This is a genomic window from Streptomyces sp. NPDC027962, from assembly GCF_055566095.1.
Genome location: NZ_JBVHTA010000015.1, coordinates 1 through 56996, shown reverse-complemented (window position 1 = coordinate 56996; position 56996 = coordinate 1). Strand labels below are relative to the sequence as shown.

At 70.6% G+C, this 56996-nt stretch carries 47 protein-coding genes and 2 pseudogenes (1 of these 49 running past the window's edge); 27 read left to right on the top strand and 22 right to left on the bottom strand.

Translation table 11 applies throughout. The annotated features are described in order from the left end of the window. Positions 1-858, top strand: partial view of a bifunctional phosphoribosylaminoimidazolecarboxamide formyltransferase/IMP cyclohydrolase gene (purH, locus tag ACZ4SA_RS16490; RefSeq protein ID WP_468274702.1) — the 3' portion only. 705 nt of this gene lie to the left of the window's left edge; the window shows 858 of its 1563 coding nt (coding positions 706-1563); its start codon lies beyond the left edge, outside the window; it ends in the stop codon at positions 856-858. A 157-nt stretch (positions 859-1015) separates the two neighbouring features. On the opposite strand, the gene ACZ4SA_RS16485 is transcribed toward purH, so the two are convergent. After that, a complete protein-coding gene (locus ACZ4SA_RS16485; RefSeq protein ID WP_468274699.1) occupies positions 1016-1546 on the bottom strand; it encodes a hypothetical protein in 531 nt (176 codons plus the stop codon). Positions 1547-1804: 258 nt separating this feature from the next. On the opposite strand from ACZ4SA_RS16485, the gene ACZ4SA_RS16480 reads away from it, so the two are divergent. The 6 genes from ACZ4SA_RS16480 to ACZ4SA_RS16455 all read left to right on the top strand — a co-directional run bounded on the left by ACZ4SA_RS16480 (position 1805) and on the right by ACZ4SA_RS16455 (position 8880). Continuing rightward, on the top strand, positions 1805-2674 hold the full coding sequence (locus tag ACZ4SA_RS16480; protein WP_468274697.1) for a bifunctional methylenetetrahydrofolate dehydrogenase/methenyltetrahydrofolate cyclohydrolase: 870 nt from the start codon (positions 1805-1807) through the stop codon (positions 2672-2674). 12 nt (positions 2675-2686) lie between these two features. After that, complete coding sequence (locus tag ACZ4SA_RS16475) at positions 2687-3475, top strand: DUF3017 domain-containing protein (protein ID WP_468274694.1); 789 nt, start codon at positions 2687-2689, stop codon at positions 3473-3475. A 178-nt stretch (positions 3476-3653) separates the two neighbouring features. Continuing rightward, entirely contained in the window at positions 3654-4883 is a 1230-nt protein-coding gene (locus ACZ4SA_RS16470) for an NADP-dependent isocitrate dehydrogenase (RefSeq protein WP_468274692.1), read from the top strand. A gap of 237 nt (positions 4884-5120) precedes the next feature. Next, positions 5121-6170 carry a helix-turn-helix domain-containing protein gene (locus ACZ4SA_RS16465; RefSeq protein WP_468274689.1) on the top strand — a complete coding sequence of 350 codons (1050 nt, stop codon included), beginning with the start codon at positions 5121-5123 and terminating at the stop codon, positions 6168-6170. A 202-nt stretch (positions 6171-6372) separates the two neighbouring features. After that, positions 6373-7362, top strand: a complete 990-nt coding sequence (locus ACZ4SA_RS16460) for a malate dehydrogenase (protein WP_468274687.1) — start codon at positions 6373-6375, stop codon at positions 7360-7362. A gap of 135 nt (positions 7363-7497) precedes the next feature. Continuing rightward, positions 7498-8880: a B12-binding domain-containing radical SAM protein gene (locus ACZ4SA_RS16455; protein WP_468274685.1), complete on the top strand. Its 1383-nt coding sequence runs from the start codon at positions 7498-7500 to the stop codon at positions 8878-8880. A gap of 146 nt (positions 8881-9026) precedes the next feature. Here the strand turns inward: ACZ4SA_RS16455 and ACZ4SA_RS16450 are convergent. The 4 genes and pseudogenes from ACZ4SA_RS16450 to ACZ4SA_RS16435 form a co-directional block, all read right to left on the bottom strand. Further along, positions 9027-9410 (bottom strand): annotated as a pseudogene (locus tag ACZ4SA_RS16450) (GOLPH3/VPS74 family protein); the annotation flags it as partial. 16 nt (positions 9411-9426) lie between these two features. Continuing rightward, complete coding sequence (locus tag ACZ4SA_RS16445; RefSeq protein WP_468274683.1) at positions 9427-10203, bottom strand: helix-turn-helix domain-containing protein; 777 nt, start codon at positions 10201-10203, stop codon at positions 9427-9429. Positions 10204-10466: 263 nt separating this feature from the next. Next, a complete protein-coding gene (locus ACZ4SA_RS16440; RefSeq protein ID WP_468274680.1) occupies positions 10467-10658 on the bottom strand; it encodes a DUF397 domain-containing protein in 192 nt (63 codons plus the stop codon). Next, on the bottom strand, positions 10655-11494 hold the full coding sequence (locus ACZ4SA_RS16435; RefSeq protein ID WP_468274677.1) for a helix-turn-helix domain-containing protein: 840 nt from the start codon (positions 11492-11494) through the stop codon (positions 10655-10657). Before ACZ4SA_RS16435 ends, ACZ4SA_RS16440 begins: the two co-directional genes overlap by 4 nt. A 107-nt stretch (positions 11495-11601) precedes the next feature. Here ACZ4SA_RS16435 and ACZ4SA_RS16430 point away from each other — a divergent pair, with 107 nt between their 5' ends. After that, positions 11602-11982: a DUF6415 family natural product biosynthesis protein gene (locus ACZ4SA_RS16430; protein ID WP_468274675.1), complete on the top strand. Its 381-nt coding sequence runs from the start codon at positions 11602-11604 to the stop codon at positions 11980-11982. Next, a complete protein-coding gene (locus ACZ4SA_RS16425) occupies positions 11957-12475 on the top strand; it encodes a hypothetical protein (RefSeq protein WP_468274673.1) in 519 nt (172 codons plus the stop codon). The genes ACZ4SA_RS16430 and ACZ4SA_RS16425 overlap by 26 nt, the downstream gene beginning before the upstream one ends. Here the strand turns inward: ACZ4SA_RS16425 and ACZ4SA_RS16420 are convergent, their stop codons facing one another. Together ACZ4SA_RS16420 and ACZ4SA_RS16415 are read right to left on the bottom strand one after the other, a co-directional pair. Beyond that, positions 12476-14065, bottom strand: coding sequence for an alpha/beta fold hydrolase (locus ACZ4SA_RS16420; protein WP_468274670.1), 1590 nt, complete (start codon positions 14063-14065; stop codon positions 12476-12478). Next, on the bottom strand, positions 14062-15414 hold the full coding sequence (locus tag ACZ4SA_RS16415; protein WP_468274668.1) for an alpha/beta fold hydrolase: 1353 nt from the start codon (positions 15412-15414) through the stop codon (positions 14062-14064). Before ACZ4SA_RS16415 ends, ACZ4SA_RS16420 begins: the two co-directional genes overlap by 4 nt. A gap of 1138 nt (positions 15415-16552) precedes the next feature. Between ACZ4SA_RS16415 and ACZ4SA_RS16410 the strand changes: the two genes are divergently transcribed. The 6 genes and pseudogenes from ACZ4SA_RS16410 to ACZ4SA_RS16385 form a co-directional block, all read left to right on the top strand. Next, positions 16553-18040, top strand: a complete 1488-nt coding sequence (locus ACZ4SA_RS16410) for an aldehyde dehydrogenase family protein (protein WP_468274665.1) — start codon at positions 16553-16555, stop codon at positions 18038-18040. A 27-nt stretch (positions 18041-18067) separates the two neighbouring features. After that, on the top strand, positions 18068-19594 hold the full coding sequence (locus ACZ4SA_RS16405) for a GMC family oxidoreductase (protein WP_468274663.1): 1527 nt from the start codon (positions 18068-18070) through the stop codon (positions 19592-19594). Beyond that, entirely contained in the window at positions 19594-20652 is a 1059-nt protein-coding gene (locus ACZ4SA_RS16400) for a quaternary amine ABC transporter ATP-binding protein (protein ID WP_468274660.1), read from the top strand. The genes ACZ4SA_RS16405 and ACZ4SA_RS16400 overlap by 1 nt, the downstream gene beginning before the upstream one ends. Positions 20653-20704: 52 nt before the next feature. Further along, the gene (locus ACZ4SA_RS16395; RefSeq protein WP_468274657.1) at positions 20705-22696 is read left to right on the top strand and encodes an ABC transporter permease; all 1992 of its coding nucleotides are present in this window, start codon (positions 20705-20707) and stop codon (positions 22694-22696) included. A gap of 53 nt (positions 22697-22749) precedes the next feature. Further along, positions 22750-23718, top strand: a complete 969-nt coding sequence (locus ACZ4SA_RS16390) for an ABC transporter substrate-binding protein (protein WP_468274655.1) — start codon at positions 22750-22752, stop codon at positions 23716-23718. Positions 23719-23862: 144 nt separating this feature from the next. Then, a pseudogene (locus tag ACZ4SA_RS16385) lies at positions 23863-24309 on the top strand (PLP-dependent aminotransferase family protein); the annotation flags it as partial. Between the two features lie 135 nt (positions 24310-24444). Here ACZ4SA_RS16385 and ACZ4SA_RS16380 read toward each other — a convergent pair. Then, complete coding sequence (locus tag ACZ4SA_RS16380; RefSeq protein WP_468274653.1) at positions 24445-25884, bottom strand: NAD-binding protein; 1440 nt, start codon at positions 25882-25884, stop codon at positions 24445-24447. Between the two features lie 320 nt (positions 25885-26204). Here ACZ4SA_RS16380 and ACZ4SA_RS16375 point away from each other — a divergent pair, with 320 nt between their 5' ends. Continuing rightward, entirely contained in the window at positions 26205-27863 is a 1659-nt protein-coding gene (locus tag ACZ4SA_RS16375; RefSeq protein ID WP_468274651.1) for a PucR family transcriptional regulator, read from the top strand. 112 nt (positions 27864-27975) lie between these two features. On the opposite strand, the gene ACZ4SA_RS16370 is transcribed toward ACZ4SA_RS16375, so the two are convergent. Beyond that, on the bottom strand, positions 27976-29595 hold the full coding sequence (locus tag ACZ4SA_RS16370; protein WP_468274648.1) for an alanine/glycine:cation symporter family protein: 1620 nt from the start codon (positions 29593-29595) through the stop codon (positions 27976-27978). A gap of 356 nt (positions 29596-29951) precedes the next feature. Between ACZ4SA_RS16370 and putP the strand changes: the two genes are divergently transcribed. Then, entirely contained in the window at positions 29952-33533 is a 3582-nt protein-coding gene (gene putP, locus ACZ4SA_RS16365; protein ID WP_468274646.1) for a sodium/proline symporter PutP, read from the top strand. Positions 33534-33662: 129 nt separating this feature from the next. Here the strand turns inward: putP and rocD are convergent, their stop codons facing one another. Continuing rightward, positions 33663-34868, bottom strand: coding sequence for an ornithine--oxo-acid transaminase (gene rocD, locus ACZ4SA_RS16360; RefSeq protein ID WP_468274884.1), 1206 nt, complete (start codon positions 34866-34868; stop codon positions 33663-33665). A gap of 295 nt (positions 34869-35163) precedes the next feature. Here rocD and ACZ4SA_RS16355 point away from each other — a divergent pair, with 295 nt between their 5' ends. The 4 genes from ACZ4SA_RS16355 to ACZ4SA_RS16340 all read left to right on the top strand — a co-directional run bounded on the left by ACZ4SA_RS16355 (position 35164) and on the right by ACZ4SA_RS16340 (position 39786). Then, positions 35164-36432, top strand: a complete 1269-nt coding sequence (locus ACZ4SA_RS16355) for a serine hydroxymethyltransferase (protein WP_468274644.1) — start codon at positions 35164-35166, stop codon at positions 36430-36432. A 536-nt stretch (positions 36433-36968) separates the two neighbouring features. After that, positions 36969-37982 (top strand): tryptophan--tRNA ligase, encoded by a 1014-nt coding sequence (gene trpS, locus ACZ4SA_RS16350; protein WP_468274642.1) that lies wholly within the window; start codon positions 36969-36971, stop codon positions 37980-37982. Between the two features lie 128 nt (positions 37983-38110). Further along, positions 38111-38692, top strand: a complete 582-nt coding sequence (locus ACZ4SA_RS16345) for a 2'-5' RNA ligase family protein (protein WP_468274640.1) — start codon at positions 38111-38113, stop codon at positions 38690-38692. A gap of 104 nt (positions 38693-38796) precedes the next feature. Further along, entirely contained in the window at positions 38797-39786 is a 990-nt protein-coding gene (locus ACZ4SA_RS16340) for a YihY/virulence factor BrkB family protein (RefSeq protein WP_468274638.1), read from the top strand. Here ACZ4SA_RS16340 and ACZ4SA_RS16335 read toward each other — a convergent pair. Next, positions 39734-41011, bottom strand: coding sequence for a D-alanyl-D-alanine carboxypeptidase family protein (locus tag ACZ4SA_RS16335; RefSeq protein ID WP_468274635.1), 1278 nt, complete (start codon positions 41009-41011; stop codon positions 39734-39736). The genes ACZ4SA_RS16340 and ACZ4SA_RS16335 overlap by 53 nt on opposite strands. Positions 41012-41108: 97 nt before the next feature. Here ACZ4SA_RS16335 and ACZ4SA_RS16330 point away from each other — a divergent pair, with 97 nt between their 5' ends. Both ACZ4SA_RS16330 and ACZ4SA_RS16325 read left to right on the top strand, forming a co-directional pair. Further along, complete coding sequence (locus ACZ4SA_RS16330) at positions 41109-41354, top strand: SCO4848 family membrane protein (protein ID WP_468274632.1); 246 nt, start codon at positions 41109-41111, stop codon at positions 41352-41354. A 9-nt stretch (positions 41355-41363) separates the two neighbouring features. Next, complete coding sequence (locus ACZ4SA_RS16325) at positions 41364-42995, top strand: metallophosphoesterase (RefSeq protein ID WP_468274630.1); 1632 nt, start codon at positions 41364-41366, stop codon at positions 42993-42995. Positions 42996-43033: 38 nt separating this feature from the next. Here ACZ4SA_RS16325 and ACZ4SA_RS16320 read toward each other — a convergent pair whose 3' ends face one another. From ACZ4SA_RS16320 to ACZ4SA_RS16310, 3 genes are read right to left on the bottom strand one after another with little or no spacing between them, the layout of a single operon-like run. Further along, a complete protein-coding gene (locus tag ACZ4SA_RS16320; protein ID WP_468274628.1) occupies positions 43034-43756 on the bottom strand; it encodes a TetR/AcrR family transcriptional regulator in 723 nt (240 codons plus the stop codon). Between the two features lie 11 nt (positions 43757-43767). Continuing rightward, positions 43768-44196 carry a thiol-disulfide oxidoreductase DCC family protein gene (locus ACZ4SA_RS16315; protein WP_468274625.1) on the bottom strand — a complete coding sequence of 143 codons (429 nt, stop codon included), beginning with the start codon at positions 44194-44196 and terminating at the stop codon, positions 43768-43770. A 5-nt stretch (positions 44197-44201) separates the two neighbouring features. Continuing rightward, positions 44202-44645, bottom strand: a complete 444-nt coding sequence (locus ACZ4SA_RS16310) for a hypothetical protein (RefSeq protein WP_468274623.1) — start codon at positions 44643-44645, stop codon at positions 44202-44204. Positions 44646-44772: 127 nt separating this feature from the next. Between ACZ4SA_RS16310 and ACZ4SA_RS16305 the strand changes: the two genes are divergently transcribed. After that, complete coding sequence (locus tag ACZ4SA_RS16305) at positions 44773-45585, top strand: alpha/beta fold hydrolase (RefSeq protein WP_468274621.1); 813 nt, start codon at positions 44773-44775, stop codon at positions 45583-45585. Between the two features lie 458 nt (positions 45586-46043). Here ACZ4SA_RS16305 and ACZ4SA_RS16300 read toward each other — a convergent pair whose 3' ends face one another. The 6 genes from ACZ4SA_RS16300 to ACZ4SA_RS16275 form a co-directional block, all read right to left on the bottom strand. Beyond that, positions 46044-46592: a hypothetical protein gene (locus tag ACZ4SA_RS16300; RefSeq protein ID WP_403855159.1), complete on the bottom strand. Its 549-nt coding sequence runs from the start codon at positions 46590-46592 to the stop codon at positions 46044-46046. A gap of 208 nt (positions 46593-46800) precedes the next feature. Beyond that, positions 46801-47559 carry a succinate dehydrogenase iron-sulfur subunit gene (locus tag ACZ4SA_RS16295; protein ID WP_403855161.1) on the bottom strand — a complete coding sequence of 253 codons (759 nt, stop codon included), beginning with the start codon at positions 47557-47559 and terminating at the stop codon, positions 46801-46803. Then, positions 47559-49319 carry a succinate dehydrogenase flavoprotein subunit gene (gene sdhA, locus ACZ4SA_RS16290; protein WP_468274618.1) on the bottom strand — a complete coding sequence of 587 codons (1761 nt, stop codon included), beginning with the start codon at positions 49317-49319 and terminating at the stop codon, positions 47559-47561. The genes ACZ4SA_RS16295 and sdhA overlap by 1 nt, the downstream gene beginning before the upstream one ends. A gap of 24 nt (positions 49320-49343) precedes the next feature. Continuing rightward, entirely contained in the window at positions 49344-49817 is a 474-nt protein-coding gene (locus ACZ4SA_RS16285) for a succinate dehydrogenase hydrophobic membrane anchor subunit (protein WP_468274616.1), read from the bottom strand. An 8-nt stretch (positions 49818-49825) separates the two neighbouring features. After that, positions 49826-50206: a succinate dehydrogenase, cytochrome b556 subunit gene (gene sdhC, locus ACZ4SA_RS16280; RefSeq protein WP_005313117.1), complete on the bottom strand. Its 381-nt coding sequence runs from the start codon at positions 50204-50206 to the stop codon at positions 49826-49828. A 217-nt stretch (positions 50207-50423) separates the two neighbouring features. Next, a complete protein-coding gene (locus ACZ4SA_RS16275) occupies positions 50424-51011 on the bottom strand; it encodes a 2-oxo-4-hydroxy-4-carboxy-5-ureidoimidazoline decarboxylase (RefSeq protein WP_468274882.1) in 588 nt (195 codons plus the stop codon). Between the two features lie 194 nt (positions 51012-51205). Here ACZ4SA_RS16275 and ACZ4SA_RS16270 point away from each other — a divergent pair, with 194 nt between their 5' ends. Both ACZ4SA_RS16270 and ACZ4SA_RS16265 read left to right on the top strand, forming a co-directional pair. Next, entirely contained in the window at positions 51206-52816 is a 1611-nt protein-coding gene (locus ACZ4SA_RS16270) for a beta-N-acetylhexosaminidase (protein WP_468274614.1), read from the top strand. Between the two features lie 424 nt (positions 52817-53240). Beyond that, positions 53241-53807, top strand: coding sequence for a hypothetical protein (locus ACZ4SA_RS16265; protein ID WP_468274611.1), 567 nt, complete (start codon positions 53241-53243; stop codon positions 53805-53807). A gap of 82 nt (positions 53808-53889) precedes the next feature. Here the strand turns inward: ACZ4SA_RS16265 and ACZ4SA_RS16260 are convergent, their stop codons facing one another. Continuing rightward, positions 53890-55506 (bottom strand): peptidoglycan recognition protein family protein, encoded by a 1617-nt coding sequence (locus ACZ4SA_RS16260; RefSeq protein ID WP_468274608.1) that lies wholly within the window; start codon positions 55504-55506, stop codon positions 53890-53892. Between the two features lie 43 nt (positions 55507-55549). Further along, complete coding sequence (locus ACZ4SA_RS16255; protein WP_468274606.1) at positions 55550-56137, bottom strand: hypothetical protein; 588 nt, start codon at positions 56135-56137, stop codon at positions 55550-55552. Positions 56138-56481: 344 nt separating this feature from the next. Here ACZ4SA_RS16255 and ACZ4SA_RS16250 point away from each other — a divergent pair. After that, positions 56482-56996 (top strand): hypothetical protein (locus ACZ4SA_RS16250; protein ID WP_468274603.1); only part of this gene is annotated, 515 nt, incomplete at its 3' end.

Genomic DNA, 56996 nt, shown 5'->3' with positions numbered 1-56996 from the left:
ACCTCCGGCAGCGGCGGACTGGCGCAGGCCGAGCAGCTGCACGGCAAGGAGATGTCGTACAACAACTACACGGACACCGACGCCGCCCGTCGTGCCGCGTACGACCACGTCGAGCCGTGCGTCGCGATCATCAAGCACGCCAACCCGTGCGGCATCGCGATCGGCGCGGACGTCGCGGAGGCGCACCGCAGGGCGCACGCCTGCGACCCGCTGTCCGCGTTCGGCGGTGTGATCGCGGTCAACCGCCCGGTGTCCGTGGCGATGGCCGAGCAGGTCGCCGAGATCTTCACCGAGGTGATCGTCGCGCCCGGCTACGAGGACGGCGCGGTCGAGGTCCTGGCCAAGAAGAAGAACATCCGGGTACTGCGCGCCGAGGGCGCCCCGGTGAACCCGGTCGAGATCAAGCCCATCGACGGCGGCGCGCTGCTCCAGGTCACCGATCGCCTGCGGGCCGACGGCGACGACCCGGCGAACTGGACGCTGGCGACCGGTGAGGCACTGTCCGCCGAGGAGCTTGCCGACCTGGCCTTCGCCTGGAGGGCCTGCCGCGCGGTGAAGTCGAACGCGATCCTGCTCGCCAAGGACGGCGCCTCGGTGGGCGTCGGCATGGGCCAGGTCAACCGCGTCGACTCCGCGAAGCTCGCGGTCGAGCGGGCCGGCGAGGAGCGGGCGCGAGGCTCCTACGCCGCGTCGGACGCGTTCTTCCCGTTCCCGGACGGGCTGGAGATCCTGACCGCCGCGGGCGTCAAGGCCGTGGTGCAGCCGGGCGGTTCGGTCCGCGACGAGCTGGTCGTGGAGGCCGCGAAGAAGGCCGGCGTGACGATGTACTTCACGGGGACGCGCCACTTCTTCCACTGAGCGCGCGAAGACGGCCCGCCGGTCGGAAACCGGCGGGCCGTCGGCGTGCCTGACGCGGCGATCGCCCTGCCCAACTCGCCCACGAAACCGGGGCCGGTAAGGCCGAAGGCCGTGAACCCGCCGGTGCGGGGGTCACGGCCTTCAGAACGCCACGAGGTCAGTGACGCGGGCGCTTGAACCAGTCGGCGGTCGCGCTCTTGGACGCGAACACGATCAGCAGGATCGCCACGATCAGCGTGATCAGGCCGATCGGGATGGTGAAGATGCCGCTGATGATGGCGAAGGCGCCGTAGACGATCGAGCAGACGCGGACGCCGTTGGCGCCGCTGGCGTACTTCAGCGCGAGGACCAGGCCCAGCGCGGCGAAGACCAGGGAGAGCACCAGAAGGAAACCGAGCACACCCTTGCCGAGGTCGGCGAACGCTTCGCTCTCGGTGCCGTTCAGGTCGGCCGCGGCCTTGTCGAACTCCGAGATCGTGTAGCCGTAGAGAGCGGCGACCGCGAGCTGGCAGACGACGATGACGTAGAGAAAGATGCGGGCGGCCTTGGTGATGCCCGGCATCTCCACCGGACCGGCCGGGTAGCCGCCGCCGTAGGGCTGCTGGACCGGCGGGGCCTGGGGGTAGCCGTAGCCGGGCTGCTGGCCCTGCTGCTGGCCGTAGGGGTTGTTCGGGTCGCCGAAGCTCATGCGGGATTCCTCCGTTGAAAGTGCGGGGACGACGCGGTCGGAGCGGAGGAACTGCACGACTGTCGATATCTTTTGCCCCCCGGCACTGCCCGCGGCACTGCGCGGCTCATCGTCGTATCAACGTCGACTTTTTGTCCAGTCGGTATACGTAGGTGTTGTGCAAGTGCAACCTGTTGTGCCTGCGGGCCTCCGCCGGGGCGGTGCCCGCCCTGTGGGCCGGATTGGAACCGGGGAGGGGTCATCCGCGAGGATGGGTGCATGACTGCCCAGATTCTCGATGGCAAGGCCACCGCAGCCGCGATCAAGTCCGAGCTGACCGCCCGCGTGGCGGCCCTCAAGGAGCGGGGTGTCATCCCCGGGCTCGGGACCCTCCTCGTCGGGGACGACCCGGGAAGCCGCTGGTACGTCAACGGCAAGCACCGCGACTGCGCGCAGGTCGGCATCGCCTCGATCCAGCGCGAACTGCCCGACACCGCCACGCAGGAGGAGATCGAGGCGGTCGTACGGGAGCTCAACGAGAACCCCGAGTGCACCGGGTACATCGTCCAACTCCCGCTTCCCAGGGGCATCGACGCAAACCGGGTCCTGGAGCTCATGGATCCGGCCAAGGACGCGGACGGGCTGCACCCGATGAGCCTCGGCAAGCTCGTGCTCGGCGTCGAGGGCCCGCTGCCGTGCACCCCGTACGGCATCGTCCAGCTGCTGCGTCACCACGGAGTGGAGATCAAGGGCGCGAACGTGGTGGTCGTCGGCCGGGGCATCACCATCGGGCGGCCGATGCCGCTGGTGCTCACCCGCAAGTCCGAGAACGCGACGGTCACGCAGTGTCACACCGGTACGCGTGACCTCTCCGCCCATCTCCGGCAGGCCGACATCATCGTCGCGGCGGCCGGTGTGCCGCACCTGATCAAGCCCGAGGACGTCAAGCCGGGCGCCGCCGTCCTCGATGTCGGCGTCAGCCGTGACGAGCACGGCAAGATCGTCGGCGATGTGCACCCCGGGGTCGCGGAGGTGGCCGGCTGGGTCGCGCCGAACCCGGGCGGTGTCGGCCCGATGACGCGGGCGCAACTGCTGGTGAACGTGGTCGAGGCTGCCGAGCGCGCGGCGTCCGCCGAGCCCGCGGTCTGACGGGGCCGGCCCATGGACGTGCGCCCGAACGACGACGTGGCCCCGCAGGCGGCCGAGCCCGGCGGCGCTGCGGCCTCCGGCCCTGCGCAGGGCTCCTCCAAGGGTTCCTCGCAGGGCGCTGAGGACCGGGCAGGGGCGGGCGCGAACGGCTCGGCCTCCGGCGACGAGCGGGGACAGGGCCCGGCGGAGGTGAGCGGTCCGGAGCCGGCCGAGGGCGCCGGGACCAAGGACTCCGGCACCCCCGAGGACGAGGAACTGCCGTCCGAGGAGGAGGTCCGGGCGTGGCTGAACGGCACGGGCCCCGGCCCCGACTCAGGTGCCGGGGAAGGGCCGTCCGGGGACGTGGCACAGGACGGCCCCGAGGGCGGGGCCGCGGAGTCCGACGACGACGCCGGCCGCAAAGCGGGCTCGCGGCGCCCGCCGACCGTCACGCGCGACACCGCGCGCCCCGAGGGCGGTGGGCGGGCCGCGCCCAAGGACGCGCCGGCGCCCGCGCGGCAGTGGCCGCTGCTCACCGTCCTGACCCTGACCGGTATCGGCCTGCTGATCATCGGCACCGACGCCTTCGCGGACGCGTTCCGGGTCGGCACGATCCTGATCGGCGCCGGTCTGATCGTCGGCGCCGTGCTGCGGCGTGTCACGCCCTCCGTCGGCATGCTCGCCGTCCGCTCGCGCTTCACGGACATGATCACGTACGGCCTGCTGGGCACGCTGATCGTTCTGCTCGCCCTGGTGGCGCAGCCGAAGCCGTGGCTCGACGTGCCGTTCCTCGAGGACGCGGTTCGTTTCACCGTGCGCTGAGGGCTCTCGTCCGGATCAGGCCGACAGGCCATGGGTCCGAACGAGAGGTCTCGGGGCCGGTCCGGCGGCCGGGATCCGGAGTGTCGCCCTCTCACGCGAGTAGCTTGATGCCGAGATGGTCCGGTTCGTCCCCTCGGGGGCGGTGGGCCGGTCGACGCGCGAGAGGGACGTTCACCCGATGGCCAAGATCAAGGTAGTCAACCCCGTCGTCGAACTCGACGGTGACGAGATGACCCGCATCATCTGGCGGTTCATCAAGGAACAGCTGATCCTGCCGTACCTCGATGTCGAGCTGAAGTACTTCGACCTGGGCATCGAGCATCGCGATGCCACCGGCGACCAGGTGACCGTCGAGGCCGCCAACGCCATCGCGAAACACGGTGTCGGCGTCAAGTGCGCCACGATCACCCCCGACGAGGCGCGGGTCGAGGAGTTCAGGCTCAAGGCGATGTACCGCTCGCCGAACGGCACCATCCGCAACATCCTCGGCGGCGTCATCTTCCGTGAGCCGATCATCATGCGGAACGTGCCCCGGCTCGTGCCGGGCTGGACGAAGCCGATCGTCGTCGGCCGCCACGCGTTCGGCGACCAGTACTGCGCCACCGACTTCAAGGTGCCCGGGCCCGGCACGCTGACGATGTCGTTCGCCCCGCAGGACGGCTCCGACCCGATCGAGGTCGAGGTCCACCGGTTCCCCGGCCCCGGCGTCGCGCTCGGCATGTACAACCACGACGAGTCGATCCGCGACTTCGCGCGCGCCTCGTTCCGCTACGGCCTCGCCCGCGGCTACCCCGTCTACATGTCCACGAAGAGCACGATCCTCAAGAAGTACGACGGCCGGTTCAAGGACATCTTCCAGGAGGTCTTCGACGCCGAGTTCAAGGGGGAGTTCGACCGTGTCGGCCTGACGTACGAGCACCGTCTGATCGACGACATGGTGGCCGCCGCGCTCAAGTGGGAAGGCGGCTACGTCTGGGCGTGCAAGAACTACGACGGCGACGTCCAGTCGGACATCGTCGCGCAGGGCTTCGGCTCGCTCGGCCTGATGACCTCCGTCCTCGTGTCCCCTGACGGCAGGACGATCGAGGCGGAGGCGGCGCACGGAACGGTCACCCGGCACTACCGTCAGCACCAGCAGGGACGGGACACCTCGACCAACCCGATCGCGCTGATCCATGCATGGACCCGTGGCCTCGCCCACCGCGGCCGACTGGACGGGACCCCTGAGGTGACCGGGTTCGCGGAGGCACTCGAGCAGGTGTGCGTGGAGACCGTCGAGGGCGGTCGGATGACCAGGGACCTGGCGCTGCTGATCTCCCCCAACCAGCCGTGGCAGACCACGGAGCAGTTCCTGCAGACCCTGGACGCCAACCTCCAGAAGAAGATGGCCGATCACGGCCTGCTGTGACGCCGGGACGCGGACGGCGCCCGTCCTCTCCCCCGAGGGAGGACGGGCGCTGTCGTGCTTCAAGAGTCATGGACGCGCCAAAGGCGTTCAAGGGACGACTGTGGCCTGTGGCACGGAAGTGACCATTCCGCCATGGTGTGATCGTCGTGCTACGGATGCGAGACTGGGGCCGCACCCGAGGCGCATCGGCTGCGCGGGGGTATATAAAGCACTTCGGGGGACAAGGGGGAAGTACCAATGCCTCGTTGGAAGGAATTGCCCGAGGGGCTGGACCCGGAGGTCCGCGAGTTCATGGGCCAGCTGCGAGGGCTCGTCGACCGCAGCGGACTGAGCATCGCGGCCGTCTCGGACCGCACCGGGTACAGCAAGACGTCCTGGGAGCGTTATCTCAACGGGCGGCTCCTCGCACCGAAGGGCGCCGTCGTCGCGCTCGCCGAGGTGACCGGCACGAGCCCCATACATGTGACCACCATGTGGGAACTCGCCGAACGCGCATGGAGCCGTGCCGAGATGCGGCACGACATGACGATGGAAGCGATACGGATATCGCAGGCGCGCGAGGCGCTCGGGGGAAGCGCCGGCCGGGGCGCGCCCGCCGCAGCGCCCCCACATGGCACGACCGGTCCTCGTTCTGGACCCGGCAGCGGGCCGTCCGGCTCCGGGTGGCCGCCCATGGCCGGCGCGCCGCACGGCCCCGCCGCCGGGCCGGCCCCGGAGCGCGTGGCGCAGCAGACCGGCCGGCCCCCGCACGGCGCCCCCGCCCCCGCGGCTCCCGCCGCGCCCGCCAGGCGCCGCAGGAAGACCCCGTTCATCGCCGCCGCCGTGGCCAGCGTGCTCATCGTGGGCGCCGGGGTCTGGCTGCTGGTCGGCGGCGACGGCGGCGACGACGGCAGGCAGGCCGCGCCGACACGGTCCGCCGCCCCCACGACCAGCAGCCCGCAGTTGCCCGCCGGCGTGAAGTGCAACGGCGCCGACTGCGGCGGCCAGGACCCGGAGAGCATGGGCTGCGGCGGCGAGTATGCGAAGACCGTCTCCACGGCGACCGTCGGCAAGGCGGTGGTCGAGGTCCGCTACAGCAAGGTCTGCGGCGCGGCCTGGGCCCGTATCACCCAGGCGGATGCCGGGGACTCGGTGCAGATCGCCGTCGGCGGCAAGGCCGCGGAGAGCGCGCTGGTCGACGCGGACAAGGACGCGTACACGCCGATGGCGGCGGCCCCCGATCCGGCCGACGCGAAGGCGTGCGCCACGCTCAAGACGGGCACGGAGGGCTGCACTTCCCCGCAGTGACGCGGGGCGGGACACACACGGTGACGACCTTGTGGCGCGACGCGGTGAGCCGCGCCACAAGGGGCCGGGGGACTGCGCGCGTCCGGGTCGGATAGCCTGACCGCTGGAAATCTCTTCACGTCAAGATTCAGCACGGGCGTGGACGAGAGGTCCCGCACGAGGGGCACAGTTGCCCACCGCCAGCTGTCTTACGGAGATCGCCATGACCCGCACTCCCGTCAACGTCACCGTGACCGGCGCGGCCGGCCAGATCGGCTACGCGCTGCTCTTCCGTATCGCCTCCGGCCACCTGCTCGGCGCGGATGTGCCGGTCAAGCTGCGCCTGCTCGAGATCCCGCAGGGCCTCAAGGCCGCCGAGGGCACCGCCATGGAGCTCGAGGACTGCGCCTTCCCGCTGCTCAAGGGCATCGAGATCACCGACGACCCGAACGTCGGCTTCGACGGCGCCAACGTCGCCCTGCTCGTCGGCGCCCGCCCGCGCACCAAGGGCATGGAGCGCGGCGACCTGCTCTCCGCCAACGGCGGCATCTTCAAGCCGCAGGGCAAGGCCATCAACGACAACGCCGCGGACGACATCCGTGTCCTCGTCGTCGGCAACCCGGCCAACACCAACGCCCTCATCGCCCAGGCCGCGGCCCCGGACGTACCGGCCGAGCGCTTCACGGCGATGACCCGCCTCGACCACAACCGCGCGATCTCGCAGCTGGCCGCCAAGACCGGCGCCGCCGTCTCCGACATCAAGCGCCTGACGATCTGGGGCAACCACTCGGCGACCCAGTACCCGGACATCTTCCACGCGGAGATCGCCGGCAAAAACGCCGCCGAGACCGTCAACGACGAGGCGTGGCTGGCCGACACCTTCATCCCGACCGTCGCCAAGCGCGGCGCGGCGATCATCGAGGCCCGTGGCGCCTCCTCGGCCGCCTCCGCCGCCAACGCGGCCATCGACCACGTCCACACGTGGGTCAACGGCACCGCCGAGGGCGACTGGACCTCCATGGGCATCCCGTCGGACGGCTCCTACGGCGTCCCGGAGGGCCTGATCTCCTCCTTCCCCGTCACCTGCAAGGACGGCAAGTACGAGATCGTCCAGGGCCTGGACGTCAACGAGTTCTCGCGTACCCGCATCGACGCGTCCGTGCGGGAGCTCGAGGAGGAGCGCGCCGCGGTCCGCGAGCTCGGCCTCATCTGAGTCACTCCGTTCCGTACGCCCCGGCTGCCGTGCGCGGCCGGGGCGTTCGGCAGCTCAGGACGGGAGGCGACGGGCGTGCGAAAGAATTGAACACGTTCGGGAACTGAAGCGCGGCGTTTCCGGGTCTCGGTTCACATGCGCGTAACGATGATCCTCCCGGCCCTGACCGAAGCGACCAGTCCGCTCTTCCGCCCCATCAAGTACTCGCTCTTCCCGCCGCTCGGCCTCGCGACCCTCGCCGGGTACTTGGACGACACGGACGAGGTGACGCTGTACGACGAGCACGTCGAGCGCATCGACATCGAGGCGCTGCCCAGCCCCGACCTGCTCGTCCTCCAGCCCTACATCACCTCCGCCCGCCGCAGCTACGAGATAGCCGACCACTTCCGGGCACGCGGCGTGCACGTGGCGATGGGCGGGCTGCACGTCACCTCACTGCCGGAAGAGGCCGCCGCGCACGCCGACACGATCTTCACGGGACCGGGGGAGGAGCAGTGGCCGCTCTTCCTGAAGGACTTCCGGGACGGCGTCCCCGCGAAACGCTACGACTCCACGGCGCAGCGCACACTCGTCGGCCTGCCGCCCGTCCGCCGCGACCTGATCAAGCGTCACCTGTACCTGGTGCCCAACTCGATCGTCGTCTCGCGCGGTTGCCCGCACCACTGCGACTTCTGCTACAAGGACGCGTTCTTCGAGGGCGGCAAGTCCTTCTACACGCAGACCGTGGACGACGCCCTCTCCGAGATCGACCGCCTGCCGGGCCGCCATCTCTACTTCCTCGACGACCATCTGCTGGGCAATCGCCGTTTCGCCGAGGCCCTGTTCGACGGGATGAAGGGAATGGGCCGTCTCTGGCAGGCCGCCGGGACGGTCAACTCCGTCCTGCAGCCCGGCCTGTTGGAGCGGGCGGTGGACGCGGGTCTGCGCAGTCTGTTCGTGGGCTTCGAGACCGTCAACGACGCGAATCTCGCGGAGCGGCGCAAGAACCAGAACATCGGCAGGGACTACGGCGCGGCGGTCCGCCGCCTGCACGACGCGGGCGTCATGGTCAACGCCAGCTTCGTCTTCGGTCTCGACCAGGACGGTCCGGACGTTTTCGACCGCACGGTGGAGTGGGCTGTTGAGCAGGGCATCGAGACGGCGACGTTCCACATCATGACGCCGTATCCGTCCACCGGACTGTGGAAGCAGATGGTGGCGGAGGACCGGATCGAGCACCGCGACTGGGACCTCTACGACACGCGCCATGTCGTCTACCGCCCCAAGGGCATGACCCCGAAGGAACTGGAGGACGGCTACTGGCGCGCGTACCGCGACTTCTACCGCTGGTCCAACATCTGGCGCGGCGCCTCCGCCCAGCCGGGCACGCACGAGCGCCTGCGCCATCTCGCGTACGCGGGCGGCTGGAAGAAGTTCGAGCCCGCGTGGGACGCGCTGATCCGTTCCAGGCGTGTGGTGCGTGCGATGCCGGTGCTGGAGCGGACGCTGGCGGCGTTCGGAGGGCGCAGGGCGGGGTGAACGGGCGGGCACGACCGGCAGCCGAGGGGCTCGCACACCCGGGGGGCCGTTCAGCGGCGGTCCGCAGCGGCCGACCGGTCCGGCGGCCGCACCCACGGGGTTCGCAGGGGCGTCCGCCTTACCGAGCGCTCTGGCCTCGGGCAGCCTCAGCCCGCGACGGCGACCGTCGACGCCACCGTGACGGCGACCATCGCGGCCTGCATGTTGCGGATCGCCTCGCGTACGCTCTCGCCCGCCCACTGGCCGTCCGCGATCTCCATCATGCGCGGGACGACCTGCTTGCGCGGGAGGTCGGAGAACGCGAGGCGGTGCAGCTTGGCGGAGTGGATCAGTGTGACCAGGCCGGCTGTGCGGTCGTCAGGAGTGGCGTCGTGGAGGACGACGGCCGTCAGGCGCTCGCGCAGCTCGCGCTCGGTCGAGCCGTCCGCCTCCGGGTAGCGCCGCACCGGGAACAGGCCCAGCACCTTGTGCTGCTCCTCGGCCACCAGGCCACGCTCGCGCAGGCTGTCGATCGTGGCGCCGACGGCCTTGGAGTCTTTGAATACCTCAATTCGTGTGCGGGCGGCAGTCACGGCAGGTGCCGGGAGCCGTCGACCTGAACGGGCGGGCGCAGCCCTCGCACTCCTGGAGCGGGACGGTCCCCACTGCCGCGGCGGGCTTCGGCAGCTCGGGTGGCAGCCAGTTCTCGAGGCGGTACGCGAGGAGCCGGGACGGCCGGTGCAAGGTGCCTGCGGGCAGAGCGGCGGCGAGCGTACGGGCGACCTGCGGCCCGGGTACGTCGCGGTCCAGCCACGCCGTGACGGCCGGGACCAGGTCGGCGATGTCCCGGACGGAGAGCGTCAGACGGGAGTCGAGTGACCGCAGCCCGGCGAGGAGCTGCGCGGCGGGCTGGTGAAGTAGTTCGCCGAGGCTCGGCAGAGGGGGTTTGCGGGTGGCCGGTGCTCGTTTGACCAGGCTCACGCGCCGCAGGGGCGCCCGGGGTTCGGGCTCGGCGCCGGGGCACTCGTAGTACGTGGTCCGGGTGCCGATGCGCTGCCCGGGGGCGCGGTGCTTGAGACGCCGCAGATAGCCGGTGGCCTCCAGTTCCCTGAGCGCCTTGGCGAGGCGGTCGGGGCTGTCGGGGAACTCGTCGGCCAGGGCCTCGATGGAGACCTTCGCGCCGTCCTTGACGGACTGGATGTAGAGCGCGACGCCACGGGCGGCGGCGGACAGGCTCTTGTGCTGGGCGAGGTGGTTGCCGACCACCGTGAAGTTGTCCTTGTGGTGGTGCCGCACATGCACCACGCCACGCGAAAGGGGCGCGATAGACTGCGCTGAGGTCATTGGGAAGGTCCTTGCTTCCTGATGAACAGGCCCTCGGACCGGGATTGCCGTCCCGCCGGGGGCCGTTTCTGTGTGGTGTTGTTGCGGCGAACGTACCGTGCCGCTCCCGACATATGCCACTCCGTCACCGGATCGGGTGATGAGGGGAGTTGGAGGGGTGGTCGGGTGGTTCTTTTCCCAGTCCTTTAAGGGGGCTGCGGGGTCCGAGCCCTGCGGGGCACCGGATTCTGGAAACCCCGAATCCGGTGCGACCTGCGGGTTCTTCAGCGGGCGCGCCGGTCGGCCGCCGCGTACGCGACGAAGTCCTCCCAGGGGGCGGGGGACACGTCGACTATCGGGCCGGTCGTGTTCTTGGAGTCCCGGATGTGGACGCCGGCGGCCTCGGTGGCGATCTCGATGCAGTCTTCGCCGCCGCCGCCGCTGTAACTGGACTTGAACCAGGTGAGGTTGTTCATCGTTCTCCTGTCGCCATTCGCCGGATGAACTCGGCCGAGTCCTCGGAGGAAAGGGCCTGGCTCTGGAGGATTCCATACCGCCTGGCCAGCTGGCTGACGGTGCGGCGACTGGTGATCAGGCGCCCCACGTCCTGCACTTCGAGGTAGGCGCACATGTCCTCGTCACGCGGCTCGACCAGGGTGAAGGGACCGCCGAGCCCGGCGTGGCAGCCGCGCGCGGTCGGCATCACCTGGATCTCGATGTGGCGGTGCCTGCCGAGCTCCAGCAGATGCAGCAGCTGCTCGCGCATGACCTCCGGCTCGCCGACGGTCCGTTGCAGGACGACCTCTTCGAGGATGAAACTCAGCGACGGTGCGGGCTTCCGCGTCAGCAACTGCTGCCTGGCCAGCCGCGCGGCGACCCGGCGCTCGATCTCCTCGTCCTCGAGCGCCGGACGGTGTGCGACGTGGACGGCCCGTGCGTACTCCTCCGTCTGCAACAGCCCGTGGACGAGCTGATTGCGGTACGTGGACAGCGACACGGCCTCCGCCTCGGCCTGCGCGAACGGCTGGAACCACGACGGATGCGGCTCCTTCAGCTGCTCGTTCACGACGCTCGTGAACACCTTCGGGACCTTGAACACCTTCTCCAGCTGCACCGCCAGATCCATTTTCAGCGGCCGCCTGCCCTGCTCCACGCTCCCGATCTGGGACTCCGAGAACCCGGCCCGGTCGCCCAGCTCCCGCTGGGTCAGGTCCGCCCCCTCGCGCAGGGCCTTCATCTGGGTACTGAGGATGCGCATGCTGACGGGCACGTTCTCGTCGTAGCCCTCGCACACGCCGTTGTGGTCGGTCACGTCGACTCTCCCTTGCCGACTCGTACGGAGGCGGTGACGGCCCGTACAGCGGTCACGTACACCGCGTGATGCTCGTGAAACTAGTCCTGAGCAGGGACATTCGAGCCATGAACGAGAAAACCTCATGCGAACGGGGCCGGGCCCTCGCGACGACGGCCCGAGCCCTGGAAGGCACCGGGGACGAAGACGCCGCCCAGGAGACGGTGCAGTTGCTCCGGGTTCACATCGGGCTGCTCGTGGGCCAGGTCGAGGAACTGGCCCTCGCGCTGCCCGCCGGCGAACAGGGCCGCTGCCTGGCCCTCGCCTCCGTCGGGGAGGCACGCCGGAAGCTGCGGGCGGGCGGCGTGGCGGGGTCGGGCCCGCAGCGGCGGGCGGAGCAACTGGCCCGGGTGTGCCGGGCGCTGCTGCACCACTGGGAGGAGCTTGCGGCGGCGAGGGCGGCGTTGACGCAGGATGGGGCGCATGCCTTCGACCACCGCGACACCTGAGACCGTCCAACTGGCCACGGACACCGGCCAGAACGGGCTGGCCGCCTTCGGGATCGTGATCCTCGGCCTACTGGTCCTGATCACGCTGAGCGTGTACCTGTTCCCGGCGTTCATCGCCCGCGGCCGCTTCAGCGCACCGACGCTCGGGGGAAAGCTTCGGGACATCTCGCTGGTGTGCGTGTCGATGGCGCTGGCGATCTACCTGTTCGGCGTCCTGTGCTACATCCGCCTCGAGAACGAGTGGTACACCTGCGGGCCGCAGCGGTACGGCCACTCCTCGCCGGTGGACAGCCCGAACCTCGAGCGCATGCAGGACAGCCTGTTCCCCGTGAGCTCGGTCTGCCGCTGGTCGGACGGCTACACGTACGACTTCGTCCCCGCCTTCGTGAACCCGGCGATCGCGGTGCTGCTGTTCCTCGCCGTCGCCGCGGGCGGCGCCGCCCTTGGGAGCGTCGTGCCCCGGCGGGACCGGGGCGCGGTCACGAAGCGCTGATCACGGCCCGATCTCGAACTCGGGCGGCTGGAGACCTGCGAGGCATCCCGTGTCCGGCGCGGTCGGACTGTCGAAGAACGAGGTGGTGATCGCTTGCGCACACGGCGACTCGGCGAAGGCGACATGGGCGACGTAGGGGACCGTGACGGCGGTGGACCGGCTCAGCGTACGGGCGGCGTACGCACCGTTGCTCGCCCCGGTCTGGGCGTCGAACCCGGCTGACATGACCAGGGTCGGGATGTCGCTCCGCGTCACCTTCCGGATCGAGCGCGGTGCCGCCGGGACGTCCCAGGCGCGGCAGTCCGCATGGAGGAAGGGGAGCTGCGGAGCGTTGGCGAGCACCGAGCGGGGAAACGACGGGAACGCGCGCCGCCCTGCCCGGATCACATCGGTCTCGCTCTCGAACGGTGTCCACTCGCTGCAGAAGACACCGTAGGCGAGCCCGTGAGCAAGCCTCCCGACGGCCTGCGGGCTGAACTTGCCCCCCGCCCACTGCTCGGCGATGCGCTGCGGGTTGCCGTGGGCCAGCTCATCGATGGAGCGGGGCACTCCGGCCGCCAGGTGGGTGGCGGAGGTCAGCCAGTTCACCAGGACCCCGCCGTCCAGCACGACCTCCACCGGTGTCGGGCGGCCCGGGACCGTGACGGTGGTGGTGAGCGGTCGGGCTTCGAGCTCACGGACGAGGCGCTCGAAGGTGCCCGACAGGTTCGGATAGCGGCGGTTGCAGGCGGGCTGCTCCGCACAGGCCTTGAACAGGCCGTCGAACCCCTGCCGTGCGGCGCTCCAGGTCAGGCTCGCCCCTGCCAGGGACGGCGGCAGGACGCCGTCGACACCGACCGACCGGATGCCCTTCGGGTGCTCGCGCATGTACGTGAGAGCCAGGTCTGTGCCGTACGAGATGCCGAACACGTTCCACTGCTCGATGCCCAGCGCCACGCGCAGTGCTGCGTAGTCGGCGGCGCTCTCGGTGCTGTTGTAGGCGCTGAGGTCGGCCCGCTTCGCCGACTGCTCGCGGCAGGTCCGCGTCGCCTTGACGTGCAGGCGCCCGGTGGACGGCGCGCCGTGGACGAGGCCGACGGCGCGTGCGTTGAACTCGTCGATGTCCGGACAGGTGAGCGCCGGGTCGGCCGAGTACGTCCCCCGCTGGGACATGAAGATCACGTCCCGGTCGCGGTTCAGGCCGCCGTCGATCGCCAGCTGGGCCTCGGAGACCGCGTCGTCGCCGGGCCCGCCGGCGAACCACACGATGGGGTCGGGTGCCGGTCTGCTCGTGGCCGCCGGCACGATCGCGACCCCGAGGGTGATCTTTCGCCCCTTGCGGTGGGAACGGTTCTCCGGCACGGTGAGCGTCCCGCAGCGGGCCCCCTCGAGAGCGGGGACCGGGTCCGCCGTCCTCGGGCAGGGGCCCGGCACGAAGCGGGCGTCGCCCACCGTCCGGGCGACCGTGCCGAGCGGTGCTCCGGCGTCGCCGCCGGCACGAGCAGACGTCACGGCCAGGCCGACGACGAGGGCACTGGCCGTGACCCCGGCCAAAACGGCCGGGAGCCGTCGCGCGGCGTACCGGTGGTGGGGAGCGCGGATGGCCATCATGTGCTCTCCGGGTCAGGGGTGATGGTGAACGGTCTCGGTGAGAGTCCTGCCACGCACGAGGTGTCGGGCGCGGTCGGACGCGTGAGGAAGGAAGCCAGGACGTTTTGCGCGCAGGGCGACTGGGGGACCACCCAGTGGCCGATTCCGGGAATCTGCACGGCCGTCGAACGGCGCAGCGTACGGCCCGTGAACGGCCCCCAGCGCGCCCCGGTCTTCGCGTCGAAGGTCCCGGAGACGATGAGCGTCGGCACCGTGCTGACGGTCGCCACCCGCTGGACGGACGTGCGGTCCGGGACGTTCCAGACGCGGCAGACGTCGTGCTCGAAGGGAAGCTGCGGTGCGTGGGCCAGGACCGTGTCCGGCCAGCCGGGGAAGGCTCGACGCCCTGCCTTCAGCAGGTCGGACCGCGAATGGCCCGGCACCCACTCGCTGCATGCCACCGACTGCGTGAGGCCGTGGGCTACCTCGCCGATGACGGGTGTCGCGCCGGCGGCGCGGGCCTGCGCAAAGCGCTCGGGGCGCCCGTGGGCGAGTTCGTCGAGGGCGGCGGGGACGTCGACGGCCGGGACGGCGTTGGCGACCAGCAGGTTCACCAGCGCACCCCCGTCGAGGACGACCTTCACCGGGTCTTTGCCGCCCGGCGGCCGCGCCGTCAGCATGAGGGGCTGCGCCTCCAGGCGCCGGACCTGCTCCGTCAGCGTGAGCAGGAGGTCCGGGTAACGGCTCTTGCAGCGGGGCTGGGCCTCGCACGCCGCGAAGATGGCGCCGATGCCTTCCCGGGCGCTGTCCCAGGTCCACGGCAGGCTCACGATCTGCGGCGGTACGACGGAGTCGATCGCCACCGAGCGGATCCCCTCCGGGTGCCGGCGCAGGAAGGTGAGGGCCAGGTCGGTGCCGTAGGAGTACCCGTAGACGTTCCACCGGTGGATGCCCAGCGCCTTGCGCAGGTCGGCGTAGTCGGCGGCGTTCTCGGTGGTGTTGTAGGCACTCAGGTCGATTCCCTCGGCCGTCAGGCGATCCCGGCATTCCGTCGCCGCGCGCACCAGGAGGCGCCCGGTCGACGGCGCGTCGTAGCGCAGCCCCACGGCGTCCGCGTAGAAACGGTCGATCTCCGGGCAGGCGAGGTTCGGCTGCGAATGGAGCGTTCCGCGCTGGGCCATGACGATCAGATCGCGGTCCCGGTTCACGCCGGCGTCGACCAGGAAGGGAATGTCCCCGATCGCGTCGCCTCCGGGACCCCCGGTCATGAACACCACCGGGTCCTCGGCCGGTGTCTTCGAGGCGGCCGGAATGATCGCAACGGCCAGCCGGATGGTCCGGCCTCCCCGGTGGGCGCGGTTCTCGGGCACCTCCAGGAATCCGCACCGCCCCGGGACCGGCTCGGGCGTCTTCGGGCAAGGACCGGGCACGAACCGCTCCGGGGGGCCTGACACGGGCCCGCCGCCGGGTGCTGACACGACACCGCTCGGTGTCGTGCAGGCCGCTCCCAGGAAGACCAGACCTCCTGCGACGAGCGCCATCGTGGTGCGCGCCCGCCGGGAGCGTCGCCGTGCGTACCGGTGGTGTCCCCGCCTTCGCACGGACCTGCCGCTCCCGCGAACGGAGGGCGGACGACCCGGACTGATGCCCTGTTCCGTCATCTGATCCCGTCTCTCTGACGCCCCCGGCCGCCGACGCCACGTGGCTCCGCCCGCCGCCGTATGGCCGGGCAGGCACTGCGTTCGCCAGCCTGAGCCTGCGGGTAGACGTCCACCACTCGTGGGCTCCGTTCGGGACGTCGGCATCGCCCCGGGGCCCGCCCCGGTCCCGGCGGCAGTGCCGCGTAGTCGGCCGACGGGCAGACGCGCGCGCACGTTCGCCCGAAGCGGTGATCCGGCAGCCCGCGGTCCGGGCTGCCGGACCGCGAGCTGCCGGGCAGCCGCGGCAGTCGGTTCCCGCCGCACCGGAGGGCTGCACCATCGGGTTCACCGGCATCAGCAGGTCCTGGTGGACCTGTGCGGCCTGGGCTTCGGCGGCTGCCGTGGGGGCGGCACGACTCCTGGGTGTCCGTCTCCGGGGCCGTGGTCGCGGCCCGCTTCGTGCCGTTGCCGCCGCCGGTTCACGACACAGCAGACCTCGCCCCGTAGACCGTCCTGAGCGGCGCCCTGTAGCCGTTCTTGAGGTGGGCGGCGATGGCTTCGTCACCGCCGGCCGGCGCCTGCCCCGCGGCTGCCTGCTGATCGACCGGACGGCGGACCGGCCGTGCCGGGGGCTACTGGCCCGGCGCGCCCGGGTTGACGTGGACCGAGGTACGCGGGGCGGTCGTATCACTGCGAACACTGTGCGTGACGACGGCGCCTGAAGTCGGCGCAAAACGTTGGCGCAAAGTGAGCGTGGACACATTCCGTCAACCGTTGCGCATGGTTGCCGCTCTTCCGGGCAGGCGGCCAGATCGCCGGGGTGTGTGACCGGTGCGGTGCAAAACGGGAACGAAAGGCCAAACAGGACGTGTCGGCAGTACAGCAGACCATTCACGTGGGCGGAGAGTGGCGATTCGCCGTCTCCGGAGCCACGCGCGACATCATCGACCCGGTGGACGGGAGCGTCTTCGCCGTCGTGGCCGAGGGCGGCGTCGCCGACACCGATGACGCCGTCGACTGCGCCCGCGCCGCCTTCGACGACGGCACCTGGCCGCGTACCCCGGTCGCCGAGCGGGCCGCCCTGCTGCGCCGCGTCGCCGCGCTGCTGGAGCGGGACAGGGAGAAGCTCGGCGCGCTGGAGAGCCAGGACGCCGGCAAGACCCTCGAAGAGGGGCGGATCGACGTCGACTGCGTACGCGACGCGTTCCTCTACTTCGCCGACCTCGTCACGAACGAGAGCGGCGGCCGCGTCGTCGACGCCGGGTCCGAGGAGATCCACAGCGTCGTCGTGCACGAGCCGGTCGGCGTCTGCGCGTTGATCACGCCGTGGAACTATCCACTCCTTCAGGCGAGTTGGAAGATTGCCCCGGCGCTCGCCGCGGGCAACACTTTTGTGATCAAGCCCAGTGAGATCACGCCGCTGACCACGGTCGCCCTGATCGACCTGCTGATGGAGGCCGGACTGCCCCCCGGCGCCGCGAACATCGTCACCGGCCCCGGCGACCAGGTCGGCGCGCGCCTGGCCGAGCACCCCGGCGTGGACCTCGTGTCCTTCACCGGCGGGCTCGTCAGCGGTACGAAGGTGGCCCGCGCCGCCGCCGACAGCGTCAAGAAGGTCGCCCTCGAACTCGGCGGCAAGAACCCGAACGTCGTCTTCGCCGACGCGTGCACCACGCCGGAGAGCTTCGACACCGCCGTCGACCAGGCACTGAACGCCGCGTTCATCCACAGCGGCCAGGTCTGCTCCGCCGGATCACGGCTCATCATCGAGGAATCGCTGCGCGAAAGGTTCGTCGCCGAACTGGCGCGCAGGGCCGGGAAGATCCGCCTCGGCCGCGGCAGCGAGAAGGACGTCGAGTGCGGCCCGCTCGTCTCCGCGCAGCAGCTCGCGAAAACCGAGGACTTCGTTGCCTCCGCGCTCGCCGAAGGCGCGGTGCTGCGGGCGGGCGGCGAGAAGCCGGAAGGGCCCGGATACTTCTACCGGCCCACCGTCCTCGACCACTGCCACCGCTCCATGCGCGTCATCCGCGAGGAGATCTTCGGCCCGGTCATGACCGTCGAGACCTTCCGCACCGAGGAAGAGGCCCTCGAGCTCGCCAACGACACCGAGTACGGCCTCGCGGGCGCCGTGTGGACCGCCGACGCCGGCCGGGCGCGCCGGATGGCCGGACGGATGCGGCACGGCACCGTCTGGATCAACGACTTCCACCCGTATCTGCCGCAGGCGGAGTGGGGCGGCTTCGGCAAGTCGGGCGTCGGCCGTGAGCTGGGCCCCGCCGGCCTCGCCGAATACCGCGAGGCCAAGCACATCTACCAGAACCTCGCCCCGCGCCCCGTGCGCTGGTTCGCGGGCTGAGTCGCCGAGTCGAGGAAAAAACGCACCATGACCGACCAGATCCACGAGTACGACTATGTCGTCGTCGGAGGCGGCACCGCCGGTTCCGTGATCGCCTCCCGCCTCACCGAGGACCCCGACATCACCGTCGCCGTCATCGAGGGCGGCCCGAGCGACGTCGGCCGCGACGACGTACTGACCCTGCGCCGCTGGATGGGACTGCTCGGCGGCGAGCTCGACTACGACTACCCGACCACCGAGCAGCCCCGCGGCAACTCCCACATCCGGCACAGCCGCGCACGGGTGCTCGGCGGCTGCTCGTCGCACAACACGCTCATCGCCTTCAAGCCGCTGCCCTCCGACTGGGACGAGTGGGCCGAGGCGGGCGCCGACGGCTGGGACGCGGCCGCCATGGACCCGTACTTCGCGAAGCTGCGCAACAACGTCGTTCCCGTCGACGAGGCCGACCGGAACGCCATCGCCCGCGACTTCGTCGACGCCGCGCAGACCGCGCTCGAGGTGCCGCGGATCGAGGGATTCAACAAGAAGCCCTTCCACGAGGGCGTCGGCTTCTTCGACCTCGCCTACCACCCGGAGAACAACAAGCGCTCCTCGGCGTCGGTCGCCTATCTGCACCCCTTCCTGGACCGGCCGAACCTCCACATCGCGCTGGAGACCTGGGCGTTCCGGCTGGAGCTCGACGGCACGCGCGCGACCGGCGTGCACGTGCGCGCCAAGGACGGCGAGGAGCGCGTCGTGCGCGCCCGCCGCGAGGTCCTCGTCTGTGCGGGCGCCGTCGACACGCCCCGGCTGCTGATGCACTCCGGCATCGGGCCGCGCGCCGATCTGGAGAAGCTCGGCATACCCGTCGTCCACGACCTGCCGGGCGTCGGCGAGAACCTGCTCGACCACCCGGAGTCGGTCATCGTCTGGGAGACCCACGGGCCCATCCCGGAGAACTCCGCGATGGACAGCGACGCCGGGCTCTTCGTACGGCGGGACCCCGCGTCCGCGGGTCCCGACCTGATGTTCCACTTCTACCAGATCCCCTTCACCGACAACCCGGAGCGCCTCGGCTACGAGCGGCCCGCGCACGGTGTGTCGATGACCCCGAACATCCCCAAGCCCAGGAGCCGCGGCCGGCTGTACCTGACCAGCGCCGACCCCGAGGTGAAGCCGGCGCTGGACTTCCGCTACTTCTCGGACGAGGACGACTACGACGGCCGCACCCTCGTCGACGGCATCAAGCTGGCGCGCGAGATCGCGGCGCGCGAGCCGCTCGCCGGGTGGCTGAAGCGCGAGGTCTGCCCGGGGCCCGAGGTCACCTCCGACGAGGACATCAGCGAGTACGCGCGCAAGGTCGCGCACACCGTCTACCACCCGGCCGGCACCTGCCGGATGGGAGCGGCCGACGACGAACTCGCCGTCGTCGCACCCGACTTGAAGATCCGGGGCCTCGACGGCATCCGGATCGCCGACGCGTCCGTCTTCCCGACGATGACGGCCGTCAACCCGATGATCGGCGTTCTGATGGTCGGGGAGAAATGCGCGGACCTGCTGGGAGGTAATGCCTGATGAGTACTCCGCCGCCGTCTGTCTTTTCCGTACGCGACCTGTGGAAGGTCTTCGGTCCGAAGGCCGACCGGGTGCCCTCGAACCCAGAGTTCGAAGCCCTCGACGCGACCGAACTGCGCAGCCGCACCGGTTGCACCGCCGCCGTGCGCGATGTCTCCTTCGACGTCCGCAAGGGCGAGGTCTTCGTCGTCATGGGTCTGTCCGGATCCGGAAAGTCGACGCTGGTGCGCTGCCTGACGAGGCTCATCGAGCCGACGTCCGGCTCGATCGCCATCGACGGGGAGGACGTGCTGTCGATGGACGCCGGGCGCCTGCGCGAACTGCGCCGGCACCGCGCGTCCATGGTCTTCCAGCACTTCGGCCTGCTCCCGCACCGCTCGGTCCTGGACAACGTCGCCTACGGGCTCGAGATCCAGGGCGTGGGCCGCGCGGAACGGCGCAGGCGCGCCGCGGAATTCGTCACCAAGGTCGGCCTGGAGGGCATGGAGTCACGCCGTCCCGGCCAGCTCTCCGGTGGTCAGCAGCAGCGCGTCGGCCTTGCCCGGGCCCTCGCCGTCGACCCGGAAGTGCTGCTGTTCGACGAGCCGTTCAGCGCGCTCGACCCGCTGATCCGGCGCGACATGCAGGAGGAGGTCGTACGGCTGCACCGCGAGGAGGGCCGCACGATGGTCTTCATCACGCACGACCTGAACGAGGCGCTCAAGCTCGGCGACCGGATCGCGCTGATGCGCGACGGCAGGATCGTCCAGCTGGGCACCCCCGAGGAGATCGTCGGCGATCCGGCCGACGACTACGTGCGGGACTTCGTCCGCGACGTGCCGCGCGAGCAGGTCATGACCGTGCGCACGGCCATGCGGCCCGCCGACGGCGACGAGGGAGAGGACGGACCGGCTCTGGCGCCCGGTGCGACCGTCTTCGAGGCGATCGAGGCCGTGGCCCGCACCGGACGGTCCGCCCGCGTCGTCGAGGACGGCCGCTTCCTGGGCGTCGTCGGCCACACGGACCTGTTGCGTGTGGTGGCGGGAGCGACGACGGCCGTCAAGGAGGCCGCCGCGTGATCCGCAGACCGCACCTGACACCCCGCCGGAACGCCGACGGGCGGTGGCGCCGATGACCGCCGCCGTGTCCGCGCCCGCCGCGGAGAAGAAGAACATCACCGGGCGGTCGTTCCGCGACGTCCTGCGCAGTCCCGTGCAGGGCAAGCTGCTGGCGCTCGCCGCGCTCGCGGTCCTCCTCGTACCCGCCGGGATCACCCTGTGGGGCAGCGGGAGCTGGCCGGAGGCGCTGCACGTCGACATCTCGGGACCGCTCGACGACGCCAACAAGTGGGTCATCGACAACCGCGACTCCCACCCGCTCTTCCTCTTCTTCCTGCTGCACCTGTCCAACACCGCCACCGACGCGGTCGGCGGCGTGTACGACCTGCTGCACTCGATGGGCTGGCTCGGAGTACTCGCCGTCGGCGTCCTCGTCGCCTGGCGCGCCGCCGGACTCGGCCGCAGCGGGGCGAAGGTGGCCGCGACCGCGTTCGGCGCGTTCGCGCTGTGCGGGCTGCTGGGCATGTGGGACGCCACGTTGCTGACCATCGCGCTGATGGTCGTCGCCGTGGCGGCCGCCGCGCTGCTCGGAGTGCTGATCGGCCTGGCGGCCGGCCTGTCCGACCGGATCAACCGCGCGCTGCGACCGGTGCTCGACACGATGCAGGTCCTGCCGGCCTTCGCGTATCTGCTGCCTTTCGTGCTGGTCTTCGGCACCGGCACACCGGCCGCGTTGTTCTGCACCGTCATCTACGCCGCCCCGCCCATGGCCCGTCTCACGGCGCTCGGCCTGCGCGGCGCCGACCCCTCGGTGCTCGAGGCGTCCGCGTCGCTCGGCGCGAGCCCGTGGCAGCGCCTGCGGACCGCCCGGATTCCGCTCGCCCGCCGGCAGATGCTGCTCGGCCTCAATCAGACGATCATGATGGCGCTGTCGATGGTGGTCATCGCCGCCCTCGTCGGCGCGGGCGGCCTCGGTGAAGAGGTCTACTCGGCGCTCTCCACCGTCGACGTCGGCAAGGCGCTCACCGCCGGCATCCCGATCGTGCTGATCGCCATCTGGCTGGACCGCACGACGGCGGCGGCCGGCGACCGGATCGGCCACAGCGTCCCGGGCGGCGGACTGCTGCACGGCCGCTCCGGCTGGGGCCTGGTCGCGGCGGGCGCCGCCGTGGCCGTGTCGGCCCGGTTCCTGATCGGCGGCGCGTGGCCCGAGGCCTGGACGTTCAACATCTCCACGCCGGTGAACAAGGCGCAGGGCTGGATCACCGAGCACCTCTCGTCCGGCATCCCGGTGCTCGGCGGCACCGAGGTCTGGTCGGAGCAGTTCACCCTGTGGATCCTCAACCCGCTGCGGGACGGCCTTCTCTGGCTGCCCTGGTGGTCGGTCCTGCTGATCGTCGCGGCCCTGGCCTGGATCGTCGGCACCTGGGCGACCGCCCTGACGGCCACGCTCGCGATGTCGGCGATCGGCGTGCTCGGCGTATGGACGAAGTCCCTGAACACGCTCTCGCAGGTGCTGGCCGCGCTGGTCGTCACGCTGGTCGTCGGCGTGCTCGTGGGCGTCGTGTGCGCCCGCGCCGGGCGCCTCGAGCGCTGGCTGAGGCCCGTTCTCGACGCCATGCAGACGATGCCGCAGTTCGTCTACCTCATCCCGGTCGTGGCGCTCTTCGGAGTCACCAGAGCATCGGCCATCATCGCCGCCGTCGTGTACGCGCTGCCCGCCGTCGTGCGCATCACCGCACAGGGCCTGCGCGACGTCGACCCCGCGGCCATGGAAGCGGCACGCTCACTCGGCGCCTCGACCAGGCAGCAGCTCTTCCAGGTCCAGCTGCCGCTCGCCCGGCCGGCTCTCCAGCTCGCCGTCAACCAGGGCGTCGTGCTGGTTCTCGCCGTGGTCGTCGTCGGCGCACTCGTCGGCGGCGGGGCGCTCGGCTACGACGTCGTCAAGGGCCTGTCCCGCGGCGAGATGGGCCTCGGGATGACCGCCGGTCTGGCGATCGTCTGCCTCGGCCTCGTCCTCGACAGGGTCACGCAGCCCGCCACCCGGAAGCGCAACCGACCGTGAACCACCACAGACCCACCACCGACGTCCCCGTCACGAACAGCAGGAGCACCATCATGCGAAACCGCACCAGAACCATCCGCACCGCCACCGCCCTCGTCGGCGCCCTGGGCGTCCTGACGCTCAGCGCGTGCAGCGCCGCGGACACCGGCAAGAGCCAGGACGCGGCCGGCGGTGACAAGACCGTGAAGCTCACCGTTCCCTCCTGGGTCGGCGCGCAGGCCAACACGGCCGTCGCCGAGTACATCCTGGAGAAGGAGCTCGGCTACACGGTCAAGTCCCAGCAGATGGGCGAGGTGCTCGCCTGGGACGCGCTCTCCAAGGGCGACGTCGACGCGATCATGGAGGACTGGGGTCACCCGAAGGAAGAGAAGCGGTACGTCGAGGACAAGAAGACCGTCGTCAAGGGCGGGGATCTCGGTGTCACCGGCCACATCGGCTGGTTCGTGCCCAAGTACTTCGCCGACGCGCACCCCGATGTGACGGACTGGAAGAACCTCAACAAGTACGCCAAGGAGTTCGCGACCGCCGAGAGCGGCAGCAAGGGCGAGATCCTCGAAGGCTCCCCGGACTACGTCACCAACGACGACGCGATCATCAAGAACCTCGACCTGAACCTGAAGACGAACTACGCGGGTTCCGAGGCGGCGCAGATCACGGCCATCAAGAAGTACGTCAAGGACAAGAAGCCCTTCCTCACCTACTGGTGGACGCCGCAGTGGCTGAACGCCGAGGTCGAGCTCGTCGAGGTCAAGCTCCCGGAGTACAAGGAGGGCTGCGACGCCGACCCGAAGAAGGTCGCCTGCGCCTACCCGAACACCCCGCTGCAGAAGTTCCTCAACGCCGACTTCGCGAAGAACGGCGGGGACGCGGCCGAGTTCCTGAAGAACTTCAAGTGGTCGACCGAGCAGCAGAACGAGGTCGCGCAGATGATCGCCGGGGAGAAGATGTCCCCCGAGGCGGCGGCCGAGAAGTGGGTCAAGGCCAACGAGTCGACGTGGAAGGCATGGCTGCCGAAGAAGTAGCGCCCCTGGTGAGACCGGGTCCCGGGGCCGGGGCCGGCGCCACAGGTGCCGCGCCCCCGGCCCCGGGCGGGCCACGCCGTCCTGTCGAGCGCGGCGCGGACTGCGGCCTCGGTGCCGTCCGCGTCGCGCAGCACGATCACTGACCGTTCCGCGTGGATGGTGCTGCCGCCGGACCTGGTCGACGAGGTGCTGGAGGCCAAGGGCGGCGCCGAATGGATGTCGAGCACCCCTGACCAGCTCACGCTCGCGGAGTTCATCACCTCCGGTGCCTACGACCGGCATGTACGGGGCATGCGGCTGCGTTATCGGCGCCGCCGCGACGAGCTGGTGCGGGAACTGGCCGCGCACGCCCCCGGCATCAGGGTGAGCGGTATCGCCGCCGGGCTGCACGCCGTTCTCGAACTGCCGCCGGGCACGGAGCAGTCGGCCGTCCGGGCGGCGGCGTGGCAGGGCCTGGCCGTCGAGCCGCTCGGCCGCTTCCGGCACCCGGACACGCCACCCGGCAGGGACGCGCTCGTCGTCGGCTACGCCACCCCGCCGGACAGCGCCTGGGCGGGCGCGCTGGACGCGCTGTGCCGGGCCCTGGGCTAGACGGGCCGTGCCGGTCTCTGGGCCGGACCGTGCCGTGCCGGGCGCCCCGCCACGGAGCGTGCACCGATTCTCCGTGGCATCGGCTTCTCCGTGGCATCGGCACGGATGATCACGTCCGTCCGGACGCCGCGAAGGTCACTCGGCGACGGGGGCAGGGGCAGGGGCAGAGGAGCGAACGGGGGGTGCGAACGGACCGGGCGAGCACACCCGCACACACCGGCCGGCCTCGTGCACCTGTCCATCGCCGTGCAGTACGTATACGCGAGCGCCGACGGCGAACGTCGCCAGCGGTTTCAGGCCCAGCGCCATGGCTGCGATGTAGGAGCCGCCCACCTGATGGGTGTCACAGACGGTCGCGATCCGGAACAGGTACCGGGACTCCGACGTCACATCCTCCTCCCCGCCCGCCCGCAGTACGATCCGCTGATCAGGTGCCACTGCCCGCGCCGCCACCGCGACGGCGATGTTCTCCAGTACGTCCGAAGAGGCGGCGACGATCGCCCGCGCGCGGGGCAGCGCGAGTTTCCGCAGCAGGAAACGGTCGCCCGCGCGCCCGAACATCACGGGTATCCCGAGCGATTTCGCTACCGGAACACAGGCCGCACGCCGGTCGCGCTCGACGGCCACCACCCCGATGCCGAGACGCTGCAGCTCCAGACAGAGACGCAGGCCGACCTGGCCGAGCCCCACCACGATGACATGACCGCGTCGGGGTACTGCCCGGGCGCCGACGATGCCCGTCAGACGGCCGGAGGTCATCCGGTCGACCAGTCCGGCGGTGAACAGCGCGGAGAAGCCGAGGACGCACAGCAGACTCAACGTCGACAGCATCAGGTACCAGGCCGGTGCGTGGGGGTCCGCCCCGCCCGCGTCCACCGTGGTCAGGACGAGCGCCGAATGCCATGCGGCGGCAACGAGGGGCTCGCCCAGCACGAGCGCGCCCAGCACGGTGTCCAGCACGAATACGCAGACCAGTCCGGCCAGTCCGATCAGCAGCGTGTGCGTCGTGCCGTCGAGCGGCCTGACCTGGGCGTGCACCCGATGCCACAGTCTGCGCGCCGCACCGATCCTGACCTCGGGCGACGACTCCACCCGCAGACCGTCCGGGGTGACGCCCGCCCCGGACCGCAGGCCGTCCGCCGCACTCGCCACGCCCAGCCGGTTCCCGTCCGGGGTGCGGCACAGGGTCACCAGACGGTCGGCGACGCACGGGCCGAGCAGAGCCGGCACCAGGGCGTCCGTCATGCCGATCACCGTGCAGTTGGGCACCGAACGCACGACCTCACCGGCCACCGTCCGGTCGAACAGCGTCACCAGCAGCCGAATCCCGGGGCGTGCGTGCTCGACGAGCAGGGCGTACCGAAGAGCCTGGATGTCCTCCCGGGAGACGACCACCACGACGTCGACGTCCCGCTCCAGCGCCTCGCCGAGAGCCTCGGCCGACGGTGCGGACAGCCGGCCGACCCGTGCGCCCCACGCCGTCGCGTAGTCGGCGACCGCCGTCGTCAGCTCATCGTCGCCGACCAGCAGAAGCCGCCTGCCCGTATGACCGTCACCCTGCTCGGGGACCAGCATCAGCGCTCCTCGGAGATCGTTGCCCAGCTCCCTCGACCGTACGGAGTCCGGCCCTCGGGCACCTTGTCGGTATGTCCAGGGGGTCGCCGCACGCGTTGGCCGATCGCACGACACGGGGCGTCCGGCTTGGACTGTTGTATGGGCTCCTGCCCACCGAGTACCGTCGGTGCCACCGGCACGGCACGCCGAGCGGCATCACGCTCGTGGCAGACGGTCACACGGTGAGGAAGTCCAGGCCGCGGGGTACGGTGCCCGGTCTCCCCGACCCCCACGGGGATCTTGCCTGGCGCATCCGCTCGTGTGCAGGACAGGTGGTGACCATGGCCAACACAAGCAGACCGGCCGGCGCGGTCGTACGGCAACTGCTGATGGCGCTCGGCGATCCGGTCATCGAACTGGTCGCCGCGCCCGGCGGTCTCGACGTCGAGATCAACGACGTCGTCATTCTGGACGCCGACGACGAGCCGGACTCCTACCGCGACGACCTTGTCCTGATCATCGGTGCACGTGGCCGACGGGCCCACCCCCTCGCCCGCGCTGCCGCGGGCCGGGGAGCCGCGGCCGTGGCCCTGAAAACGGAACACGGTGAGGATCTCGACGAGTTGAAGAGCCTCGCCGCGGACACCGGGACAGTGGTCCTCTGCGTGCGGCCCGAGGTGCGCTGGGCCCAACTAGACTCACTCGCCCGGGGTGTTGTCGCCGACGCGCGCGTCATGGTGCCGGAAGCCGGACGGCAGGCCGACCTGTTCGCCCTCGCACAGACCGTCGCCGCTCTCACCGGCGGCATCGTGAGTATCGAGGACAGCGCCAACCGCGTGCTGGCCTACTCCCGTTCGGACGACGAGGTCGACGAACTGCGCCGGCTGTCGATCCTGGGCTGGCAGGGCCCGGCCGACTACCTCGCCCTGCTGCGGGAGTGGGGCGTCTTCGACCGGCTGCGCGCCGGTGACGACGTCGTGCATGTCGACGAACGGCCGGAGAGAGGAATCAGAAGGCGACTGGCCATCGGCATCCGTGTCGACGAGCAGCTCCTCGGTTCCATCTGGGTGCAGGAGGGCCAGAACCCACTGGCGGACAATGCGGAGAACGCGCTGGTCGGGGCCGCGCGGGCGGCCGCTCTGCAGCTCGTCCGGCGGCGTACCGGAGCCTCGCCCGACCTGGAGTTCGAGCAGAGCCTGTTCCGCCGGATGCTGGAGGGGCACATCGACCCCCGAACCTTCGCCGACAACATCGGGGCCGATCTGGAGGAACCGGCGGTCGTGGCGGCGTTCACGCTGGACGCGGGCGTGACGGGCGGCAGCGCAGGCAGCGACGCCGGCCGTCCGGCCTTCGAGATGCGCAGGGCGACAATGATGAGCCTGATCTCCGTCCACGCGGCCGCGTACCGGCGGCGGTCACTGGTCACCGCCGCCGACGGACGCGTCTACATGCTGCTCCCGGGCCTGCCCGAGCAGCCCGGGGAGAGCACCGCCTGCGGACTGGCGGGCGAGATCGTGCGGGCGGCGAGCCAGCGCCTGAAGCTCGACGTCCGCGCCGCCGTCGGCTCGGTGGTCGGCGGTCTGCACGCGATCGCCCAGTCGAGGGCCGAGGCGGACCAGGTGCTCGACATCGTCATGCGCGGCGGCAAGCAGCGTGTGGCCACCATCGCCGACGTACGCTCCGAGGTCCTGCTCAGCGAGGCGCTCGCACTGCTGGAGCAGCATCCGCGTCTTCGTGATCCCCGCGTCACCGCCCTCCTCGCCTACGAGGCCGAGCACGAGTCCGGTCTTGTGCAGTCCGTGCTTGCGTACTTGGGGACACTCGGCAATGTGCGAGCGGCCGCGCGGTCGCTGCACGTCCACCCGAACACCCTCCGCTACCGTCTGAAGCGGGCCGAGGCGGTCAGCGGGATCGATCTCTCCGATCCTCATCAGTGCCTCTTCTCCCATCTGCAACTGCTCCTGGAGAACGGGTCGATGACCGTGCCGTCCGGTAGGTGACCCGGGGCGCCCGGGACGTGGTCGGGGGCTGCCCGCCACGCCCCCGGGTGCTCCGGCGTGAACACCTGCCGGAGCACCCGGGTCGGTCATCGACCGCCGGCCCGCCCGAGCTCTATGCCGTGGTCCGATCGGCCGCCTCCAGCTCGTCATCCGGACCGCCGGACTCGATGCCCTCCGCTTCGCCGGAGCGCAGCGCCGCGCGGAACCGCGCCAGTTCCCGCTTGACGACCGGCGCGAGCAGATACAGGCCGATGATGTTGATCAGTGCCAGGAGGAACAGCACAGCGTCGGTGAATGCCAGAACGCTGCCGAAGCTGAGCACCGCGCCGATGACGATGAAGGCGCAGAACACCGTCTGGTAGACGCGCTCGCTGAGCCTGCTCCGCCCGAAGAGGTGGGTCCACGCCTTCTGACCGTAGTAGGCCCAGGTGATCATGGTGGAGATCGCGAAGAGGACCACCGCCACGGTGAGGACGATCGGGAACCACGGCAGCACGGTCTCGAACGCCGAGGAGGTGACGGTGACCCCGTCCACGGTGTTGCCGTTCGCCGCGTAGTCCGCCTTCGCGTCGTTCCAGAACTGTGTGTCGGCGATGACGATGGTCAGCGCGGTCATGGTGCAGACGACCACGGTGTCGATGAACGGTTCGAGCAGGGCGACCAGACCCTCGGTCGCCGGGTAGCGCGTCTTCACGGCCGAGTGGGCGATCGGCGCGGACCCGAGGCCCGCCTCGTTGGAGAACGCGGCACGGGTGAAGCCGACGATCAGCGCTCCGATGACGCCTCCGACGACTCCTTCCCCGGTGAACGCGCCGTTGAGGATCGCGCCGAACGCCGCGGGGACCTCGGTGACGTTGAACAGGATGACGATGAGGCAGCCGGTGACGTACACGATCGCCATGGCCGGGACCAGACGGCTGGTCACCCGGCCGATCGACTTGATCCCGCCGATGATGACGAAACCGACGACGAGGGCGAGCACGACGCCCAGCGCCAGCGCGGAGCCGTCGCCGGCCAGCGGGCCGTCGTCCCCGCCCGTGATGTCCCGGAGCTGGATGACGGACTGGTTGGCCTGGAACATGTTGCCGCCGCCGATCCCGAAGAGCAGGATCATGACGGCTGCGAGCCCCGCGAGGGCCCGTCCGAGGAACCGGCCCGTGGATCCGGGCAGCCGCTCCGCGACCCCCTTGCGCAGATACTGCATCGGACCGCCGGAAACGGTGCCGTCCGGGTGGTGATCGCGGTAGCGCACACCGAGGGTGCACTCGACGAACTTGGACGCCATGCCCAGCAGGCCGCAGAGCACCATCCAGAACGTGGCTCCCGCCCCGCCGATCGTGACTGCCACACCGACACCGGCGATGTTGCCCAGGCCGACGGTGCCGGACACGGCCGATGTCAGCGCCTGGAAGTGGGTGATCTCGCCCGGGTCGTCCTTCCTGCTGTGCCGGCCGCGGACGAGCTGCAGGGCCAACCGGAGACCGCGCACCTGAATGAGTCCGAAGTAGAGGGTGAAGACCGCGCCCGCGAGAACGAGCCAGGCCACGATCCAGGGAAAACTGATCCCGAAGAGCGACACCTCGCCGAAGACGAAGTCTCCGAGCCCCGTGGCAATCGGATCGAATACCGCGTTGATCTTTTCCTCCACGGACCCGAGGAATCCGCTCTCCGCCCCTTGGGCGAATGCGGGAAGCTTCTCAGGAGCGGAATGCGGCTGTTGCATCAGAGCCATTGCGGTCCCCTTCTACCGGGCCGGAGACGACGACACCGCCGGAACGTCCCGGAACCCGGATTGCTATTCGGGGAACCGTAGGGCGGCCCCGGTCGCCGCGGTTTCGTCCAGTCGGCCAAAGAAACGGCTCGGACGCTGGTTACCTGGACCACGTCACGCTCACTCGGGCCGGCCTATCGTCCGCCAAGGGCTCCGGGACCGCCCCCTCGGCGACCTGCGAGGGTGGCGCGGCGGGGGCCGTGCGCATTCTCCCGACCAGCCCTCACCGGCCCGGAGTCGATACATTTGTACAAGGGTGAGCTGCTGCTCAGCCGACGCTGCTGCGTAGGGTCATCCGCCTCCGGAGCGAGGAAGACATGTCCGACCTGAGCGCGCCGGTCCTGGCCACGTTCATCGTGTATGTGGTGGCCGTGGTCGCGGTGGGAGTCTGGGCGTACACCCGGACCCGGAGCTTCGCCGACTTCGCGCTGGGCGGCCGCAGGCTCAGCGCGCCGGTCGCGGCGCTCTCCGCAGGCGCGAGCGACATGTCCGGCTGGCTGTTCCTCGCCCTCCCCGGGGCCGTCTACGTGGTCGGCATCGATGCGAGCTGGATCGCCGTGGGGCTGGCCGCCGGAACCTATCTGAACTGGCTGCTCGTCGCCCCGAGACTGCGCACCTACACCGAGCGGGCCGGCAACGCCGTCAGCCTGTCGGCCTATCTGGAGGAGCGTTTCGAGGACCGAACCCGGACGCTCCGGATGGTGTCGGCCGCCGTGACCGTCGTGTTCTTCACCGTCTACGTCGCCAGCGGTCTGGTGGCCGGAGGGCTGCTGTTCGAGCAGGTCTTCGACGTTCCCTTCGAACTCGGGGTGGTGCTGACCGCCCTGGTCATCGTGACCTACGCGTGCCTCGGCGGCTTCCTCGCCGTCAGCCTGACACACGTCATGCAGGGCACCCTGATGTTCGTCGCCCTGCTGGTGCTCCCCCTGGTCGGCGTCGCGGCGCTCGGGGGCTTCGGTTCCCTGGAGGAAGCCCTCGACAGGAGGACGCCGAGCCTGCTGGACATCGGGACCGAGGCCGGTTTCGTGGACGGCCGGTGGACGGCGGGCGGGTCGCTCGGCGCCGTGGCGATCGTGTCGCTGCTCGCCTGGGGCCTCGGCTACTTCGGCCAGCCCCACATCCTGGCCCGCTTCATGGGCATCCGCAGCACCCGGGCGGTCCCGGCGGCGCGGCGCATCGGAACGGTGTGGGTGCTGGTCGTGCTCGCCGGCGCCACACTCGTGGGCCTTGTGGGGATCGCGCGGCTCGACCCGCCCCTGAACAACCCCGAGACGGTGTTCATCGTGCTGAGCGAGACCCTGCTCAACCCCTGGGTCGCCGGGCTGATGCTGGTCGCCGTGCTGGCCGCGATCATGTCGACGGCGGACAGCCAGCTCCTGGTGTCGTCCGTCGCCCTCACGGAGGACTTCTACCGTGCGTTCCTCAGCCGGCGCGCGTCGGACCGGACGCTGGTGTGGGTGGGCCGCGGGGCCGTGGTGGTGGTGGTCGTCGTCGCCTGTGTGATCGCGCTCGGGGGCGGCGGGGTACTGAACATCGTCGCCTACGCCTGGGCCGGTTTCGGCGCGGCGTTCGGTCCGGTCGTCCTGCTGTCGCTGTACTGGCCGCGGATGACCTGGGCGGGCGCCATGGCCGGGATCGTGTCGGGTGCGGCCACGGTGCTCCTGTGGGACAGGATCAATCCGCTGCTGGGGCCGCTCGAGTCGGACATCTACGAGATGGTTCCGGGCGTGCTCGTCGCCACGGTCGCCGTGCTGGTCTTCGGCAGGTTCGTCGGCCGGCCGCCGCAGCGGGCCTTCTGGCGGATGCCGGGGGGCGGGGTCAGCCAGCTGCTGCTCGTACCGTTCCTGTCCGACGCGCCCGTCGGCGTGGCGGTCCTCGACACCGACCTGCGCTACGTCTGGGTGAACAAGGTTCTGGGGCGGCTGATCCCCCCTGAGCAGAGGCTGGGGCGTCAGGTGAAGGAGATGTTGCCGAAGCCCGAGGCGGAGGCTTTCGAGGAGAAGATGCGGACCGTCCTGCGGACCGGGGCTCCGGTGATGGACCACGAGTTCCGCGCCGTCGGTCACCCCGCGCCCTACCGGGAGCGGGCGTACTCGGCCTCGTTCTTCGGCATGAAGGACCGGCGCGGCCGCCAGGTGGGCATCTGGTACATGATCATCGACGTCACCGATCGCCGACGGGCACAGGAGCGTCTCGCCCTCCTGAACGAGGCGAGTGCCCGTATCGGCAGCGCGCTTGATGTACAGCTGACCGCGCAGGAACTGGCCGACAACGTCGTGCCCGCCCTCGCCGACTTCGTCGCCGTCGACCTGCTGGAGTCGGTCATCGGGGGCGAGGAGCCCGCTCCGGGGCCGGTCGACCTCGGCCCGGTCATCCGCCGCGCGGGGCAGAGATCCGTCCGCGAGGGCAACCCGGAGGCGCGGCTGGCCGTGGGGGAAGTGGTCCAGCGCGCCCCGTCCTCACCCGTCGCCCGCTGCCTGCTGGAGAGCAGGACCCTCGTGGAGGACCTGGAACACTCCCCCGAGGCGTGGGTGGCCATGGACCCGTCGCTCGGCCCGGCGATCCGCCGGTTCGACCTCCGCTCGGTGATGGTGGTGCCGGTACGGGCCCGTGGCGTCACGCTGGGCGCGGCGACGTTCGTCCGGTCCGGGCGCCGCTCGTGGCCCTTCGAGGAGGACGACGTACGTCTCGCCGAGGAACTCGTCTCCCGTGCCGCCGTGTCCATCGACAACGCGCGCCGCTTCACCCGTGAGCGGACCGCTGCCCAGTCGATGCAGCGCTATCTGCTGCCGCAGGAAGTGACCGGCGGATCAGCGCTGGAGGTGGAGTCGTGGTACTGCCCGGCGGATGCGCCGACCGGGGTGGGTGGTGACTGGTTCGACGTGATCCCCCTGTCCGGAGCACGGGTGGCGCTGGTCGTCGGGGACGTGGTCGGGCACGGCATCAACTCCGCGGCGACGATGGGGCGGCTCCGCACGGCGGTGCGCACGCTCGCCAATCTCGACCTTCCCCCCGACGAACTGCTGGCCCGTCTGGACGACCTGGTCATCGGCCTCATGGAGTCGCCCGGCGGTGACGAGCCGGCATCGGCCGAGAACGAGAGCGTGAGCGCCGCGATGATGGGTGCCACCTGCCTGTACGCGGTGTACGACCCGGTCACCGGTATGTGCAGCATGGCGCGGGCCGGTCACTTCCCGCCGTTGATCGTCGGCCCCGACGGCACCGTCGAGTTCCTGGACCTGCCCGCCGGACCGCCGATCGGCCTCGGTTCCCTGCCCTTCGAGTCCGTGGAACTGGAACTGGCGGAGGGCAGCCTGATCGGGCTCTACACCGATGGCCTCGTCCGTGCCCCGGACCGGGACATCGACGTCGGCCTCTCCCGGCTGAGGGAAGGGCTCTCGGTACAAGGCCAGTCGCTGCGGGAGACCGGCGACAGCGTCGTCGACGCGCTGCTGGCCGTCCCGCCGCCCGACGACGCCGCCCTGCTCCTCGCCCGGACCCGCCTGCTGGGGTCCGACCGGGTCGCGTCCTGGGACCTGCCCTCGGACCCCGCCGCCGTCGCACACGCCCGCAGCGTCACCACCCGGCAGCTGTCGGCATGGAGCCTGGACGACCTGACGTTCACCACGGAACTGATCGTCAGCGAGCTGGTCACCAACGCCATCCGGCACGCCACCGGCCCGATCGTCCTGCGGCTGATCCGGGACCGCGCCCTGATCTGCGAAGTGTCCGACGCCAGCAGCACCTCGCCCCGTCTGCGCCATGCCCGGACCACGGACGAGGGAGGGCGGGGTCTGCTGATCGTCGCGCAGCTCGCCCGGCGTTGGGGAACGCGCTACACGACGGCAGGGAAGATCATCTGGACGGAGCAGGGCGTCCCCGACCCGCCGTCCCACTGAGCGGGCGACCGCGCCGCGCACGCGCCTCCAACCGTGGACTTCACGGCCTCGGAGCCAGTGCGCGTGCGGCAGCCGGGCGACGCGGCGCGCGACTGCGTCGGGCCCCCGACTGCGTCGTCCCGGCACCCGTCAGCCGGTCAGCACGGTACGGATCCGGTCGAGGCCCCAGTCCAGGTCCTCCTTGCTGATGACCAGCGGCGGCGCGATCCGGATCGTCGGCCCATGGGTGTCCTTCACCAGTACTCCCAGGTCCACCAGCTTCTCCGAGACCTCCCGGCCGGTGCCGTGCTCCGGCGCGATGTCCACGCCCGCCCACAGGCCCCGCCCGCGCACCGCCGTCACCGCGCCGCTGCCCGTCAGCAGAGCCAGTTCGCGGTGGAGGTGCTCGCCCAGTTCGGTGGCGCGCCGCTGGAACTCGCCGGTGCGCAGCATCGCCATCACCTCCAGGGCGACGGCACAGGCCAGCGGATTCCCGCCGAACGTCGAACCGTGCTCACCGGGCCTGTGCACCCCGAGCACCTCGGCGGAGGACACCACGGCGGACACCGGCACCACACCGCCGCCGAGCGCCTTGCCGAGCACGTACATGTCCGGCACGACGCCCTCGTGCTCGCAGGCGAACGTCCTGCCCGTGCGCCCGAGCCCCGCCTGGATCTCGTCCGCGACGAACAGCACGTTCCGCTCGCGGGTGATCCTGCGGACGCCCGGCAGATATCCGGCCGGCGGGACCAGCACGCCCGCCTCGCCCTGGATGGGCTCGAGCAGCACGGCCACCGTGTTCTCCGTGACCGCCGCGTCCAGAGCGGTCAGGTCCCCGTAGGGCACGATCTCGAATCCCGGGGTGTACGGCCCGTAGCCCGACCTGGCCTCCGGGTCGGTCGAGAAACTGATCAGCGTGGTCGTCCGGCCGTGGAAGTTGTTCGACGCCACCACGATCTTGGCCATGTTGTCCGGCACCCGCTTGACCCGGTAGCCCCACTTGCGGGCGGTCTTGACGGCCGTCTCCACCGCCTCCGCGCCGGTGTTCATGGGCAGGACCATCTCCATGCCGCACAACTCCGCCAGCTGTGCGCAGAAATCCCCGAACCGGTCGTGATGGACGGCGCGGGAGGTCAGGGTGACCCGCTCCAGCTGCGCCTTCGCCGCCTCGATCAGCCGGCGGTTCCCATGACCGAAGTTGAGGGCCGAATACCCGGCCAGCATGTCGAGGAATCGGCGCCCCTCGACATCGGTCAGCCAGGCGCCGTCCGCGGAGGCGACGACGACCGGCAGCGGGTGGTAGTTGTGCGCGCTGTGCGCCTCCGCGGAGGCGATGGCGGATGTCGTGGTCGACACGGGCTCTCCGATCATCGGGACGAACGTCCGGCTCGGGGCGCGGGTGACCGCGCCCTCTCCATCGTCGCGCGCCACCCGCGGCTCGCAGCGTGGACGCGACGGCGCGTCGGCACGCCGGCCGCTACTGTGGGCGGCACGCAACGGCGCCCGGCGTACGGGGAAGCGACCCCGAGGAAGCCGTGCGCGGGTATACGCGCGAGGTGCCGCACTCCCCGTAGCCGTGCGGCACGGGGGTGCCCCCAGGCACCCCGGGACCACGACCGACGACCACGGATCGCCCCGGAGGACCACTCCCATGACCCTTCCCCTCTCCCACCCCGCGCTGGCCTCGACCGACCCCGAGCTCGCCGCCCTGGTCGGCGCGGAGGAGCGGCTCCAGGCCGACACCCTGCGGCTCATCCCCAGCGAGAACTACGTCTCGCAGGCCGTGCTGGAGGCCTCGGGCACCGTCCTGCAGAACAAGTACAGCGAGGGTTACGCCGGCCGCCGGTACTACGAGGGCCAGCAGAACATCGACCAGATCGAGCAGCTCGCCGTCGCCCGCGCCAAGTCGCTCTTCGGAGTCGAGCACGCCAATGTCCAGCCCTACTCGGGCTCCCCGGCCAACCTCGCCGTGTACCTCGCCTTCGCCGAGCCCGGCGACACCGTGATGGGCATGGCCCTGCCGATGGGCGGCCACCTCACCCACGGCTGGGGCGTCTCCGCCACCGGCAAGTGGTTCCGGGGCGTCCAGTACGGCGTACGCCAGGACACCGGGCTCATCGACTTCGACGAGGTGCGCGCACTCGCTCTGCAAGAACGGCCCAAGGTCATCTTCTGCGGCGGCACCGCACTGCCGCGCACCATCGACTTCGCGGCCTTCGCGGAGGTCGCCAAGGAGGCCGGTGCCGTGCTGGTCGCCGATGTCGCCCACATCGCCGGCCTGATCGTGGGCGGCGCCCACCCTTCGCCCGTGCCGCACGCCGACGTCATCTCCACCACCACCCACAAGACCCTGCGCGGCCCGCGCGGCGCGATGCTGATGTCCCGCGAGGTACATGCCAAGGCCGTCGACAAGGCGGTCTTCCCGGGGCTCCAGGGCGGCCCGCACAACCAGACCACCGCCGCCATCGCCGTCGCCCTCCACGAGGCATCCCGGCCCGCTTTCCGCGACTACGCCGCCCAGGTCGTCGCCAATGCCAAGGCGCTCGCCGAGGAACTGCTCGTGCGCGGCTTCGACCTGGTCTCCGGCGGCACCGACAACCATCTGATCCTGATGGACCTCACCTCCAAGGAAGTCCCCGGCAAGGTGGCGGCCAAGGCCCTCGACCGGGCCGGGATCGTCGTCAACTACAACACCGTCCCTTACGACCCCAGGAAGCCGTTCGACCCGTCGGGCATCCGCATCGGTACTCCGTCCCTGACGTCCCGCGGCCTCGGCACGGAGCACATGGCCGCCGTCGCCGAGTGGATCGACCGTGGCGTCACGGCCGCCGGCAAGGGCGACGAGGACACGCTCGCCGCGATCCGCGCCGAGGTGGCCGACCTCATGGCCGCCTACCCCGCACCCGGCCTGCCTGCCTGACGGCCGATGCCTGGCGGCCGACCGCATGCCGCCTGCCGACTGATGGCCTGCCCGCCTGGCGGCCGGCCGCATGCCGCCTGGCTGCCTGACGGCTTGCCTGCCCCGCCTGCCCCGCCTGACGGCCGGGCCGGCCGTCAGGCCGGGCGGCGTCCCCAGCCGTCCAGCAGTTGCCGGCGCGGGCCCGGGCCCCGGGGGCTGCCACGGCCGCCGAACGGCGGCCGCGGCAGCCGGGCCGACAAGGGGCGGGGGGCATGGCCACCAGCACACCGGACTCGCCCCACGGACACCGCGCGCCACCGGCCGCGCAGCGACCGGGCGGCCCTGCGCCCAGGACCGGCACGCAGTCCACGGGTTCCGGGAAGGCCACGCCCGTCACGCGGACGCCGAGGACCAGCGCGCACACGGGCGATCACCGCGCCCTCGGCGTCGATGGCGCGGCCCCCCACCGGACCCCGCTCGAGGGTCCCGTCCCGTGTCCTCAGCCCTTTGATGCACCGGCGCCGGAGATCGGTTCCACACCTGAGAGAATGAGGAACATGGCCTCATCCCGACCCCGCGCGCTCTCCGGTATCCAGCCCACCGCCGGTTCGTTCCACCTCGGGAACTACCTCGGTGCCATCCGCCAGTACGTGGCGCTGCAAGAAACCCATGACGCGTTCTACATGGTCGTGGACCTGCATGCGATCACCGTGCCGCAGGATCCGGCAGAGCTGCGTGCGAACACCCGACTCGCCGCGGCCCAGCTGCTCGCGGCCGGCCTCGACCCCGAGCGCTGCACGCTCTTCGTCCAGAGCCACGTCCCGGAGCACGCCCAGCTCGGCTGGGTCATGAACTGCCTCACCGGCTTCGGCGAGGCCGGCCGCATGACCCAGTTCAAGGACAAGTCCGCCAAGCAGGGTGCCGACCGTGCCACCGTCGGTCTCTTCACGTACCCGATCCTGCAGGTCGCGGACATCCTGCTGTACCAGGCGGACGCCGTGCCGGTCGGCGAGGACCAGCGCCAGCACGTCGAGCTCACCCGCGACCTCGCGGAGCGCTTCAACGGCCGCTTCGGCCGGACGTTCACCGTCCCGTCGCCGTACATCGTGAAGGAGGTCGCCAAGATCTACGACCTCCAGGACCCGACGATCAAGATGAGCAAGTCGGCCTCCACGCCCAAGGGCCTGATCAACCTGCTCGACGAGCCGAAGGCCACCGCGAAGAAGGTCAAGAGCGCGGTCACCGACACGGACACGGTGATCCGCTTCGACCCGCAGGAGAAGCCGGGCGTCAGCAACCTGCTCACCATCTACTCCACCCTCACGGGTACGGCCGTCGCCGATCTGGAGCAGAAGTACGAGGGCAAGGGCTACGGTGCGCTCAAGACCGACCTCGCCGAGGTGATGGTGGAGTTCGTCACACCCTTCAGGGCTCGTACGCAGGAGTACCTGGACGACACCGAGACGCTGGACTCCATCCTGGCCAAGGGCGCCGAGAAGGCTCGTTCGGTGGCCGCGGAGACCCTGGCGGACACTTACGACAAGTTGGGATTCGTCCCCGCGAAGCACTGAGCCGCGAGGAGTCCGAAGGCCGGTGTCCAAGGACTCTGGCCACAAAGAGGGTGCAGCCGCCACACTGGCGGCTGAAGACCCTGTCGATCCGACCGGACCGATCCGTACCGACAACTGAGGAGAACGACGTGGGGACCGTAACGCTCGGCGTTTCGATCGCGGTCCCGGAGCCCTACGGCAGCCTGCTCCAGGAGCGGCGCGCGGGCTTCGGGGATCCCGCCGCGCACGGTATTCCGACCCACGTCACCCTCCTGCCGCCCACCGAGGTCGACTCCGCGCTCCTTCCCGCCGTTGAGGCGCATCTCGCGGCCGTCGCCGCGGTCGGCCGGCCGTTCCCGATGAGGCTCTCCGGTACCGGCACCTTCCGTCCGCTGTCGCCCGTCGTCTTCGTCCAGGTCGTCGAGGGTGGCGCCGCGTGCACCTGGCTGCAGAAGCGGGTGCGGGACGCGTCCGGGCCGCTGGTGCGCGAGCTGCAGTTCCCCTACCACCCGCACGTCACGGTGGCGCACGGCATCTCCGAGGAGGCGATGGACCGTGCGTACGAGGAGCTCTCCGAGTACGCGGCGGCCTGGACCTGCGCCTCCTTCGCCCTCTACGAACAGGGCGCGGACGCCGTGTGGCGCAAGCTCAGCACGTACACCTTCGGCGGCGGCATCCCCGGCGTGCCCCCGCAGGGGACTCCGGTCGACGAGCACGCCACCACCCTCTGAGCTTCCCGAGGAGCCCGGCTCCCGTGCGCGAGGCTTCCGCAGCGGACGGTGATCTCCCGGCGGGTCGCGGGCCTGCGGAGGGTCATGCCGGGTAGGCGTGGCGCATGGACTGGCTGATCAAGCTCCCCGTCGTCGGCCCGCTCGTTCAGCGGCTGATGCGCACCCATGCCTGGCGGTCGTACGAGACGCTCGACCGGGTCCACTGGACGCGCCTTGCCGCCGCGGTCACGTTCCTCAGCTTCCTGGCGCTCTTCCCGCTGATCACCGTCGTCGCGGCGATCGTCGCCGCGACGCTCGACCAGCAGGCGCTGGACAAGCTCGACGAGCAGCTCTCCGACCAGGTCCCGGGCATCTCCGACCAGCTCGACATCAACGGTCTGGTCGCCAATGCGGGCACGGTCGGGGCCGTGGCCGGTGCGCTCCTTCTGCTGATGGGCATCGGCTGGATCGGGTCGATGCGCGAGTGCCTGAGGGCCGTGTGGGAGCTCGACGACGAGGACGAAGGCAACCCCGTGGTCCGCAAGATCAAGGACGTGGGGGTGCTCGCCGGTCTCGGCGGCATCGGCCTGGCGTCGTTCGCCGCCTCCGCACTCGGCTCGACCACGGTCGGCTGGACCGCCGACCGGCTGGGCCTCGAGGACGGCGGGATCGGCGGAGTGCTGCTGCAGGTCGCCGCGCTCGCGGTCGGCGTCGTCGCGAACTTCCTGGTCCTGCTCTACGCGCTGACCCTGCTGCCGGGGGTACAGCCGCCGCGCCGGCGGCTGATGGTGGCCGCACTGATCGGCGCCGTCGGGTTCGAGCTGCTCAAGCTGCTGCTCGGCGGTTACATCAGCGGCGTGGCCTCGCGCAGCATGTACGGCGCGTTCGGCGTCCCGATCGCGCTGCTGCTGTGGATCAACTTCACGGCCAAGCTGCTGCTGTTCTGCGCCGCCTGGACGGCGACGCAGAGCAGTGGTGGCGAGACGCGGAACGATGGTGGCGGGACGCGGAACGGCGGTGGCGGGACGCAGAGCAGTGGTGGTGGGCAGCCCGCCGCGTCCGCTACTGACCCGGTCCGCGACGCGCCTGGTCGGGCAGCGGCCAGCGGCGCTTGACCAGGAACACGGCGGTCGCCAGGGCCACAAGCACAGCGCCGGCGACGCTCAGCGCGATGCTCAGGCCGCTGGAGCCGGCCTGCGAGGCGGCGACCGGATTCGCCGCGTCCGCCTTGCGGTCGTCGGAGTCCTTGACCGCCTCCGTGTCGGCCGACGGCTCGGCCGACCTCGGAGGCACCAGCTCGCCGACCGGCGTCACCTTGTCGGCCGCCGCGAAACCCCAGTCGAGCAGTCGGCCGGCCTCCTTGTAGACCGCCAGGCTCTCCCCCGAGTCGGGGTGCATGACGGTGACCAGCAGCACCTTGCCGTTGCGTTCGGCGACGCCGGTGAAGGTGGAGCCGGCCTGGGTGGTGCTGCCGTTCTTGACGCCGGCGATGCCCTTGTAGGGGGTGATGCCGTTCGCGCCGGTGAGCAGGCGATTGGTGTTCTGGATCTTGAACGTGCCGCGCTTCTCGCCCTCCTTCTCCTCGCCGGGGAAGTCGGCGCTCACCGTCGAGCAGTACTCGCGGAAGTCCTTCTTCTGCATGCCGCTGCGGGCGATCAGCGTCAGGTCGTACGCGGAGGAGACCTGGCCGGGGGCGTCGTAGCCGTCGGGGGAGACGACCTTGGTGTCGAGTGCCTGCAGCTCCTCCGCGTGCTCCTGCATGTCCGCGACCGTCTGGTCCATGCCGTTGTTCATCGCCGACAGGACGTGGACGGCGTCGTTGCCCGAGCGCAGGAAGACGCCGAGCCACAGGTCGTGGACCGAGTAGGTGTGGTTCTCCTTGATCCCGACGAGACTGCTGCCCGCGCCGACGTCGGCGAGTTCCTCGGGCGCGACCTTGTGGACGGTGGTCTTCGGCAGCTTCGGCAGGAGGGTGTCCGCGAAGAGCATCTTCATGGTCGACGCCGGGGGCAGCCGCCAGTGCGCGTTGTGCGAGGCGAGCACCTCACCGCTCTCGGCGTCCGCGACGATCCAGGACCGGCCGCTGACGTCCTTGGGGAGCACGGGCGCGCCGGGTCCGAGCTTGACCTGTGTGCCCGGTTCGGCGAGCTGGACGCCGCCGACCGAGGACATGCGCGCCGGAGGTTTCGGCTTCTTCTGGTCCGGGTTGTTGTCGTGCGTGGCCGCGAGCGCGGGGCCCGCGGCCAGTGCGGGCAGCAACGCGGCGGCGAGGACCGTCGACGCGGTCCTTCGCGCGGTGGTTTTCAGAGCAGACACGGACGAGAACGTACAGGGCCGCATAGAAAATATGGAGATCGTATTGAAGGCTCGCCGGGACTGACGCCAGGACAGCCCACCCCGCAGGGCCCGGTCGGAGGTCGGACGCGATACTTGGTTCATGAAGCTCAGCCGTTCCGTCTCCTGGTTCCTTCTCGCGTTCGGGGTGTGGAGCTGGTTCATCTGGGTCACTTTCATCCGGAACTTGTGGAAGGACGCCAGCGGACTCGCCTTCGACGACGCGGGCGACCCGACCGGTTACTTCTGGGTCCATCTGCTGCTCGCTGTCACCTCCCTGATTCTGGGGACGGTCATCGGCGTCATCGGGTTGCGTGGTGTACGGGCGTTGCGCCGAGAGCGCAGGTAGGGGCAGGTCGTGGCGGCAGTTGTCGTGCTTGTGGTTCTTCTGGTTGTCGCCCTGCTGGCGGGGGTCCATTGGTACGTGTGGCGGAGGCTGGTCCGCGACACGACCGCGCGGGGCGGTACGGCCCGCAGACTCGGTACGGCCGCGATCTGGGTGCTGCCGCTGCTGTCCGTCGCGGCCCTCACTTCGGGCCGTGCCGGAGCCCCGTTCTGGCTGGAACGGGTGCTGGCGTGGCCCGGCTACCTGTGGCTGGCGGTGCTGCTCTACCTGGTCCTGGCCCTGCTGGTCGGCGAGGCGGTACGCCCGCTGCTGCGCCGCGCCCTGGACCGCCGCGCGTCGGCTGCCGCGGGGCGCGGAGGCGAGGGCCGCGAGCCCTCGAACCCGTCCGGCACCGACCCGGCCGCGCCGACCGCCCCGTCGGGCGGCACGTCGGTCGTGAGCGGGGCGGGCGAGCACGCCGGCCCCCATGGGGCCCCCGTCTCGCGGGAGGCGGGCGGCGCCGCGCCGGCTACCGCCTCCGCCGGCCCGCCCGCCCCGGCCGAGTCGGGCGGTGCCGCGCGCGACGTGCGTTCCGCCGTCGCCGTCGACAGCGCCCCTGACGGGGCCGGGGCGGCATCCGCCGGCCGTGCCGGACACTCGGCCTCCGACCCGGCCGCGCCGACCGCCCCGTCGGGCGGCACGTCGCTCGTGAGCGGGGCGGGCGAGCACGCCGGCCCCGACAGGGCTGCCGCTTCCCCCGGCGACGCGGGCGTCCCGGCCGAGGCCGCCCCCACGCCGACACGCGGCGACGCCCCTTCGGGCGAGCCCCCCGCAGGCGTGTCGCGGCGGCTGTTCGTCTCGCGGATCGTCGGCGGCGCTGCTGCCGCCGCCGCGCTCGGGACCGTCGGCCACGGCACGTACGGCGTGCTGCGAGGCCCCCGCGTCAAGCGCGTCACCGTTCCGCTCGCCAAGCTCCCGCGCGCCGCGCACGGTTACCGGATCGCCGTCGTCAGCGACATCCACCTCGGGCCGGTCCTCGGCCGGGCCCATACGCAGCGCATCGTCGACTCCATCAACGCCGCCCGGCCCGACCTCGTCGCCGTCGTCGGCGACCTCGTCGACGGTTCGGTCGCGGACCTCGGTTCCGCGGCCGAGCCGCTCGCGCAGCTCCGCTCCCGGCACGGCTCGTTCTTCGTCACCGGCAATCACGAGTACTTCTCCGGTGCCGACGAGTGGGTCGACCACGTCCGCGAACTGGGCCTGCGTCCCCTGCGCAACGAGCGCGTCGAGATCGCCGGGGGCTTCGACCTCGCCGGGGTCGACGACGTGGCGGGCGAGAACGAAGGCCACGGGCCGGACTTCGTCAAGGCGCTCGGCGACCGCGACCGCGCCCGCGCCGCCGTGCTCCTCGCACATCAGCCCGTCGTCATCCACGACGCCGTCGAGCAGGGCGTGGACCTCCAGTTGTCCGGCCACACGCACGGTGGCCAGCTCTGGCCCGGCAACTACCTCGCCGAGCTGGCCAATCCCACCGTCGCCGGCCTGGAACGCTACGGCGACACCCAGTTGTACGTGACCCGGGGTGCGGGTGCGTGGGGCCCGCCGGTGCGGGTCGGGGCGTCGTCCGACATCACCCTCGTCCAACTGGCGTCGCGCCAGGCGTAGTGCAGTCCGGCGGATCATGGCGGAGGTGCAGGTCGCCGTCAGCTCTTCTTGCGGGCGGCCACGGTCTCCGCCATGCCGGGCAGGAAGTCCGTGAAGAGCTCGTGCACCTCGCGGACCAGCGGGCGCAGTACCCGGAATCGGGCGAGCGCCACGCCCCGGGCGGTCAGCCGGGCTCCGCGCTCAGCGAGGCGCCTGCTGCGCTCGCTGTTTTCCGACCGGTCGAAGACCCAGTACAGGACCAGGCCCATCTGGGAGAGCCACATCAACTCGGGGAGGACCTCCCGGAGTTCCTCCGCCACCTTGGACTTCGAGCCCGCCAGCACCTCACGGTGGACGGCGATGGCCGCCTCCCGGGCGTGTTCCGACTCCGGGGAGAAGGGGCTGAGCGGGCTCTCCGGGTCAGCCGCGTTCTTGAAGAACTGCGCCGCGAACTCGTGGTACGGCGCGGCGATGTCCAGCCAGGCCGTCAGAACTCCGGCCATCCGTGCCTCGAGGTCGGTCTCCTTGTCCAGGACCGGACGGACCGCCGCCTGGTGCTCGGCGGCGATCCGGTCGTAGAAGCCCTGGACGAGATGTTCCTTGGAGCCGAAGTAGTAGTACGCGTTCCCTACCGAGACACCGGCCTCCTTGGCGATGGCCCGCATCGTCGTCTTGTCGTAGCCGCGCTCCTGGAAGAGCCGGAGCGCGGTCTCGAGGATGAGCGTGCGGGTCTGCTCGCTCTTGGGGGCCTTCGCGTCGGTCGGGTCGTTCGCTGCAGTCACGGTGACCGAGCCTAGTCGGCTACCGCGCACCGGTCGTCGCAGGGAGCGCCTGACGGCGCTCCCGCCGCGACTTCGCGGTACTTGGCCGCCGCGAGCATCGTGACGCGGATGAACGGGGCGCCGGCCGGGGTGGCGAGCCAGTGGGCCTTGGGCCGGTGTTCCGCCAGGGCCCACAGGCACACGATCCAGGCGGCCTGACCGGTGTAGAGCTGGCCCTTGTCGCCGATGACGGTGATCTCCCGCCGGGTCCTCGCGTGGTCGAGATGCGGATAGAGCCTCCGCGCCTCGGCCGACCCGGCGGGAACCAGGTCCAGGGGTACGAGCTTGGGCTGACGCAGCAGCCAGCTGCGGAGGTGGACGCAGAGGGAGCACTCGGCGTCGTACAGGACGGTCAATTCGGCGACCGGTGTGCGGGCCTTGAGCCGTGCGGGGGCGGTCATCGTGCTCACGCTCCGGTGGGGCCGGCGGTGGGTGCGCTCCAGGGGCCGGGGCCCGCCTGAGGCGTCCAGCCCTGCGGCGGCACGGGCGGGGTCTGCTCACCCTCCATCACTCCGCGGCGGCGGATCCTGTTGAGCACGTAGACGTTGCCGAGGTGCATCACGCCGAGGACCAGCAGGACCACTCCGATCTTGACCGACAGGGCCTCGAAGAGGCCGCGGGTTTCCGTGACGGCGTCGGCGGTCTTGAGGTAGAGCGCGACGAATCCGAGGTTCACCAGGTAGAAGCCGACCACCAGGAGGTGGTTCACCGCGTCGGCGAGCTTCTCGTTCCCCTTGAGCACGTCGGCGAGGAAGATCCGGCCGTTCTTGGTGAGGGTGCGAGCGACCCAGACGGTGAGCCCGACGCTGATCAGCAGGTAGGCGACGTACGTGACAACAGTGAGGTCCATGCCCCACCCTCCCTTGAACGTGTTCAAAAAGCTGGTCGGGCATGACTGTAGACCTACTTTTGAACATGTTCAAGCTTCGGGGGGAAAGAGGGGGCGCCGCCGGAGCCCAGCCCCTAAAGTCCGCTCCATGACACTCACTTACGATCAGACCGGCCAGGGCCCCGATGTCGTCCTGCTCCACTCGACCGTCTGCGACCGGCGCATGTGGGACGCGCACTGGCAGGTGCTGGCGGAAGCCGGACACCGGGTCGTGCGCTGCGACTTCCGGGGCTTCGGCGACACCCCCGCGGAGACCGGCCCCTACGACGACGCCGACGACGTCCTCGAACTCCTCGACGCTCTCGGCATCGAGCAGGCCACGCTGATCGGCGCGTCGTACGGCGGCCGGGTCGCGCTGGAGGCCGCCGCGCGCAGTCCGCGGCGGGTCGGGGGACTGCTGCTGCTCTGCCCCGGCCGGCCCGGGCACCGCCCCGGCCCGCAACTCGTCGCCTTCGGCGAGCGGGAGGACGAACTGTACGAAGCCGGCGACATCGAGGGGGCGGTGGAGTTGAACGTCTCCACGTGGCTCGGACCCGAGGCCGACGAGACGGTGCGGGAGGCTGTGCGGCGGATGCAGCGGCACGCCTTCGAGGTGCAACTTGCGGCCGACGAAGCGTCCGAAGCCGCCGCTGCCGGGCCGGAGCCGGAGCCGGAGCCGTCGCCGGAGGCTCCCGACCTGTCCCGTATCGAGGCGCCCTGCCTCGTCGTCTCGGGCGCGCACGACCTGGAGGACTTCCGCCGGATCGCGGCGGGTCTGCCTGCCGCGCTGCCCGGCGCCCGCCACCTGCAACTGCCCTGGGCCGGGCATCTGCCCGGTCTGGAACGGCCTGCCGAGATCACGGCGTTGATGACCGGCTTCCTCGCCGACCACCCGGCCCGCCCCGCCGCGCGCGCCTCGTAGGGCATCGCGTCCCCCGGCCCGTGACTCGTCGGACATGCGGCCGGTCAGGCGCGGCGGATCCTCGGGGCGCCGGTCACCGGGACGACGAGGGGGTACGGCGTCGTCGTTGCGGTGATGAACATGCGGTTGTTCTATGGCCCGCCGAACGCGACGTCGGAGACGGCCTCCGGCACGAGGACGCGGCCGATGAGGGTCCCGTACGGGGCGTAGCAGCGCACTCCGCCGTACATGGCCGCGATCCGCAGGCGGCGCTCCTCGTCGAAGCGGATGTTGTCGGACCGGGCGTCGTCCTTCGCCTCGGCGAGGACGAGCCCCGTCGGGCCTGATCGTCAGTGGGGCGCAGCGGCCGGATGATCTCCGTGAGCCACGGCCGGGCCATGCTGCCGGCCAAGGACACGGAGATCACCGATCCGACGATCCTCGGCCGGCTGCACTGACAGGCAGCCGCCCCGGGCCGCCTACATGCTGCTGAGCGACCGCGCGTAGTTGATCTGACCCATCACCATCTGGAACGACTGGGGGCCCTGCGCCGGGATCATCGTCGAGTGGTGCTTGCCGCCGCTGGTCACCGTGACCTGGATGAATCCGGTGGTCGTCTTCTCCTTCATCAGCAGGAAGAGCAGGCCCAGCAGACAGAAGATGAAGAAGACGATCGCCAGCACGATCGCGTGCGTCGGGATCTTCTCCTCGGTGCGCGACATGTCCGTCGCGTTCCACACGGCGCCCTTGAGCGGCAGCGTGCCGCCCGGGGTGACGATCGAGTCGCCCATCACCGTGATGTCGCCGATGGACACCAGCGGCGCGCCGCCCGTAGGCGCGGGAGGGCCGGTGTACGGCACCGGGACGCCGGCGGGCTGGGTCTGGGCGTAGCCGGGGGCGGGGTCCTGCGGATAGCCGTATCCCGGCGCGGGGTTGGGGTAGCCGTAGGCGGGCGTGCTGCCCGGTGGTTGGGTGGGGCCCCACTGGTACTCGGGCTCCCCGTCCCTGTACGGATTGGGCGTGCTCATGATCTCGTCCCCGCTTTCCCGCTGCGTCAGGTCAGACGTTCCCTGATCCTGCCAGGTGTGGCCCCGGTGGGTGAAGTCCACGTCCGTACCCATACGGATACAAAGAGGCCCGCCTCCCTGGGAGAGGCGGGCCCCGATGGTATGACGAGCCGTCAGAAGCCGCTCGTCAGAAGCCGCTCGTCAGAAGCCGCGCGTCGGAGGCGGTCCGTCAGAAGCGGCGCGTGATCAGTGCACGCTTCACTTCCTGGATCGCCTTGGTGACCTCGATACCGCGCGGGCAGGCGTCCGTGCAGTTGAACGTGGTGCGGCAACGCCACACGCCGTCCTTGTCGTTGAGGATCTCGAGCCGCTGCTCCCCGGCCTCGTCACGCGAGTCGAAGATGAAGCGGTGCGCGTTGACGATCGCCGCCGGGCCGAAGTACTGGCCGTCGTTCCAGAACACCGGGCACGAGGAGGTGCACGCGGCGCACAGGATGCACTTGGTGGTGTCGTCGAAGCGCTCGCGGTCCTCGGCACTCTGCAGACGCTCGCGCGTCGGCTCGTTGCCCTTGGTGACGAGGAACGGCATCACGTCGCGGTAGGCCTGGAAGAACGGCTCCATGTCGACCACGAGGTCCTTCAGGACCGTCAGGCCCTTTATGGCCTCGACCGTGATGGGCTTCTCCGGGTTGATGTCCTTGATCAGCGTCTTGCAGGCGAGCCTGTTCTTGCCGTTGATCCGCATCGCGTCGGAGCCGCAGATGCCGTGCGCGCACGAGCGGCGGAAGGTGAGCGAGCCGTCGACGTCCCACTTGATCTTGTGGAGGGCGTCGAGGACGCGCTCCTTGGGATCGATCTCGATCTGGAAGTCCTCCCAGACCGCGTGCTCCGACACCTCGGGGTTGTAGCGGCGGATCCGGAAGGTGGCGGTGATGTACGGGGAGTCGGCGAAGCCGGCCTCCCGCTTCTCCAGGGTCGGGGTAGCCATCAGTACTTACGCTCCATCGGCTGGTAGCGGGTCTGGACGACCGGCTTGTAGTCGAGACGGACGGTCTCGGAGCCGTCGTCGCCGACCTCGCGGTACGCCATGGTGTGGCGCATGAAGTTGACGTCGTCGCGGTTGGGGAAGTCCTCGCGGTAGTGACCGCCGCGGGACTCCTTGCGGGCCAGTGCGGAGACGGCCATGACCTCGGCCAGGTCGAGCAGGTTGCCCAGCTCGATGGCCTCCAGCAGGTCCGTGTTGAACCGCTTGCCCTTGTCCTGGACGGACACGTTGAGGTAGCGCTCGCGCAGCTCGGCGATCTTCTCGACCGCGGTCTTGATCGTCTGCTCGGTGCGGAACACCATCACGTTGGCGTCCATCGTCTCCTGCAGCTCCTTGCGGAGCACGGAGACCCGCTCGGAGCCGGTGGAGCCCAGCAGCCGCTCGACCTGCTCGGCGACGAACGCCGCGGGGTTCTCCGGCAGCTCGACGTAGTCGGACGTCGCAGAGTACTCGGCGGCGGCGATACCGGCGCGCTTGCCGAAGACGTTGATGTCGAGCAGCGAGTTGGTGCCCAGGCGGTTGGCGCCGTGCACCGACACGCACGCGACCTCACCGGCGGCGTACAGACCCGGCACGACGGTGGTGTTGTCGCGCAGGACCTCGCCCTCGACGTTGGTCGGGATGCCGCCCATGGCGTAGTGCGCGGTGGGCTGGATCGGGATCGGGTCCGTGTAGGGCTCGATGCCGAGGTAGGTCCGCGCGAACTCGGTGATGTCCGGGAGCTTGGCGTCGAGCTGCTCCGGCGGAAGGTGGGTGAGGTCCAGGAAGACGTGGTCGCCCTCGGGACCGCAGCCGCGGCCCTCGCGGATCTCCGTGTAGATGGAGCGCGAGACGACGTCGCGGGACGCGAGGTCCTTCATGACCGGCGCGTACTTCTCCATGAAGCGCTCGCCGTCCTTGTTGCGGAGGATGCCGCCCTCACCGCGGGCGCCCTCCGTCAGCAGGATGCCCATGCGCCAGATGCCCGTCGGGTGGAACTGGAAGAACTCCATGTCCTCCAGCGGCAGACCGCGCCGGTAGCAGGCGGCCTGGCCGTCACCGGTCAGGGTGTGCGCGTTGGAGGTCACCTTGAAGAACTTGCCGGTGCCGCCGGACGCGTAGATCACGGCCTTCGCCTGGAAGACGTGGATCTCGCCGGTGGCCAGCTCGTAGGCGACCACGCCGGCTGACTTCTTGAGACCAGTCTCGGGGTCCTCGTTGATCAGCTGGTCCAGGACGTAGAACTCGTTGAAGAACTCCACGCCCTCCTTGACGCAGTTCTGGTACAGCGTCTGGAGGATCATGTGGCCGGTGCGGTCCGCGGCGTAGCAGGACCGGCGGACCGGGGCCTCGCCGTGGTTGCGGGAGTGGCCGCCGAAGCGGCGCTGGTCGATGGTGCCGTCCGGGGTCCGGTTGAACGGCAGGCCCATCTTCTCCAGGTCGAGGACGGCGTCGATGGCCTCCTTCGCCAGGATCTCGGCGGCGTCCTGGTCGACCAGGTAGTCACCGCCCTTGACCGTGTCGAAGGTGTGCCACTCCCAGTTGTCCTCCTCCACGTTGGCCAGCGCGGCGGCCATGCCGCCCTGCGCGGCGCCCGTGTGGGAGCGGGTGGGGTAGAGCTTCGTCAGCACGGCGGTGCGGCTGCGCTTCGTCGCCTCGATGGCGGCGCGCATACCGGCGCCGCCGGCGCCGACGATGACGGTGTCGTACTTGTGGATCTTCATGGGTGGATTACCTCAGCCCCGTGCCTAGCGGATGTTCGGGTCGAAGGTGAAGATCACCAGCGTGCCCAGAAGGATGGTGAACACCGTGGCGGTGTACAGCAGGCCCTTGAGCCACAGGCGCGTGTTCGGACGCTCCGCGTAGTCGTTGATGACGGTGCGGAGGCCGTTGGCGCCGTGCAGCATGGCAAGCCACAGCATCAGCAGGTCCCAGGTCTGCCAGAACGGGGACGCCCAGCGGCCGGCGACGAAGGCGAAGCCGATCTTGGAGACGCCGCCGTCGAGCACCAGCTGGATCAGCAGGTGGCCGATGACCAGGACGACAAGAACCACGCCGGAGAGGCGCATGAACAGCCATGCGGCCATCTCGAAGTTGCCCCGGGTCGAGCGCGGGGTCTTCTTGGTGCGCTTGCGCGGGGCCTCGATGTACGGGGCGGGGTTGTCCACGTCGTAGTGGGCGCCCTCGACGGGGCCGATCGCGGAAGTGGTGTCAGCGGACATTTCTGGCCTCAGCTCCCGAAGACTTCGCGGACGGCGTGGCCGAGCACGGGGTAAAGGGCGCCCACCATCAGAACGAACCAGATGGCCATGACGGACCAGAGCATCTGCTTCTGGTAGCGCGGGCCCTTGGACCAGAAGTCCACGGCGATGACGCGCAGGCCGTTGAGCGCGTGGAAGAGAATCGCGGCCACCAGGCCGTATTCGAGCAGCGCGACGATCGGCGTCTTGTAGGTGGCGACAACCTCGTCGTACGCCTCGGGGGAGACGCGGACGAGAGCAGTGTCCAGCACGTGTACGAACAGGAAGAAGAAGATGAGGACGCCGGTGACTCGATGAGCCACCCAGGACCACATTCCTTCCCGGCCGCGGTACAGCGTTCCAGCCGGCACGGAATAACCCTCCGGGAGCGGGGATTGGGGCCTGCCGGCTTGTGGGTGTCGGTCTGGCCCGGCCGGGTACGGTCCACCGGCCCCGGCCATCGTAGCGACGTGTTGTCGGTTCGTTCGCCCGGGGTCCGTCGGTGTGATCAAACAGGCAATCAAACAGCCTCGGACGGGCTAAGCCCGACCCGGCCGAGCCCCACCCCGCCGGCCCGACGGGAGGGAGTCAGCCGGCAGCCCGCGCGACGTCGGTCTCCGGACGGTTGGCCACCGCGTGTGCCAGTCGGGAGCGCGCGACGGCGCGCAGTTCGTCGGCGGAGACGGCTCGCTCCTCGTCCGGTTCGTGGGACAGTCTGCTCCGGATACCGGCCAGCACCTGGTCGAGATACTCGTCGGGCCGGTATCCGTCGAGGCTGAGCACGAACGCATGCCCGAATCGACTCTCGTATGCCGCGTGTGCGGCGGCGAGGGCGGTGTGGGCCGCCTGCGGGGCGTTCGGGGGCAGTCCGGTGGAGGCTTCGGCGGCCAGGGCCTCGTGCATCTCGGCGGGTGTGAGGTCGTATCCGGCCTCGTCGCAGGCGGCGAGGAGGGCCTCGATATCGGGGTAGGGGCGGTGTGCGACCACGCGCCGGGCCCAGCCGCGGCTGCCACAGCAGGCGAGAATGATCGCTTCCGCGGTTTCGGCCGGGGTGCTGTTGAAATGCTCGAGCCCCGACTCCGCGCGACGCTGGAACGGTATGGGAGCAGGAGCGCTCCGGGTGTGGTGGAGTGTCGGCGGTCGCTTCGGGAGGCCGGCGGTGGAATCGCTGGACAGCGGGGGCTCCTCGAACGGGACAGCGGGACGGCAGGTGAGGGAGGTAAGGGTGTGTCGTAAAGCTAGCGATGTGGACGCGGAGCTGTCCGACGGATACGCGATTTTCACCCGGACGGGAGAGTTTGATCTTACCTAATGGACAAAGAAGGGGGTGCTTGTACCGGGTTTCACCGCTTATCGGAGGTATCAGGACCATGTGGCTCTCTCGAAAGGCCCGCCTCACCGGTGTGATGGCCGCCTCGGCCGCCGTCTTCTCGATGACGCTCGCGGGCTGCTCCGACGAAGGGCCCGGCGAGCCCGGCAGCGCCCCGCCGGACCAGGTGGTACCGACCGGCGCCGCCGCGGCGCCGACTCCGACACGCAGCTATGCACTGTCGGAAGCACCCGCCACCATCCCCTCCATACGAAGCCACCAGGCCGCCCGCGGACCGGGCTGGAGCCGTACGGCCGACAGCGGCGTCGTCGTGGCCAAAGGCAGCGAAGAGCTCTCCGACGAGGGCAGGCTGCTCGCCCAGGAGCTCAAGCTCACCTACCGCGGAGCCGTCGCCGCCCGCGCGGGCGATGTGGAGCTGGCACTCGCCGGGGACGGCGCCGCCGAGTCGTACACCCTCACCACCAGCGGCGGCCGGGTGAAGATCACCGGCCCCGACGAGGCGGGCGTCTTCTACGGCACCCGCACCCTGAAGCAGTCCGTGCGCTCGGGCGGGTCGATGCCGGAAGGCGTCGTACGGGACCGGCCGGACCGTCCCCAGCGGGGACTGAACCTCGACATCGCGCGCAAGCACTTCACGGCCGGGTGGATCGAGGACCGGCTCCATGAGATGGCCGACCTCAAGCTCAACCAGCTCGGCCTGCACTTCTCCGACGACCAGGGCTTCCGCATCGAGTCGGACTCGCACCCGGAGGTCGTCTCCGAGCAGCACCTCACCAAGGACGAGGTCCGCCGGATCCTGGCGCTCGCCGACCGTCTCCACATCACGGTCGTCGGCGAGATCGACTCGCCCGGACACCTGGGGGCGGTCATGCGGGCGTATCCCCAGCTCCAGCTGCGCAACACCCAGGGCGTGCCGCGTCAGGGCGCCGTCGACATCTCCAAGCCCGACTCCGCGCGCATCGTCGACGACCTGCTGCGCGAGTACGCGGCGCTCTTCCCCGGCAAGTGGTTCCACGTCGGGGCGGACGAGTACCAGGCCCTCACGGTGAGCAACCCGTCGGCCTCCTATCCGCAGCTCGCCCAGGCCGCCCGCGAGAAGTACGGCGCCAACGCCACGATCCAGGATCTGGCGGAGGGCTGGCTGAACGACCGCGCCGCGGTCGTCCGTGACGCGAAGAAGACACCCAAGGCGTGGAACGACGGGTTCTTCAGCGGCGGGGTGGTCAACGCCGACAAGGGCATCGAGGTCGAGTACTGGACCGGCAAGGAGATCGGCGCCCGCCCGCCGGAGGAGTACCTGGCCGAAGGCCGGCGGGTGGTGAACCTCAACGACGAGTTCCTCTACTACGTGCTCGGCGAGCCCAACCAGTTCACCTACCCGACGGGCCGCCGCATCTACGAGCAGTGGACGCCGATGGTGCTGCGCGGCACGACGGCGGTGCCGGAGAAGTACTCGGCCCAGATCCTGGGCGGCCGCTTCGCCGTCTGGAGCGACCTGGCGAACTCCCAGACCCAGGACCAGGTCGCGGCGGGCATCCAGCGCCCGCTCCAGGCGACGGCGCAGAAGCTGTGGGACCCGCGGCAGCCGGAGCGGAGCTGGCAGTCGTTCGAGCAGCTGGCGGACGAGGTCACGGGCCCAGGTGCTTCCTGACCTGCCGTAAGTCGCTGGACGGTGGCCGTCACGCGGGCGTATGTTCCGCGGGCGGCCGCCGGCGTGCGGCCGCGTTCCCATGTCGGGCCGCTGGGGGCGGCGCCGATCTCTGTCTCTGTCCGGGGGTTGCCTCTGGATTCCGCGCCGTGTCGCCGTCGAGACGTGGGCCGCGAGCCGCACCGACCCGTACGCGGGGGACGACCATGAGCGCGGCACCCTGGTGAACGTGTGGTGGGCCGTGTACGTCGGCAGAGCGGGTGCGGCGCCGGCAGCGCCGCTGCCCACCGCGGTCTGACCGTCGGCTCCAGCCCTGAGGCCGGAGCCGACGGTAACATTCCGGCCACGGAGTGACGCAATCGAGCCATCCGACGCAGTAGAAACAGGTACAAGGGCAAGTACTTCGTCCGCGACGGAAGGCGTCCGTATGACCTCCAAGAGCCTGAAGGAACTCATCGCACACGCGGATGAGCGAGGGCTGGCAGCGAGCGGGCTCGCGTGCCTCGACCGCTGCATGCCGCTGCTCGCGGCGGAGGACGATGCGCTGCGCCCGCTCTGGGCGGGGCTGGCCGGCGGCGAGGAGGAATGGTCGGGGCAACTGGCCGCGGCCCGGCAGGCCATGGAGGACACGACCCTCGAGGACGAGGACGCGGCCCTGGTACGCCAAATGCTCGGCGCCGCTCCTTCCGACTGGGCCACCGCGTCCCTGCGCGAGTGGGCCGACGCGTGCTCCGTCGCCGCGCTCGAGGTGCACCGCCGTTTCGACATGGGCGACTGTGTGGCCGAGACCCTGGAGCGCTGCCGCGAGGGCGGGACCGGGACCGAGGGTGTCGGACCGCTGGTCGCGGGGGAGTTGCGGCGCCAGACCCAGATACTGGAGATCCTCGCGGAGCCCCCGGGCGGCAACGGCCTGCGGCACGCGCTCGAGGTGTCGACCGAGGGACGCCGCGTGCTGCGCGCCGCGGTCTCACGCCGGGCCCGCGTCACCGGCTGAGGCCCGCCCCGTACGTCGCCGCTTCAGCGCGTACGCGGACGGCCGCCCCCCACCACAGGGGCGGGAGACGGCCGTCGGGGGTTCAGTGCGCCGCGTACACCGACGCGCCCGCCGTGCGGCGGATCTCCGGCAGCGCCGAGTAGAGAGTGGCGCCCGGGCAGAGCGTGGCGAAGCCGTCACGGTGGCCCGAGACGGTGTTCAGCGTGGCCTTCTCACCGGTCTTGTAGACCCCGGTGTCACCCGCGGCGGTGAGCGTCACCTGTGCCTCGGGGTCGACACCGTGCAGGCCGAGCTTCCAGGCGGCGACATCGGCGACGGCCTGCTTGGCCGCGGTCGTGGGCGTACCGCCGTTCTCGTAGTCGCCGAGGACGGAGATGCCCGACGAGTAACCGTTGAAGCCGTAGGTGTGGGCGCCGCGGACGGGCTTGTCGACGCCGCCCGCGCGGCCCTCGAAGACCGTTCCGCACTTGTCGACGAAGAAGTTGTAGCCGACGTCGTTCCAGCCGTTGGTCTTCACGTGGTAGGTGAGGATCGCCCTGACGATGGCCGGCGAGTCGGCACAGCTGTAGTTGTTGGTCCCCGCGGTGTGGTGGACGAAGACCGCGTCGACCTTGTCCAGATAGGCCGGCGGGTCCGCGACGAGTGATTCGTCCGCGCCCCAGTCGGCGCGGCTGACGATCGCCGGTGCGGCCGGCGCCGTCGGTCCCGTCGACTGGCTCGCGGCGGGCCCGGTGCTCGGCTGCGTCGTGGGTTCGGCGGTCGGGTCAGTGCTCGGTTCAACGGTGGGGCCGGTGGTCGGCTCCTCGCTCGGGGCGGGTGTGCTCGGTTCGGCCGTCGGCTCCTGCGGCTCTTCGGAGGGTGCCGGGGACGTCGGCTCCTGGCTCGGTTCGGCGGTGGGGCCGGTGGTCGGCTCCTCGCTCGGGGCGGGTGTGCTCGGTTCGGCCGTCGGCTCCTGCGGCTCCTGCGTCGGCTCCTGGGAAGGGGCCGGGGCAGTGGGAGACGCCGGCTGCTCGGTGGCCGGTTCCTCCGCCGGCCCGGAGGCTGACGCGGTCGGCTCGGGGGCCGTGCTCGGCGAGGTCTCCCCGCCGGGGGCCGAGGGGCTCGGCGCGGCGGTGTCCGACTTCTTCGGCTTGGCCAACTGCTTGCCGTTCCCGTTCCCCTTGCCCTGTCCCTTGCCGCCCGCCGTCTCGCCCGGGTCGATCATGTCGAGACGCAGCGCCTTCGGCACCGCGGTCTCCTTGCCGTCGGCCACCACACGGGCCTCGACGGCGTCCGACGGCCCGACCCACAGCGGTTCGGACGCCCCGCGGACGCCCGACGTGTCGCCCTCGTCCGACTCCGGTGCCCGGATGTCGAAGTCGAGGTCGTGCCAGTCGGTCCAGGTGCCGTCGTCCGCGCTGCGGGTGCGTATCTGCGCGGTGCCCTCGAAGTCGTCGGCGCTGTCGTCCCAGGAGACACCGACGAGCGAGAAGAGCTGCGTCTCGGTACGCGGCAGCTCCCGCTTCTTGGTGTCCTTGCCGTCCAGCGCCAGCGTGTGGGCCTTCGCGGGACGGGAGTTGTCGGGGGCGCCGGTCTCCTCGGAGCCGGTGACGGCCACGGCCGTCACCCCGGACGCCCCGAGGACCACGGCGCCCGCCGCCAGCCAGATGGTGCGTTTCGTCTTGCTCGCCCGCCGTGCGCGGGTCCCTCTCGGAGCCATGCCATCCCTCGTGAACCTTGTACGCGCGTGCTGTGCGCGTTGATCAGTTGTCGGTGGCGGGCAGCTCGCCCGTGCAGGTGGCGCGGCCGAACTCGCCCATGGCCGTGGCGCGCTGGACGTGCTTGCCGCGGATGGCGAGCGTGCAGGCGGCCTGGCCGCCCTTCTCGCCCAGGACGATGGCCACGGTCGGCGCCTTGCCCAGCGGCACCTGGACCGTCTTCTTCCACGGGAGTTCGGCGTCCCGGACGACGGTCGCCGCGCCGTCCTCACTGCGGGCGAGGTAGGAGATCTCGACCGGGCCCTCGCCGGTGACCTCGTACGTCACCTCGGCGGCCGGCGTGGTGGGGGACTTCGGCTCGTCCTCGGTGTTGAGCACGCCGTAGCCGACGAGGCCGCCGCAGGCGAGCAGCAGGACGGCGGCGATCGCCACTCCCGCCCGGCCGCCGCCCTTTTCCGCGTTCTTGTTCACCGCCTCGGTGTCCGCAGTTCGCTCGTCCGTCGTTTCCGTGCCGGCTGTTTCCGGGCCGGTCTTCTCCGGTCCGGTCGTCTCCGCTTCCGCGGTTTGCGTGTCCGGCGTCTCGTCGGACTCCCTCTCCGGCGCTGCGCTTTCCGTGGATTCCTTGGATGACATGAACGGGGCCCGGCTTTCGGTGAGTCGGATCGATGTCGAAGTGATCGAAGTGCTCGAACCGGGCGGTTATACACCACGCGGAGCGCGGCGCGCGACCGACCGGACAAAAGGGGTGGAGTGGGTCCGTTTCCGGGGTCCGATTGCCCTGAATGTCCGTGGGGTTGACGGGGTGTCACTCCAGTGATCAATAATCCGCTGCCCTGCCCGTGAGCTGGCACTTCCGCTGTTCGCTGGCGGCGGCGCAGTGATGCTCCAAGCCGGTCGGAATCCCTCGATCCGGCTCGTTCGGCGTGCCCGTTTCGCGTACGGCGGGACCGGCCGCCGATGTGTCGAAAGGTGATGACGTGAAGGTGCCATACAGGAGATATCTCTCCTGTCTGGTGGTCGCGGCAGTGGCGGGCACGCTACTGCCGCAGGTCGCTTATGCGGCCCCGCCATCAGAACCCGAGAAGGACGACGGCAAGGGAATTGTCGATACCGTCGCCGACTGGTTCGAAGATGACGACAAGGGACAGAAAGAGCCACCCTCCTACGGAAATCGCGGAATAGCCGACCGGCAGAAGATCGCCAAGGGAAAGAATGATCCGAAGGCGAAGCGGGTCAAGGAACTGACCTCCCGCCGGACACCCTCAGCGCGCTTCTGGCAGCTCTCCGACGGCCGGGTCGAGGCCGAACTGTCGGCCGCGCCGACCTCGTACCAGGACCCGGCCTCCAAGTCCTGGAAGACCATTGACCCCCGGGTCACGGCGGTCAAGGCCAAGGGCTTCGACTTCGCCAACACGGCGAACACAGGCCGCAGCTGGTTCGGTTCCGACCCGGACCGGCTGCTGCGTTTCGAGACGGCCGACGGCGACCGGTC

Coding starts and splice junctions, on each gene's coding strand:
- ACZ4SA_RS16485 (WP_468274699.1), bottom strand. CDS start 1,546: ATGAGCTTCGGCGACCCGAACAACCCCTACGGCCAGCAGCAGGGCCAG.
- ACZ4SA_RS16480 (WP_468274697.1), top strand. CDS start 1,805: ATGACTGCCCAGATTCTCGATGGCAAGGCCACCGCAGCCGCGATCAAG.
- ACZ4SA_RS16475 (WP_468274694.1), top strand. CDS start 2,687: ATGGACGTGCGCCCGAACGACGACGTGGCCCCGCAGGCGGCCGAGCCC.
- ACZ4SA_RS16470 (WP_468274692.1), top strand. CDS start 3,654: ATGGCCAAGATCAAGGTAGTCAACCCCGTCGTCGAACTCGACGGTGAC.
- ACZ4SA_RS16465 (WP_468274689.1), top strand. CDS start 5,121: ATGCCTCGTTGGAAGGAATTGCCCGAGGGGCTGGACCCGGAGGTCCGC.
- ACZ4SA_RS16460 (WP_468274687.1), top strand. CDS start 6,373: ATGACCCGCACTCCCGTCAACGTCACCGTGACCGGCGCGGCCGGCCAG.
- ACZ4SA_RS16455 (WP_468274685.1), top strand. CDS start 7,498: ATGCGCGTAACGATGATCCTCCCGGCCCTGACCGAAGCGACCAGTCCG.
- ACZ4SA_RS16445 (WP_468274683.1), bottom strand. CDS start 10,203: ATGACCTCAGCGCAGTCTATCGCGCCCCTTTCGCGTGGCGTGGTGCAT.
- ACZ4SA_RS16440 (WP_468274680.1), bottom strand. CDS start 10,658: ATGAACAACCTCACCTGGTTCAAGTCCAGTTACAGCGGCGGCGGCGGC.
- ACZ4SA_RS16430 (WP_468274675.1), top strand. CDS start 11,602: ATGAACGAGAAAACCTCATGCGAACGGGGCCGGGCCCTCGCGACGACG.
- ACZ4SA_RS16425 (WP_468274673.1), top strand. CDS start 11,957: ATGCCTTCGACCACCGCGACACCTGAGACCGTCCAACTGGCCACGGAC.
- ACZ4SA_RS16420 (WP_468274670.1), bottom strand. CDS start 14,065: ATGATGGCCATCCGCGCTCCCCACCACCGGTACGCCGCGCGACGGCTC.
- ACZ4SA_RS16405 (WP_468274663.1), top strand. CDS start 18,068: ATGACCGACCAGATCCACGAGTACGACTATGTCGTCGTCGGAGGCGGC.
- ACZ4SA_RS16400 (WP_468274660.1), top strand. CDS start 19,594: ATGAGTACTCCGCCGCCGTCTGTCTTTTCCGTACGCGACCTGTGGAAG.
- ACZ4SA_RS16395 (WP_468274657.1), top strand. CDS start 20,705: ATGACCGCCGCCGTGTCCGCGCCCGCCGCGGAGAAGAAGAACATCACC.
- ACZ4SA_RS16390 (WP_468274655.1), top strand. CDS start 22,750: ATGCGAAACCGCACCAGAACCATCCGCACCGCCACCGCCCTCGTCGGC.
- ACZ4SA_RS16380 (WP_468274653.1), bottom strand. CDS start 25,884: ATGCTGGTCCCCGAGCAGGGTGACGGTCATACGGGCAGGCGGCTTCTG.
- ACZ4SA_RS16375 (WP_468274651.1), top strand. CDS start 26,205: ATGGCCAACACAAGCAGACCGGCCGGCGCGGTCGTACGGCAACTGCTG.
- ACZ4SA_RS16370 (WP_468274648.1), bottom strand. CDS start 29,595: ATGGCTCTGATGCAACAGCCGCATTCCGCTCCTGAGAAGCTTCCCGCA.
- putP (WP_468274646.1), top strand. CDS start 29,952: ATGTCCGACCTGAGCGCGCCGGTCCTGGCCACGTTCATCGTGTATGTG.
- ACZ4SA_RS16355 (WP_468274644.1), top strand. CDS start 35,164: ATGACCCTTCCCCTCTCCCACCCCGCGCTGGCCTCGACCGACCCCGAG.
- trpS (WP_468274642.1), top strand. CDS start 36,969: ATGGCCTCATCCCGACCCCGCGCGCTCTCCGGTATCCAGCCCACCGCC.
- ACZ4SA_RS16340 (WP_468274638.1), top strand. CDS start 38,797: ATGGACTGGCTGATCAAGCTCCCCGTCGTCGGCCCGCTCGTTCAGCGG.
- ACZ4SA_RS16335 (WP_468274635.1), bottom strand. CDS start 41,011: ATGCGGCCCTGTACGTTCTCGTCCGTGTCTGCTCTGAAAACCACCGCG.
- ACZ4SA_RS16330 (WP_468274632.1), top strand. CDS start 41,109: ATGAAGCTCAGCCGTTCCGTCTCCTGGTTCCTTCTCGCGTTCGGGGTG.
- ACZ4SA_RS16315 (WP_468274625.1), bottom strand. CDS start 44,196: ATGACCGCCCCCGCACGGCTCAAGGCCCGCACACCGGTCGCCGAATTG.
- ACZ4SA_RS16310 (WP_468274623.1), bottom strand. CDS start 44,645: ATGGACCTCACTGTTGTCACGTACGTCGCCTACCTGCTGATCAGCGTC.
- ACZ4SA_RS16305 (WP_468274621.1), top strand. CDS start 44,773: ATGACACTCACTTACGATCAGACCGGCCAGGGCCCCGATGTCGTCCTG.
- ACZ4SA_RS16300 (WP_403855159.1), bottom strand. CDS start 46,592: ATGAGCACGCCCAATCCGTACAGGGACGGGGAGCCCGAGTACCAGTGG.
- ACZ4SA_RS16295 (WP_403855161.1), bottom strand. CDS start 47,559: ATGGCTACCCCGACCCTGGAGAAGCGGGAGGCCGGCTTCGCCGACTCC.
- sdhA (WP_468274618.1), bottom strand. CDS start 49,319: ATGAAGATCCACAAGTACGACACCGTCATCGTCGGCGCCGGCGGCGCC.
- ACZ4SA_RS16285 (WP_468274616.1), bottom strand. CDS start 49,817: ATGTCCGCTGACACCACTTCCGCGATCGGCCCCGTCGAGGGCGCCCAC.
- ACZ4SA_RS16270 (WP_468274614.1), top strand. CDS start 51,206: ATGTGGCTCTCTCGAAAGGCCCGCCTCACCGGTGTGATGGCCGCCTCG.
- ACZ4SA_RS16265 (WP_468274611.1), top strand. CDS start 53,241: ATGACCTCCAAGAGCCTGAAGGAACTCATCGCACACGCGGATGAGCGA.
- ACZ4SA_RS16260 (WP_468274608.1), bottom strand. CDS start 55,506: ATGGCTCCGAGAGGGACCCGCGCACGGCGGGCGAGCAAGACGAAACGC.
- ACZ4SA_RS16255 (WP_468274606.1), bottom strand. CDS start 56,137: ATGTCATCCAAGGAATCCACGGAAAGCGCAGCGCCGGAGAGGGAGTCC.